The following is a 57,671-nucleotide window of genomic DNA, read 5'->3' on the forward strand; positions in this document are numbered from 1 at the left end:
GGAAAAAGGCCAGTTACAATAATCGTAACAGTTGGTGATGTCCTCCTAATTACAAAAGATGAATTAACAGCTGCACCAATTTGTGCAGTTATTACTGTTGTTTGATAACTAATGGTGACTTTGATAGAGTATCTTCCGGTAGTAGCGTTAAATCCTGTTCTAGTATAAAAGGACTTGTAACTGTCCAATTTCCTGATTGAGTGGAGGCATTTATTGTCGATTCTGATGTTCTTTGAGCGGAAAATCCTGTAGAAAGTACATTTGGTCCTGTTGATGCTATACTTCCAGTTGCACCTGTGATGCCATTGTTGCCTTGAGAGAAGGGGGAAAAGAGTATGGTATTTATAATATGTTGAGGATTATCATTATCACCATAAAAATTATTATTGTTATCTCTGGGCAAGGACATACTCCTTCTTATAATAAGATAATCATTATATCTTATTATAAGAAGGAGTAAAAATGAGTGATATTTCTAATCCTAAATTGAATATTTTAAATGGATTTCAGTACAACATCGATTATTAGAAAATAAAAAAGCCTGTCGATAAAATGCGGACATCCACTCTATCGACAGACAGTGATTACATATCAACTGTTAAGTTATTGGCTCTATTTGTTCTTGCTTTCTTAAAGAATAAGAAGGTGAGAATAATGGTGAAGATAAATCCAATAATGAAAGAAGTGTTCAAGTCTAAACGGAAACCAATTTGTGCGTTTAGAATATAAACAAACACCATATAACTCATGAAAATGGCTGGAACCATAGAAACGAAATAATTCTTACCTTTTACAAATAAATACATGGTTGCTATCCATAATGCGATAACGGCAGTTGCCTGATTTGCCCAAGAAAAGTAGCGCCACAAAATATTAAAATCAATTTTAGTTAAAATATAAGAAACTGTAAATAAAGGAATTGCAATTGCTAATCGATTAAACACTTTTTTCTGACCAATGTTCAAGTAGTCTGCGATAATGGAACGTGCAGCACGAAATGCAGTATCTCCTGATGTAATAGGCAGTACGATAGCTCCTAAAACAGCTACAGTTCCTGCTACAGCACCTAATAAGGTTATTGCGATTTCATTAACGGCAGCAGATGCTGTTCCCTCTGCAATTACTTGACTAAGAGTTTGTCCATCAAATAGACTCATGGCTGCGGCAGCCCATATCATTGCAATAATTGCTTCGGCAATCATCATTCCGTAAAAAATATATCTTCCTTGTGACTCCTTTTGTGTCGTTCTAGAAATTATTGGTGATTGTGTCGCATGGAACCCTGATAATGCTCCACAGGTTATCGTAAAGAATATCATTGGTATAATTGGTAAATGATCCGGGTGCATATTAGTTATCGTCAATTCAGGAATTGTGTAATCAGAAAATACTAACGAAACTCCAATGGCTATTGTCCCAATTAATAAGACAGCGCCTAGAATAGGGTAAATACGTCCAATAATCTTATCAATTGGTAAGATGGTAGACAAGAAGAAATACAGGAAGATGATTCCTAATATAACCCAAAAGGCGACGTTACCATCTAGTAAAATATCAATTAAAGAAGCTGGTGTTGTCACGAAAACGGTTCCAACTAAAATTAATAATAAAAGAGAAAATGCATTTACAATATGTCTGGAAAACTTACCTAGGAAACGGCCTGCTAATTCAGGAATATGTGCTCCTTTATTTCGTATGGATATCATACCGGTCAGATAGTCATGAACGGCTCCAGCAAAAATGGAACCGATTACAATCCATAGAAAAGCAACAGGACCAAATAGAGCGCCCATTATCGGTCCAAATATTGGGCCTGTTCCAGCGATATTAAGCAATTGAATCATTGCGTTCTTTTGTTTATTCATTGGTACGTAGTCTACGCCATCATGATTGGAGTAGGCAGGCGTACTTTTTTCATCTGTTGGTGCAAAAAGTTTATCAATAAATTTACCGTATGTGAAATAAGCAATAATTAGTATAATAATAGATACAATAAACGTAATCATTCGATGCCCTCCTTTGATGTATGCGTTGAAAACGTTTACTATACCTATTATATCTAGTTATTATAAATAATCAAGTCATTTTTTGACGTTCAATAGCGAATTTTAAGGGATTTTGTCAGACTTGGTGTATTCAGTTAACTATACCATTATAAAGTAGTCCTTCATTAAATTGGATCAGCTTCAATCTATTTGTCTTTTTAATATAGATTGATTTATATTCTTTTTCCCCACTTGTGTTGTTTTCGATTAAGATAACACGTTTGTAAGGATTATCTGCTACTACCTTTAACTCAAATATTTCCAGATCAACGTTTTTTCGTATAATGGGATATTCAGGTAAGTCCTGCAAAGCACTTGTTGTTTTTATTGTTGGCTGAGAAGATTCTTCAGAAACACTTGCTGCAGATTCGTGATTACTGCATGCTGTTAGTAGCAACAAACCACATACAAATACAATAATTTTTTTCATTATTCAATACTCCTTTACACAATGGATGGTTATAACTTATGTGATGTCTAGTTGTTATCTTGATAGTTTTAGAATACGTTTTAACTCTTAGAAAACATTGTGTATTTTATTAGAATTTGCTAAGAATTTGAAGGCTTGGATAAATTGAAAAACAGACCAGATAGGTCTGCTTTAAAATCACCATTTAGGTTTGACTTTTAGTAATATATGTTTTAGTAGGTGGGGCAACATACGCTATAAAGTTTCTAAGTAGGGTTGAGGCATTTTTATCAATGATTACCATATCTCGATGTTTCTTTTCCATAAAATGTTCATCCGTCATATGTTGGAATAATGAAATGAGTGGATCAAAATAGTGATTGATATTTAATAGTCCACAAGGCTTTTGATGAAGGCCGAGTTGCGCCCAGGTGAACACCTCAAAAAATTCTTCTAGTGTTCCGGGACCACCAGGCAATGCGATAAATCCATCAGCAAGCTCTGCCATTTTCATTTTTCGTTCGTGCATAGAATCGACAATAATGAGTTCCGTTAAGCTTGGGTGAGAAATCTCTTTCTCCTTCAAAAATTGAGGCATTACCCCAATAACATGTCCGCCTCCATGTAATACAGCATCAGCAACAGCCCCCATTATCCCTACACTGGCACCACCGTATACAAGAGCAACATTTTGTTCGGCGAGTTTACTTCCAAGTTCTTTTGCCTGTTGAATATAATCCTCTGAAGCACCATTTCTTGATCCGCAAAAAATAGCTAATCTCTTCATTCTATCGCCTCCAATCCATATATAATACTAAGTATATAGGACAAATAATAAGTTGTTAATAGTTCTCTAATCTTATCATGCCAAATACTCACGGACCAACGCTATAAATGGAATCATAGAATAGGAATAAACCTTATCTTTAATGAATAGGATTTAGTGGATAACACATCATGTACGTTTGTAATGGCAACAAGAGGAGGCTGTACATCATGAACAGGGAGAACAGTCGGGTTCATGAAAATAAACAGCAAAAACAACTAAACGAATTTGTACGAAATAATTATGGAAAAGAGATGACAACAGAGGGAAGTGTTAAGATATCCGATGATGAGAATACATTAAAAGCAGGAGAACGTGGTCCACAACTTCTAGAAGACTTTGTAATGCGTGAAAAGATGACTCACTTTGATCGTGAACAAATACCAGAAAGAGTTGTTCATGCCCGCGGTTATGCCGCACATGGCTATTTTCAAGTATATGAATCACAAGAAGAACGTACATCGGCAAAGTTTTTACAAGATCCAGTATTTCTTCGTTTCTCTCAAGTAGCGGGTTCAAGAGGGGTAAATGAAACCAATCGAGATGTTCGAGGATTTGCCACCAAGTTTTATACCGAAGAAGGAAATTTTGATTTAGTTGGTAGTAACATCCCGGTATTCTTTATTCAAGATGGTATTAAGTTTCCTGATCTGATACATGCAGTGAAGCCAGAACCACATAATGAAATTCCTCAAGGTCAAACAGCTCATGATACGTTTTGGGATTTTATTGCTAATAATCAAGAATCTGCACATATGATGATGTGGATTATGTCTGACCGGACGATTCCAAGAAGTTTTCGAATGATGGAAGGTTTTGGGGTTCATACATTTCGGTTTGTGAATGAAGCAGGAAAGTCAGGGTTTGTAAAATTTCATTGGAAACAAAACTTGGTGTACACTCATTAATTTGGGATGAAGCTGGTAATTATCCGGAATGGGAATTGGGGATCCAAGTCTTAGAGGAAGAAGACGAGTATAAATTTGATTTTGATATTCTGGATGCTACAAAAATTTTGCCAGAAGAGGACGTTCCCGTACAGCGCATTGGAAAAATGGTTTTAAATAGGAATGTAGATAATGTATTTGCGGAAACAGAACAAGTAACACTACACCCAGGTAACATTGTACGTGGTATTGACTTTACGAATGATCCTTTATTACAAGGACGGCTATTCTCCTATTCAGATACTCAATTTTATCGGGTAGGAACAAATTTTAAGAAGCTGCCAATTAACCATCCAATTTGTCCGGTCCATAATAATCAACGAGACGGGGCTGCAAGAATCACTATTGATAAGGGTCAAGTAGCTTATCATAATAATTCGCTTGCCAATAATACACCTTATACTGTGCCAGGGGATAAGGGAGGATTTGTAACATATCCTTCAGCTGTAGAGGGGGTGAAAACTCGAAAAACAGTGAAGAGTTTCTCTGATCATTTCTTACAAGCTCGCTTATTTTGGAACAGTATGACAAAAGTGGAGAAAGAACATATCGCAGGTGCATTTAGTTTTCAACTAGAAAGGTGAATCGTATCTCAGTAAGACAGCAAGTGGTTAATATGCTAGGAAATATTAGTAGTAGTTTAGCTGCTTCTGTAGCTATGAATTTAGGCTTGGAAATTCCTCAAGTGAAGGAGTCATTCATAACAAAAAAACCACCAGCCGTAAGTATGGCTAATACTACCTTTTCGCCAAATACATTGCGAATAGGTGTAATTATTGCTCATGGATTTGATGAGCAAAAAACGAATCAAATATTAGATCAATGGAAAAGGATGGGACTTCAGCCGGTAATTATTAGTGAAAAACTTGGGAAAGTAAGAGGGGCAAATAGTACAGAATGGAGGGTAGAGGATAGTTTTCTTACTGGTTCCCCTTTATTATACGTGGTAGGTGGAGATGCAGAAGGAACGATATTTAACTGGAAAACCAAATCCTATGTAGTTGAAACATACAATCATTATAAACCAATAGGGCTAACACAGAAAGGAGCAACTATCATACAACCACTTATTATTATTGGGCAGCCAGGAGTATTGGTGGAAGAAGAGTCAACTTCGTTTGCAAATGACTTTACTAAAGCAATGACAAAACAGCGTTTTTGGGTACGAGGATAACAGAACGGATAGATTAATAGGATTTCCCTCCTGATCCTAGAAATAGCTTTCGATGAAAGCTATTTTTTTGTTTGATAATTTACACATAGTAAATTATTTGTCAATTTAATCAATCCAATGTTATACTTCTAATGTTCGAAAACAAGAAAGGGATGAGGACAAGATGGGTCGATTAGAGAATAAAGTTGCTATCATTACCGGTGCTGCAAATGGGATGGGAGCTATGGAGGCAAAATTATTTGCAGAAGAAGGAGCAAAGGTCGTTGCAACAGATATACAAACAGAAGCTGTAGAAAAGATTGTCAATGAAATTAAAGAAAATGGTGGAGATGCGATTGCTTTTAAGCATAATGTAACTTCAGAAGATGAATGGAAACAAATCATTGCAGCAAGCATTAATGCATATGGAAAGATTGATATCCTTATTAATAATGCTGGTGTTTCTAGTCCAGATACGATTGCTACAATGGAAATGGTGGATTGGAACAAGATAATGGATATTAATTTAAACGGCTGTGTTATTGGAATGAAATATGTGATTCCGGAAATGCAGAAAGCTGGTGGTGGTTCTGTTATTAATATTTCTTCTATTGGAGGAATTGTAGGAATGGCTGGGACTAGCCCTTATACTGCTGCAAAAGGTGCGTTACGTTCGTTATCTAAATCAGCAGCCGTAGATTATGCGAAAGACCATATCCGCGTTAATTCACTGCACCCAGGTATTATCGAAACGCCAATGACCGCACCTTCAATGAAGGATGCGATGCAATATTATCAAACATTCACACAACTACCTTATCTAGGTAAGCCGGAAGACGTAGCTTATGGCGCTTTATTCCTGGCATCGGATGAATCTCGTTTCATGACAGGAGCAGAATTAGTTATTGATGGTGGTTGGACAGCATTATAATAGATAAAACCCAGATGATATCCATCGTCTGGGTTATTGATATGGGCCATTTACAGACAACCGAAGCAGTGTTTTGGCCATCTCTTGTTTTGAATAAGGATAATGATTTTCTATCCACCAAATAATCACATCAAAAAATGCTGCTGTTGTAAATACAGTAATCATTTCTTTCGGTGCGGATAATTTTGATTCGTCAGGAGAAACCATGGTTACCCCTTCTTTAACAAAATGATAAAGCTCTGATTTAAATCCTTTGGCAAAGGGAGAATCTGTATTATTTACAAGCAACGATTCATAAAAAGCTTGATTGTCGAGAATATGTTCGAATAAATGAATGAATATGTTATGGTCGGTCATATCCATCCCATTCATACCTCTTAATGGAGGTTGCACATTTATTTTTTCACGAAGGTCTTCTAGAATTATATTTGATACATATAGAATGCATTGATCTAAATCATCAAATCGCAAATAGAATGTTTGACGGGTTATACCCGCTGTGTCACATAATTCTTTTATCGTTATATCACTTATTTGTTTTTCACTTAGTAAACAAATCAGTGATTTTTTTAATTGTTTCATTGTTCTTCGTATTCTAGCGTCTCCAGTTGTTTTCTTCAATTATTATCCTTCCTCATAAATAAAACAATTGATTACAGCTAAGTATATCGATTTTATGTAAATTCATCAACTTCATTCCTGTAGGCAACAAATTATTATATTCATTCTAATAGATATCAATTTTACTTATATATCACCCGATATTATAAATATCTAATCCATAAAAAAGATGAAAGAGGGGGGACGGGAATAAATGGAGAAATTAATGAATTTTAAGCGATTGAAGAATAAGTTATATGTTAGCTTCTCAATTGTGATTATTTCAAGTTGTTTATTAGGAGTTTATCATTTTATTTCTGTAGGAAAGACGAATCAACAAGTCGAACAGATGATTCACGAAGACTTTCGACTTGTGCAATATGGCAATGACATAAATGTAAACGTAGCAAGCCAAACTGGACTGGTTAGAGGATTTTTGCTCTACGAGGATGAAGCGTATCGTGAGCAGTATTATCAGATGCAGGAAAATAATTCCGTATTGGAAAACAAAATCTTAGATCTTAGTAATGTTGGAGAGGTTAACACGTTAGTAGATTTGAAGAATCAGTGGGAAGCGACAGTGGAGAAGGTATTCAATCTTTATGATAATGGGAATTTAGAAGAAGCGTTGTTTTTGATGACGGAAGAAGTAGAGCCTTTGGAATCACAGTTTAGAACAGGAATCGAACAATTACTGGCTGCAACGGAAGAAATGGCTACAGCAGATGGTCAAGCAATTATTAGTGATGGAAAGACGACTTATATTGTTATCATTGCTGTTACATTGTTGGTAGCAATTTTAAGTATTGCTATTGAGCTGTTTACGGTGCGGCTGATCACAGCACCAATATCAAAAGTATTGCGGCGAATGAAGCAAATCGCGAAAGGGGAATTAAATCATCAGCCGTTAACTACAATTTTAAAAGATGAGTTAGGTCAGTTGATACATATCACGAATGAGATGAATCAGAATACCAATCATCTGTTAGGTAGAATACAAACTGTCTCGGAGACAGTAACTAGTCATAGCAGCTATTTGGCAGAATCAGCAAAGGAAACAAAAGCAGGTTCTGAGCAAGTTGCAACAACGATGCAAGAATTATCTGCTGGAGCAGAAACTCAAGCTGATAGTGCAGGTGATCTAGCGACGAATATGGAAGTTTTTGTATCGAAGGTTCAAGATACACATGATCAAAGTAAGCTAATTGAGCAAGCTTCAGGTGAGGTTTTAACCATGACAAAAGACGGTGACCAGATGATGAAGTCATCTTCAAAACAGATGCAGCGAATTAACGAGATCGTTAAAGATGCAGTAGACAAAGTAGAAGGATTAGATACCCAATCTCAAGAAATTTCCAAGCTTGTTACTGTAATTAAAGATGTGGCGGAACAAACAAATCTTTTGGCTTTAAATGCAGCGATAGAAGCTGCAAGAGCAGGAGAACATGGGAAAGGGTTTGCTGTCGTTGCGGATGAAGTAAGAAAATTAGCAGAACAGGTAGCAGGTTCTGTCACCGTTATTAGTAATAATGTTTCACAAATACAAGGAAATTCAAGTGAAGTAGCTGAATCTTTGGTGAGCAGTTATAAAGAGGTAGAAGAAGGGAATGTACAAATCAAGATGACCCAGGAAACGTTTGATGGTATTCAGTTGTATGTAACAGAAATGGTCAATACCATTAGAACGATGACAGCGAATCTTTCAGAAATGTATGGGACGAGTAATCAAGTGAATAACTCCATTCAAGAAATTGCTTCCATAACGGAGGAGTCCTCCGCAGGTATTGAGCAAACCTCAGCTGCTGCACAACAATCTAGCAGTTCAATGGAAGAAGTAGTAGATAGTTCAAAGCAATTAGCAAAATTAGCTGATGACCTCAACGATTTGATTCGTCAGTTCCAGCTTTAATCTAATAAAGAGGGTTCCCTATTAGGGCCCCTCTTTATTATCGTTATCTTCGATTACTTTTTGGATCAAAGGCGTCTCGTAATCCATCACCGATGAAGTTAATCGCTAGCACTGTTACTAAAATGGCAACTCCTGGTGGAATCCATGCTTCTGGATGATCTCTTAAGATACGTATATTCTGAGCTTCAGATATCATATTTCCCCACGTCGGTGTAGGTTGGGGAATACCGAAGCCGATAAAGCTTAGACCAGATTCAACAATAATATATGTTGCCATCATTAACGTAGCATTCACGATAATTGGTCCAATTGCGTTAGGTATAAAATGTTTTAATATAATACGTAAATCACTTGCTCCAATTGCACGTGCACCGAGTACAAATTCTTGTTCACGTAAAGATAGATATGTAGCCCGAATAATTCGTGTGAGATTAGGCCAAGAAGTGATAGCGATAATTGTTACAAATAGCCCAATCGTAACTTCCCCAATAATCGCCATAATGGTTAAAACGAGTACAAGAAAAGGAAGCATAAGCATAATATCAGCTGCACGCATAATTACACTATCAACTTTGCCTCCATAATAGCCAGCAATTGATCCTAGTAATACGCCGATAGCCAATGTGAAGAACATCGCACTAAATCCGACAATCAGAGAAATACGGCCACCATAGAGTAAACGAGCAAAGTTATCTTGTCCCTGTCCATTTGTTCCTAATATATGTTCGTCAGTAGGGCTTTTTTCAATTTGAAATAAATCTGTTGCAACAGGGTCCTGATCCGTGAATAAAGGGGCTGCTGTACAGGTGATGATGATGAGTAATAACACAAATACGCTAATCACTGCTAATTTATTTTTAATAAACCGTTGGAAAGCTAGCTGTAATGGACTTTTATGTTTCTTTGCATTCGTTTCTGGTAAATTTTCCGGTTCTGTAGGTAAGGTACTTTCTGTGTTCGATTGCATTTTATTCACCTCAATCGTATCGAATTCGTGGATCGACAATACTATATAAGATATCAGCGATTAAATTACCAACTAATATGAGAACGCCAAGAATCATAGCTATTGCCATAACTACCGGAAAATCACGATTTACTACAGAGCTTAAGAACAATGTTCCAAGACCAGGATATTGAAAAACTTGTTCCGTAATTACCGCTCCACTTAACAATACCCCTATTTCAAATCCCATTAAGGTAATGATGGGGATAAGTGCATTCCGAAGTGTATGCTTATAGAGGACATTACTATCTGACATCCCCTTTGCCCTTGCTGTTCGTATATAATCACTTCCCAGTACGTCAAGTACTTCAGATCGCATATATCGCATATAAGTAGCTGTTCCAGCTAACCCTAGTGTGATTCCTGGTAATACCATATGATGGATTCGATCCACAAATGCTTCAAATCCAGTAATACCAGGGGTGGACAAAGTACCTTGGGATGGGAACCACCCTAAATTAATCGACAAAACGTAAATAGCAATTAATCCGAAGAAGAAGTTTGGAATGGCCAAGCCTAGAAATCCAAAGCCAGTAGCACCATAATCCAATAGAGAATAAGGTTTTCTTGCAGAATAAATGCCAATAGGGATAGCGACGATAATGGTTATGGCTAAAGAAAATAATCCTAAATATAATGTATTTGCAATTCTATCCTCAATTAATTGTGCTACGGTGCGGCCGTTAAAAATTAATGAATCACCAAAATCGCCCTGCGCTGCAGAACTAATCCAGCGCCAGTATTGAACATAAATTGGATCATTTAATCCTAAAGCTTCTCGCTGCTGCTCGTACACTTCTGGATCAACATTTGGATCGGCTAATGACTTCCCAGTTAAAGCATCGCCTGGAGCTAGCTGAGAAAGCCCGAAGACAATAATTGTCAATGCGAATAGCATAGGGATAAATACCAAAATTCGGCGAATAATATATTTATACATCCTATTCCCCCTTTCATTCTTTGGCAGGTTAACCATCTAACATGCTTTGGTTTTTCTTTAAAAGAAAGAGCATGCGTATGCGCACGCTCCTTCCTCCATTTGTTTACATTATTCGGTAACCCACCATTTCTCTGGATCATTAATAAAGGAGTAAGGCATCGGGTCGACTCCTTGTAAACGTTTGTTAAAACCGTAAATTTTATTTTGTGCATACAATAGAAGAGCTGGAAGATCTTCAGAAAAAACAGATTGCCATTCACTATATTTCTCTTTACGATAAGCTTGATCAAATGCCTCAGGAGCCTGCATTGCTTCTTGCATTAATGTTTCTGATTGTTCGTTATTCCAACGTGAATAGTTATAAGCAGCATCTGCTCCCCATAAACCAGATGGATCTGGATCACCGCTTCCTAGGCTCCAGCCTAATAAATATAAATCCCAATCCGTATTATCATTCGTTAATTCTTCTACATAGGCGGTCATTTCTTTTGGTTGGCGTAATTCAATTTTAATGCCAACATCTTCTAAGAATTTCTGCAAAATTGGTGCTGAGTCTTCACGAAGCTTGTTACCAGTAGGGTAATTAAGGTTGACAACCCATTCTTCACCATCTGGGGTCTCGCGGAATCCATCATCATTTGTATCCACATACCCAGCTTCGTCAAGCAGTGATTTTGCTTTTTCAGGATCATAGGTGTATTGGGTAACAGCGTTCTTGTCATATGCCCAGAATTGCTGTGCGATTGGTGCATTGATGACAGAACCATGTCCATATAATAAGTTATCAACAATGGCTTGGCGATCAATTGCATACGCCATAGCCTGACGGATTTTTTGCTCACCCATATCTTCATTTGCTTCCCAATTTTCTGGTTCTAACTTTCCTGCTTCAACATCCGCATCTGAACGATGATTTACCTTAAAGCCCATTAATTGATAACCGAAATCTGTTTGTTCAATTAACTCGATATGTTCGACACCAGCTACACTTTCATAGTCTGCAGCAGGGACGCCGTTGGGATCAGCGATAAAGTCAATTTCGCCATTTTCTAATAGTCCTAACATGACAGATTGTTCTACAATGCGCCAAACGATCTTATCCAAATAAGGCTCTGACTTCCAATAGTCTGCATTCTTCTCTAATACATATTGTTCACGATCAAGCATCTCTGTGAATTTAAATGGACCTGTTCCTATTACTTCACCAGCATTTAACGTGGCTGGATGTTCGGGTATTTCTGCTATCGGCACATCTCCAAAGATATGTTCAGGTATAATTGGGAAAGACACGTCTTTCAAAATGGTTACGTTCGGCTCAGCGAATTTAAACGTAACTGTGTGGTCATCTTCAGCAACAACACCTTCGAATTCATCGGTTTCGCCACTATTAAATGCTTCATAACCTTGTAAACGGACAACATAATCTGTTCGGATACCACCCGCTTCAACATAACCGGGACTTGATATTGCTTTGTACGTATACACGACATCTTCTGCTGTAAATGGTTCTCCATCATGCCAAGTCACACCTTCTTCAAGTGTAAGTGTAATCTCGGTTTGGTCTTCATTAATTTCCCATTCTTTCGCCAAATTAGGTTTGAATTCCAATTGTTTGTTCTGGCTTAGTAAGCTCTCATGTGTAAAGGATAGAATATTATCTTCATATGCTTCCTCATAAAATATAGGGTTAAATACTCCAGCAGGTGCAGTATCCATTGCTCCTGTCAACGTTCCACCCATTTGCGGCTCGCCACTTGCTGCTTCATCCTCACCTTCATCTGAACCTTCTGCTTCTGACTCATTTGGCTGGTCTCCAGAGGATCCTTCACTGCAAGCAGCTAAGACAATCCCAAACGTTAATACGAGTGCTAATACGAATAACCAATTCTTTTTCATCATTACAATCCCCCTTATCTTTTTGGATATAGCTCAAAACCACTACATACCTTTTATTCATCACCCCCAATACGTAATGAAGCGATGGGTTTATCTTCCTTGATCATATAAATGACAAGCAACATAATGCCCATCTCCCATATCTGTTAATTCAGGCCTTTCAAGTGCACATTTTTCGTGAGCATGTATACAGCGTGTTCGAAATGCGCAACCTGATGGAGGATCAGCAGGACTTGGAAGATCTCCAGTTAAATGAATTTTTTCGCGACGGTGTTTCACATCAGTTGAAGGAACAGACGAAAGTAATGCTTTAGTGTAAGGGTGAAGCGGATTATCGTAGAGAGGTTTCTTCGGTGCGATTTCTGCAATGCGACCAAGGTACATTACCGCGACCCGGTCACTAATATGTTTTACGACACTTAAGTCATGCGCAATAAAGAGGTAAGTAAGGTTAAATTCATCCTGTAGATCAGCCATTAAGTTTAACACTTGTGCCTGAATGGAAACATCCAATGCAGAAACTGGTTCATCACAGATGATAAACTTAGGATTTAATGCCAAGGCTCGTGCAATACTAATTCGCTGCCGTTGCCCGCCAGAAAACTCATGCGGATATTTTGTTCGATCACTTGCACGTAAGCCAACTTTTTCTAATAAATCGATACATTTTTGTTTCCGTTCTGGTTTTGTTGCAGAGGATTGGACGAGCAAGGGCTCCTCAATTAATTCTCCAACGCTCATTTTGGAATTGAGAGAAGCAAACGGATCTTGAAAGACGATTTGCATATTTTTTCGGTAGTTTCGTAGTTTACGATTACTTAAATGAGAGATATCCTCTTTATCAAATATAATTTCTCCTTCTGTTGGTTCTAATAGACGAAGGATCACTCTTCCCAATGTGGATTTTCCAGAACCAGATTCCCCAACAAGTCCGAGTGTTTCCCCTTGTTTTATCGATAATGATACATCATCTACTGCTTTAACATGACCAACAGTATGTTTTAGAATGCCGCCTTTTATTGGAAAATATTTTTTGATATTCTTTGCTTCAACAAGGATTTCATTCCCTTGATTTTGATTATGTAACTGACTTGTTTCGTTATTGGTTAATTGCTGTTCCAATGCCATTGTTTTCTTCCCCCTTAGTCATAAAGATAACAGCGAACCTTATGGTTAGGTTCAATAGATAGCAAATCGGGATTTGATCCGTAACATTGATCCATTACATGTGGACAGCGATCTGAAAACCGACATCCCTTGGGAAAGCTATGGGCTGGTGGAACGGTACCTCTAATTGCTCCCAATCTTTTAACCTCTTTTTCTAAGCTTGGAAGACTATCTAATAAACCATTTGTATATGGATGTTTCGTATGTTCAAATAGATTTTCTACCGATGTTTCTTCAACTACTTGACCGCCATACATAACGAGCACACGATCTGCATATTCGGCTACGACACCTAAATCATGCGTAATTAAGAGAATCGACATATCTAGTCTTTCTTTCATTTCTTGTAATAAGTCTAAAATTTGTGCTTGTATGGTGACATCCAGTGCAGTAGAAGGCTCATCTGCTATTAGTAGTTTTGGTTCACATGATATCGCCATGGCGATCATTGCTCGCTGTCGCATGCCTCCAGATAATTGATGGGGATATTCATTCATAATCTGTTCTGCGCGTGGAAAACCAACCAGCTTTAATAACTCGATCGCTTTTTCCCTAGCTACTTGTTTCGTGTATTTCTTATGTTTTCTTAAGGTTTCAATAATTTGATTTCCAATGGTGTACACCGGATTTAGCGCAGTCATTGGTTCTTGAAATATCATAGCAATATCATTTCCACGAATTTTGGTCATCTGTTTACCGGATTTAGTTAACAAGTTTTCATTATGAAGATGAATGGTACCTTCTATGATTCTCCCCGGTTTATTTATCAATTGCATGATGGAGAGGGAAGTAATACTTTTGCCACTTCCAGATTCCCCGACAATTGCTAATGTTTCTCCTGGTGCTATGGAAAAGTCAACGCCATCAACAGCTTTAGCAACTAAGTCATTGTCCAAATAAAAGTAGGTCTTTAATCCTTCTACTTCTAATAATGGCTTTTGAGTCATTGATTTCACCTCAACGTATTGTAAGTAATATGTACTAATGATTAGGTAAATTATATAATAAATACGAATTATTTCAATAGTTATTTAAAAAAGAATTTTTAAAAAATAAAATATTTAGCCAATATTTTTTCTTTGATAATGTAAAACTCTCGAGTTTTATTGCTATTTCTCGAGAGTTTTTATGTTTTTTTCACATCTTTATTATAAATTTTTAAAAGAATCCACTGAATGCAAGCACCAATACTTAACCCGATTGGTAAAAAGAGAATTGGCAGCCATACCGGCCCAATTAAGTATCCAAACAATGTTAACTTTGTAGAAAACATTAAACCAACCGTTACAAAATAGGCGGAAAATACTAACGGCAAGTAGGAAAAAGGTTTTTCTCCGCCTCCAGCATCTTTATAAGCATCCCAAATTCCGAAAAAATATAAACAAGGATAGAACATGAGCCATAAATAGTTGGTAGCTTCAATAGCCTCATCAATTTTAAATTGAAAACTTAACATAATTAAACGATTAAAATTTCCCATAATATTAATGATAAATTCTAACCCTATTAATACTAAGCCCTTAACATATTTTTGATTAAGTAATTGACCAAAGCCTGGCAATGCAATACTCCATAAGAGGACCTCTAATTTTCTGCTTCTCTTTGGTAGTTTTGACTTCTGCATAGATGATCCTATTTTGCCAGATCTCTTCGATCAGCAGCCATTGGAGGTTGTTCAAGCCATCCATTATTTATCAAAATCTTATTCCCCTCATTTGCATACTTTCCTACTTCGGCGATTAGTCTTGAATAATGGACGCTTAGGTCATGTCTTGGGCTTGACGATAGAGCTACACCGTATTGCCCCATACTAGAAGCGATGAGGTTAGACACAAATGTCATCATTAATCGATCAGAAAAAGGTGCCACGGTGGAATCTGTAACTTCAGATGTTAATAATAAGGCTGATTCAGATAAGAATTCTTCATGTAAGATCGAAGTAAAGATTTCGAAGTGCTTTCCAGAAATATCTCTCCCTCTTTCAAAAAACTTTCTTACTTCTTTTGAGGCTGCCACCTGACTAAATCCCGTAATTAACGCATGACCAATTGCATTTCTTTTGGCATGGAATACCAAGTTTGTAATCTCGACTCCAAGCAGTGGTCTGCGTTCGCCTATCCAACCATTAATAAAATTTTGTTTATTAATAAATTCAATTTTGGTTTGTTTTGGTATTTGTGGACTTCCTATATATAATCCTTTTTGTTTCTCTAACTTTTTTGCCTGTTTATTTAATTTATTTGCTGCTTCGATATTGGTCGAATAATAGCTAATAACATCTTCACGGTCGGAAACAGTTAATCCCAAGCCATAGGAATTCATCATAAAATCCGTCATGTTATAAACGTATTTTAAATATAGCTGGTCAGAAAATAGGCGTGGAGCTTGAACATTAACATCCTCGGTTGTAAATGCATGTGGAAGAGGATGATTAGCACGATGAAATAATTCTTTAATATGTTCGATATGCTCTTCCACTAAAGTTAATGTCTGCTCAAGAATCTGTTTAATATCTGGATCGTCTACATGATTTAAGAAAAAGTGTAACCCACATTTCGATACGGTGTCATATTGGTAGGACGTCCACAAAGGTGAAATATCTGCTGCTGAAAAATTATTGCTCAAATGTATTACTCCTTTCCATCCATGGATCTTTTATACTTCTTTCTAGTTTTTTCGGAATTTCAATTCTTATTCAGTTTTACATAGAAAACCATGATGTGTATAAAAATTATCCATATAGGGCAAAAAAAGGGGAAGAAGAATTCAAAAGTAGGATGTGATCCTCTTGGCTCGGCGCCTATTTAAAAATAAAAAGAAGAACCAAAAAGAACAAGCAATTCATAAAAACAATGAAAATTTCTCGCGGAATTTAAAGAAAGATTTAAGTGAAAACTTAAACGATATACGAACAATGCTTGATTCTCCTAACGACTTGGTTATTAGGGAGTTTCATATTAATGAGCACACTTGTGCAATTGTCTACATAGATGGTCTCAGTGACACTACTACGATTGAAGAAAATGTATTAAAAAACTTAGAAGTTATCGAAAGAAAGGATCAATTAGCAGAAGAAGAGAATTCAAATCTCCTTGCGCTAATTCATGAAGAACTTATCAGTATAACAGGAATACAAAATGTCGATACAATGGATGAACTATCACTATCTCTATTATCTGGCGGATCCGTATTTTTATTAGACGGGGTTGACCGAGTTTTATTATTGGATACAAAGAAATGGGAAAGCCGATCCATTGAAGAGCCTGTTTCAGAATCGTTAATCCGTGGTCCAAGAGAAGGATTTGTTGAAAACCTTCGTACGAATATGGTGATGATCCGCAGACAACTTCGTGATCCCAATTTACATTTTAAAACCCATGAAATTGGAAGGAGATCAAAGAAAAAACTAGTTGTTGCTTATATTTCAGGTATCATTCACCCAGACATCTTGAAAGAAGTGAATCGTAGACTGGAAGCAATTGATACAGATGATGCACCGGAATCTGGGTTTATTGAACAATGGATTGAAGATAGTTTTCTCTCGCCTTTTCCACAAATAGAAAATAGTGAAAGGCCAGATAAGGCCGCTTCGGCGCTGACGCAAGGGAAGTTTGCCATCATTTTAGATGGAACACCATTTGTACTGATTGCTCCTGCAACAATAGGCGGGACATTTCAGTCTCCAGAGGATTATTATGAGCGCTGGTTAATTGGGACGTTATTAAGAGGGCTGCGATACTTAGCGGCATTTCTTACGATGTTTTTACCGGCTTTATATATTGCTTTAGTTTCGTATCATCAGGGTATGATTCCTTCCCAATTAGCCTTCTCCATTGCAGCGACGAGGCAGGGGGTGCCATTCCCGGCGTTTATTGAAGCATTATTAATGGCGACAACGATGGAATTACTACGAGAGGCAGGGGCCAGGCTGCCAAAAACCATTGGCCAAACTATTGGGATTGTTGGCGGTTTAGTAATTGGCGAAGCAGCCGTTTCAGCTGGTATAGTAAGTCCAGTTATGGTCATTGTAGTAGCACTAACGGCAGTGGCATCCTTTACCATTCCTCAATACAGTGTGGCGATATCCTTTCGGTTAATTCGGTTTGGCTTTATGCTTGCCGCGGCATTTTTAGGATTATATGGGATCATTCTAGCTTATATTATGGTAAACATTCATATTGTCAACTTGAAAAGCTTTGGAGTTCCTTATTCTGCTCCATTTGCTCCAACCTTTTTCAAGGATTGGAACGACTTGTTATTGCGCGTTCCAGTTCCAATGTTGAACCGTCGTCCAAAGTATTTGCAACCAGAAGATAACAAAGCTGGTGACAGGGAGGGAAAACAGGTGTGAAGTGGTTTGAATACGGTGATGAGACAATTAGTGATAAAGAGTTAATGATTGCTGTTCCCTCCATTACGATTGGTGTAGGGATTCTTTCTTTGCCAAGATTCATCGCTAAGGATACTGTATCTTCAGATGGCTGGATCACGTTGGCGATTTCTGGAATTCTTTTTATTGGCTTAGCCTGGTTGATAGCGAAACTTGCTTCTAGTTATCCGAATCAGACGTTTGTAGAATATGCAGGCTCTTTAGTTACCAAACCAATTGCAGTTATTCTGACTTTTTTATTAGCTGTTCATGGATTGATTCTTGGCGCATATGTGATGCGGGTAATTGCAGATATTGCAAAAGAATACTTGTTTGATCGCACTCCCGTAGAGGTAATCGCGCTTAGTTTTCTATTAGTGGTCGTTTATGCAATTTCTGGATCACGAGCAGGTTTATTCCGATTAAATATGATGTTCTTTCCAATTATCATTTTTATTACAGGAGCAGTTGGACTCTTTGCGATTGCCTGGTTCGATCCGAAGAATTATTTACCAGTATTTAAAACAGATTTTTCAGGATATCTGTCCTCCTTTAAATCAAGTTCCTTCTCGTTCATAGGTTCAGGTATTATCTTGTTTTATACATGTCTCGTCCGAAAACCAAAAAAAGTACCAAAAATGGCAGCCCTTGGTATGTCTATCGTACCGGGGTTGTACATCGTTATCTACCTTATGTGTATAGGGGTATTTGGTAATTTAGCTACAGCAAATCTTAGCTATCCGATTATTGAATTGGCAAAAGAGATAGAAATACCTGGTGGATTTTTTGAACGCTTTGACTCGATCTTTTTTGTAATTTGGATTATGTCGATTTTTAATACGATGGTGATGGCTTTTGATGTTTCTGTCTTTGCATTTGAGTCCATTTTTAAATGGAAAAAAATACAACTTATCCTTGTTTTGACACCAATCGTCTATTTAATGGGGATGTTCCCTCAGGATCTAATAGCGGTTGTCCGTTTTGGTGAATTTGTTAGCTATTACGGCATTTCGGTAACCTTCTTCGTAACGATAGGTCTGTACATTATTTCAACGATAAAAAGGAGGAAAACAAATGCCAAAGCATAAGCTGATTTTCCTCTTTTTCCTTAGTTTTTCTATGGTGGTTTTACTAAGTGGCTGTTGGGATCGGGTAGAAATCGAAGATCGTGGATTTGCCGTTGGTTCTGCTATCGACCTCGTCGAAAAAAAAGCCAATGGCAACTATAAGTTAATGTTTACTGGACAGTTTGTCGTACCTTCTGGGTTAGGGGCGCCAACTCAAGGAAGGGGAAGCGGAGGTCAGAAGGCATATATGAATATCTCTGCCACAGGTGAAAGTATTTTTGAAATTAATCGTGAACTTGCAACGCTTACTAGTCAAGTACCGTTTTATCAACATCTGAAGGTTTTAGTAATATCAAAAGATATTGTGAAAGAGCCAAAGCTGTTTGGGGATATTTTAGATATTTTCATTCGAGATCATGAGATGCGAAGAGGTATACGATTAGTAATCGTTGAAGGGGAAGCGAAAAAAGCTTTGGATATAAAGCCGGATAATGAAAATATTCCTGCATTATATATTGATGCATTAATGGAAAACAATTATAAAAATGCTGGTTCACTAAAGCCCGTTCATATTGGTGATGTACAGGAATTACTATTAAGTAAGTTAAGTTACGTTCTCCCAGAAATCCATATTGCGAATAAGATGCTTCAGTATAAAGGTGCGGCAGTATTTGAGGGAAGTACGAATCAGATGATTGATTCGTTATCCGAGCCAGAAACAAAAGGATATGGTTTTTTAACAGAGGATAGTTCGGAAGGAGCACTAGAAATCAAAGCCGGTGGGGAAACGGCTACCGTTGAATTAACGCAGGTTACTAGAGATATGAAAGTCAATCCAAAAGCAAAAGATGATATTGATGTGAATATTGATATTAACATTGAAGCCAATCTAGCGGAACGATTTGGGAAAAGAAGCGTCTTTAACGCATCTTATATCAAAGAAATAGAAGAGGGGCTTTCGACTAAAGTAGAAGAATTAGCAAAAGGAACGAAGGATAAAATGCAAGATGACTTGAAGCTGGATGCAATTGGAATTGGTCATACCCTTCATCAACGTCATTATGATTTTTGGAATACGGTAAAAGATGATTGGGAATCCGGAGAAAATTATTTCTCTCAAGCAAATATTAATATATCAGCTAAGGCTAAAATTCATATCATTGGTTCCTCAGATAAAGTAAAAACGACTGGAGTTGAATAATGTGTGGCGAGAATGGACGAACTATCTGCCGGATTTTAAAACATTTGTATATATGGCATTTGCTTTTGTCATCCCATTAATGGTTACTTTTATCAATATGAAGCTTCATAAGTTAGGCGATCCGTCTTGGAAGAAAAAAGATGGGGCTAAAAATTATAAAAATAAGGGAAGGTAGTTGGTACGTATTACGATTCAATGATACACTAATGGCAAATGATCGGGTATGAGGTGTAAATATGAACGTTCATGATTATTTAAAATGTGATGCCACGGCTTTAGCTGAAAAAATTAGAAAAAGAGAAACAACTCCAACAGAACTCGTAGCATTTAGCATCCAACAATTAGAAAACGTAAATCCTAGCTTAAATGCAGTTGTGAATACGCGAAAAGAGAAGGCGCTTATAGAATCTAAAGAAGGTGTATCCATTGATCGTCCTTTTGCAGGAGTACCTGTTTTGCTTAAAAATATCTCGCAACGTCTAGCTGGTGAAAGAATTACCTCAGGGTCTAAACTCTTAGAGCATACGGTTGCCAAGGAAAATTCTCATTTTACAACAGCATTCTGCGATGCAGGATATCAATTCATTGGTCATACGAATACGCCTGAGTTTGGATTAAAAAACATAACGGAGCCAGAAATACACGGAGCAACTAAAAACCCTTGGAATCTAACGTATTCACCAGGTGGATCGAGTGGTGGATCTGCTGCAGCTATTGCGTCAGGTATTGTTCCGCTGGCAGGGGCAAGTGATGGTGGAGGTTCCATTCGAATACCTGCATCATTTACGGGGCTCTTTGGTTTGAAGCCGACAAGGGGAAGAACTCCTGTTGGTCCAGGTGTGGGTAGGCAGTGGCATGGAGCGGCAATTGATTTTGTTTTATCTAGAACGGTGCGAGATAGTGCAGCGATGCTAGATGTATTACAAACATCTCAACCGGAAGCAGCATTCCAAGCCCAATTATTTCTAGAAGAATATAAAAACTATATGCAAAATTCTTTATCTAAACCATTACGTATTGCCTTTACCAAGACATCACCAGTAGATACGCCAGTATCAAAAGATGCTAAATGGGCTGTTGATAAATTGGTAAAGTGGCTTGCCGAAGAAGGTCATATCGTTGAAGAAACGGAAGCAGCTATTGATGGTAAGCAACTCATGCGAAATTACTATCTAATGAATAGTGGAGAAATAGCTTCATTGTTAACCAATTTACAACATCTGATTGGTCGCCAAATAACGAAAGACGATGTAGAACTGGAAACCTGGCTGCTAAATTATGCTGGACAAGCTGTATCTGCAGCAGAGTTCTCACAAAGTATTGCTTCATGGGATAGTGTAGCAGAGCAAATGGCACGATTTCATCAGACATATGATTTTTTTATTACTCCTGCTTCTGCATTTACAGCACCCAAAGTGGGAGAGTTATCTTGGAATGAAGCAGAACAGGAGAAATGGATAAGTCAAATGGAAGCTGCTAAAAAAAGGGAACAACAAGAACTAATTTATGAAATGTTTTTGCCTAGTTTAACGTATACGCCATTTACACAGCTGGCAAATTTGACTGGACAACCAGCAATGTCTTTACCCATTCATGTATCTGAAGAGGGGATGCCAATTGGTGTGCAAGTGGTGGCTGGAAAAGGGGAAGAGCATCGATTATTACAATTTGCATACCAAGTGGAACAATCTGACTTATGGATCGGAATGACAGGTAATCCCTATTTTAAATAAACCAATTTATACCATATTATAATCAAATATCACTTATATCAAAAGGCGACAATTTGTTTTCGAACCAGTTATACAGCAAATTCTCGCCTTTTATCTGTTAAAAAAATCAATATTATTTTTTAACTAGGATAAATCTTAAGAAAAATATCATTATTTTTACTTATTTACTTTCTATTTCCATAAATGGATAAGCATTATATAATGAGTGACATGCGCTTACAATTTAGCATTATTTTCAGAATATTACTCATTTGATACAACAAGGAAGGAGAAAGATACATGGGGAAGAAAAAAGGTCTATTCCAAAGATCATTGGATGGGATTGAAGTAGTTGGAAATAAATTACCACATCCCGTCACATTATTCGCAATATTAGCATTAATTGTATTGCTATTATCTGCAGGTCTCTCACAACTTGGAATCAGTGTTGAACATCCAGGTGAAGAGGGAGAAATGGTTGAAATTAAAAACTTATTAAATGCCGAGGGGATCCAATATATATTTTCTAGCATGACAGATAACTTTATCGGATTTGCTCCTTTAGGAGTAGTTCTTGTTACGATGCTTGGTATCGGGATAGCAGAACGTTCGGGATTAATTAGTGCCCTTTTAAGAGGTTTCGTATTATCCGTACCAAAACGTTTTATTACGTTAGGGTTAGTATTTGCTGGGATTATGTCCAGTGTAGCTTCTGATGCAGGATATGTTGTGTTACCTCCACTTGGGGCCTTATTATTCGCAGCAGTCGGCCGTCACCCCTTAGCTGGTCTAGCAGCTGCATTTGCAGGTGTTTCGGGTGGATTTAGTGCAAACTTATTACTTTCTGGTACTGATGCATTATTGGGAGAATTGACAATAGCAGGAGCTGCTGTCATCGATCCTGCTTATGCTGAAGGTATGAGCATTGCGATGAACTATTGGTTTATTATTGTCTCTGTCTTTATCTTGACGTTAATTGGTACATGGGTGACTGAGAAAATAGTAGAGCCTCGATTAGGTGAATATAAAGGGGAATACCGTGAAAAAGTTGAGAATTTAACGGCTATAGAGAAGAAAGGCTTAATTTGGTCAGGTATTTCTGTAGTTGTTGGGCTTATTTTGGCCGCATTGTTAATCTTACCTGAAGGTGCACCAATGCGTGGTACTGGTGATCAACCGATCATTGACTCACCATTTATGGATTCATTAGTACCAATTATCGCTATTCTATTCTTTATCCCAGGACTAGCATATGGAATGGTTACGAAAGCTATTAAAAATGATAAGGATGTAGCTAATCAATTATCAGATACCATGGCATCCATGGGGATGTTTATTGTACTAGCATTTACAGCCGGTCAATTTGTGGCTTACTTTAATGAATCAAATATGGGCTTAGTGTTAGGAGTTTATGGTGCAGAGTTCTTGCAAAGTATTAACCTAACAGGTATTCCATTAGTTCTTGTATTTATTATTATCGCTGCATTTATCAATATATTTATTGGAAGTGCTTCAGCGAAATGGGCTATGATGGCGCCAGTCTTTGTACCAATAATGATGCAATTAGGATACTCTCCGGAATTAACTCAAATGGCATATCGTATTGCAGATTCTTCAACAAATATTATATCTCCATTAATGACATATTTTGCGATTATTATTGCCTTTGCACAGAAATACGATAAAAAAATGGGAATAGGAACGCTTGTATCAACGATGATCCCTTATTCGATGTTCTTCTTAGTTGGCTGGACAATCATGCTAATTGTATGGATGTTATTAGGAATCGAACTTGGTCCTGGAGCTCCAATCCTATATGAATAAGAAAAAAGCATCATCCGCTCGGATGATGCTTTTTTGCTGTAATTCCATTTTTTTCTTTTACTATTCTTAAGGTAGAATTCCTAAAGGCGGTGATGATTTTGTTTCAATCAAGAAAAGACCGACAAAATGAATTGGAAATGATGACGATTGAAGAACTTGTTCCTGAAGACCACTTACTCCGGAAGATTGACCACTACAGCCATTTCTTCCTTATCACTGAAAACTCCGCGAACAAGCATTACATACGGCTGCCTGCCAGAACATGACGAAGGTTTTCCTTCACCTACCCAAGGTGAGTTAGGTGAAGGAGAGTCTTTGTTAGACCAATGGCACTTCTTGATTTTTCTTATAGTTTTATAATTGCTTCTTTTAGAACCGATGTTAAATGACTTATTTCAGCTTTAGTAATCGAGAGCGGGGGTGACATCGTAATAATATTATTATAACCATCAACCGTATCGCTGGTTTTGCCAATGATAACTCCTTTTTGCTTACACTCGTTTACGACTTTAGCAGCCAACTTCTCTTCAATCGGCTCTTTTGTTTGTTTATCTTTGACTAGTTCAATTCCTGCTAATAACCCTTTTCCTCGTATATCTCCTACACGTGGATGCTGAAGCAGATCTTGTAATTCTTCCAACAAATATACTCCTAGTTGTTTGGAATTAGAAATCAGTTGTTCTTCTTCCATAATTTCTAAGTTTCTGATTGCTACTGCGCAGGCTGCCGGACTACCACCAAATGTATTTACATGACGAAAGTGGTCGTAGGGAGTTGCTGATGCTGTAAATTCTTCGTAAATTTCCCGTTTTACAGCAGTAGCTGCTAACGGCATATATCCACTAGTTAATCCCTTAGCCATTGTAATGATATCTGGTTTGACATCATAATGCATAAATCCAAAGGGTTTTCCAGTCCTGCCGAAACCGTTAATAACTTCATCTGCAATTAATAAGACACCATGTTTATCACAAATTTCCCGTACACGTTTCATATAATTATCATGTGGGACAAGTACACCACCGCCTGTGATAATTGGCTCCATAATAAATCCTGCAACCGTATCACTAATTTCCCAAGTCAGAGTGCGATCTAGTTCATCAGCTGCATGCAGACAACATGCCATAGTGTCTTGTGGGAAGGGGCTTCGATAACAGTCTGGTGGAGAAATGTGTACAAACCCTGATGCTAGTGGTTCATATTTATAAGCTCTTTGATTTTGGCCCCCGGCAGCTAGCGTTGCTAATGAACTACCATGATAGGAACGATAACGTGAGACAAACTTATAACGATTCGGTTGGTTTGCCTGTTGGTAATATTGCCTCGCAATTTTAAACGCTGTCTCATTTGCCTCTGAACCGCTATTTGAATAAAAAATAACATAATCATCTTCTAACCATTGATTAAGTTTTTCGCTTAGCTGTATACCTGGAATGTGACTTTGAGTTAAAGGGTAATAGGGCATTTGCTTTAATTGCTCCGCACATACATCAGCTAACTCATCTCTGCCATAACCAACATTTACGCACCATAAGCCAGCTTGTGCATCTAAATATTTATTCCCTTCAATATCCGTTACCCACACACCATCTGCATGTGTACTAATCATGGTACCTTCAGGGTTATATTTTTTCATGGCATGCCAAAGGTATTTCTCATCTTTTTCAAGTAGCGCTTTCTTCTCCACTTTAGTATCCATATAAAATCTCCTTTCCCATATGAGCGATTATTTCTTGAATTCCTATCTTCGATGAGTTTATGTGCAATAATGGATGTTCATGAACAATATCTGCTTATTCACCTAGAAAGTATGTCGTTTGTCGACAAAACAGATCAGTTACTAATTATAGAAACACATTTTATTTGACAAGTCAATATATTTAGAAAAAAGTAAAAATAATCTAGACGCCTTACCTTAATGGTTGATATACTATAGGAAATAATCAGTAAAATTACGATTATGCCCATTTTGACTGATTATTTCATCTTTTTTTGTTGTCGAACATATAATACGATTAAACATGTTAGATTATATTACGAAGTTATTTACTTTCATCTTCAAGTGAAATATAGTTATTTTAATGCCGACAATCGACGATGAATAATTGAAGCACTAATCACTTCCTCCATACATTAATAGTAGTATGATTCGTATCTATATCTAATTGGAGAAAAGGGAGTTAGTGCTTTTTTATATCGAATTATGCTTTGTATTGATTCATTGTTTAAATTGATGGGTGAATGTAAGTGAAGGTACAATTTCAACCTATGAATGGAGGGGTTTGTATGGTGTTTTTTTCTGTTTCAGAATTTTATGATAGGTTGGTAAAAACAAAACACCGTATGGCAAAAGAGGGTATCGACGTTTTGCTTATTACTGATCCTGCGAATATGAATTATTTAAGTGGATATGATGCTTGGTCCTTTTATGTACATCAGGTGCTCATTGTCTTCTTAGATGAGGATCAACCATATTGGATAGGTAGGGGACAGGATGCAAGTGCTGCTATGCATACATCATGGTTGGATAAGGATCATATCTACCCATATACAGATGATTATATACAATCATCCGATAAGCACCCTATGGAGTTTGTTAGTGACTTTATAAAAGCAAAAAAATATGATAATCAAACCATAGCCGCTGAATTCGATGCTTATTATTTCACTGCACAAAATTTTATTAAATTGAAAGATAATTTGCCCAACGCCATCTTTAAAGACGGCACGAATTTAGTAAACTGGATAAGGATTATAAAATCTGAACAAGAGATTGCGTTTATTAAGAATGCTGCCAAAATTGCGGAGGGCGCGATGACAGCAGCATTTGAATCGATTGAACCCGGTGTAAAACAATCAGATGCTGCTGCTGCAATTGCCCATGCACAGATTCGGGGAACAGATAATTTTGGTGGAGATTATCCAGCGATTGTTCCCTTGTTACCGACAGGGGATAAAACATCTGCATGTCATTTAACTTGGACAGATGATCCGTTTGTCCAAGGAGATCCTGTAATTATTGAACTATCTGGCTGTTATAAACGATACCATTCGCCACTTGCGAGAACCATTTTTCTAGGTATACCTGATGAGAATATCCAATATATTGCTGATGTCGTTGTAGAAGGAATTAATTATACGCTAGATGCAATTAAGCCAGGGATTACTTGTGAAGAAGTTGAAGCGGTGTGGAGAAAAACAGTTGAAAGAAGTGGCATTAAAAAAGATTCCAGGTTAGGGTATTCCATGGGATTAAATTATCCGCCTGATTGGGGAGAACATACAGCTAGCTTAAGAGCGGGTGATAAAACAGTGTTACAAGAGAATATGACTTTTCATATGATACCTGGGATCTGGCTTGATCATATGGGAGTGGAAATAAGTGAATCTTTCCGTGTAACTGAAAAGGGTTGTGAGGTATTGGCTGAATTTCCACGAGAATTACTAGTTAAGCCAAATATCCGGTTAGCATGAATAACAATTAAGGAAAAGCTTAATAGAGGTCATAACAATAGGCACAAATTGGGTAAAGTTGCTCAAAAAGGATAAAGGCAGAACTTGATTCATCTGCCTTTATCCTCCGAATTTAGTTACTTGTTATCCCAAACAGCAGAATTAATTAAGTTAGGTGGTTTTTTTCCCTCTAAACCTGTTTGTAAGTTTTTGGCAGCTAGTGTTGACATAGCAAGTTCTGTTTCAAGTGTAGAAGATCCGATATGTGGGAGTGTAACCACATTTTTCATCTGTAGTAATGGATTATCCAACTGAATGGGCTCATTTTCAAATACATCCAGTCCAGCACCCGCTATTTCTTTATGATTTAAAGCTTGAATGAGATCTTCTTCTACGACAGTTCTTCCACGTGACCCATTAATAAAGATTGCTGAATTTTTCATTAAGCTAAACTCTCGTTTGCCAATTAATCGTTCTGTTTCCTTCGTTAATGGGGTTATTAAACAAACAAAATCAGATTCCCTTAATAATTCGTCGAGGCTAGCATATCTTGCTTGAAATCTTTCCTCAGCTTCTGGTTTTTTTGTTCGACTATGATAAATAACCTTCATATCGAAGCCATGATGTGCTCTTTGGGCAATGGCAAGGCCGATTCTTCCCATGCCTATAATACCAACCGTTTTATGATGTACATCGGTTCCATAATGGGTGCTGTCTAATGATTCTATCCAATTGCCAGATTTTACATAGTGATCAAGCTCAGGAAGTCTTCTTGCGGTGGATAGAATCAACCCAAACACCATATCAGCAACGGTATCCGTTAAAATACCAGGTGTATTTGTTGCCATTATATTTCTTTTGGTTAAGGTTTCTATGTCTAAATTGTTGTAACCAACCGAGACATTGCTGACAATTTTTAAATTTGGTGCTTGGTTAATTAATGGTTGGTCAACATTTAGGTCAAGTCCAATAATCCCATCAGTTTTGTTTAGAAAGCTTAGAAATTCAGGATCTTTTGTTGTGTCCACGTTTTTAAAGAAACGGACGGTATGATTTTGTTTTAACTGGTCAAGTACCGGTTTTTCAACACGCTGAAAGGCCAGAATGTTCATCAAAGGTTTCCCCCAATCTATATTCCTTATCCATAAAAATGTATTTTCAACATAGACTGATAATAGGAAGAAGTCAAGCTGCGAATAGAAATATTTGATAATTCATATTTCATTGACAATAAAAATATTACCTTCTAGAATGAACCTATAGTTAGAAGTCGACAGTCGACAAAATCTTAGTAGCGCTTTACAAAGGGGTTATATTCATGGATGAAAATGGCGTATTGTTAAAGAAATCTTTAGGAGAATTAATCGCAGAACAATTAAAAAAGGATATCCTGATTCGAAAGATTGAATTTGGCGAACGTTTGATTGAAGCCGACATTGCTGAGCGTTTTGATGTGAGCCGCAGCACAATACGAGAGGCTTTGAAAATTTTAGAGCAAGAAGAATTAGTAATGAATAAGAATAGAAAAGGGACGTTCGTTTCCAAATTTACGAATGTGGATTTAGATGAAATGACGGAATTACGTTTGATGATTGAAACAAAAGCTTTTATAAAAGCTTTAGATCACCTGGATAAAAAGCATTTCATTGAATTGTCTGCTATTATCGACGAAATGGAAATACAAGCAAACAATGGAAATTGGGACCAATTGTTTGGTCTAGACTTACAATTTCACCAATATGTAATTAATAGATGTGGGAATTCTCGAATTATTAAAATATATGAATCCATTGCCGTTCAAATTAGAGTATATATGGCACATTTAGATCAATATTATTCTAGTCCTCAATCCTATTATAAGGAGCATAAAGCTTTATATGAAGCTTTACTTCAAAGGGATGCTGCAATCGTACAAAAACAAGTGGAGAAGCATATCAAATATGTAGAAGATAAGCTATTAAGGAATAGCTAAACCGGGATAAAGAGAGGAGTGGTGTTTGATGGAATCCGTTCTTTTTAGGGAAATTTGGCAGGCGCGAAAACGGATTTCTGCAATTACCCAGCCAACACCTCTGATTTATTCAGAAAATCTATCTGCTTTAACAAACAAATCTGTTCATTTGAAAATGGAAAATTGGAATACAACCCATTCATTTAAAATTAGAGGTGCGGCAAATAAGATATTAAGTCTGTCGCCTGAACAACGCTCTAGAGGCATTACAACTTTTTCCACGGGTAATTTTGGAATTAGTGTTGGATATGTTGCAAAGCAACTGGGCATCAAAGCTGTTATTTGCATATCAAATCGAGTCCCACAAGCTAAGGTTAATGTATTGGAAGCTACGGGTGCAGAAATAAAGGTCATTGGTTCATCTCAAGATGATGCTGAGCGATATAGTCGTGAATTAGAACAGAAACACGGTCTTTCTGTTATACATCCATTTGATGATCCGAAAGTGATTGCTGGATATGGGACCATGGGGTTAGAGATCTTATATGATTTACCTGAGGTTGATACTGTTCTAGCAGGTTTATCAGGGGGCGGATTGCATTCAGGTCTTGGGGTAACATTGAAAACAATGCATCCAGATCTAAGATTAATAGGTTTATCTACTGCACGAGGAGCTACGATGTATGAGAGTTTACAAGCTGGTTATCCAATTGAGCTTCAAGAAAAGGATACATTAGCGGATAGCCTGCTTGGAGGAATTGGTAAAAATAATCAGTATACATTTTCTCTTGTTCAAGCTTATGTTGATGAAATCAAAGTATTAGATGAGCAATTATTTGCAGATGGGATGACATATATGCTTGATAAGCATCGCGTTATTATTGAGGGGGCAGCCGCTTCAGGCATTGGTGCCATCCTTCATCAGCAAGTACATCTAGGTAATCATGTGGTTATTGTAATTAGTGGAAGTAGTGTAGATACATCGACTATTTTAAAGCTTATGAAGGATAAATTTGGTTAGGGGGAACGTTCATGGGTAAAGTCTTATATAATCAACAGTTTGTCGAAAGAAGTAAACTAATTGATATTGAAGACAGAGGATACCAATTTGGTGATGGAATTTATGAAGTTATTGGAGTTTATGATGAGGCTTTCTTTTTATTGGATGAACACTTACAGCGATTAAAACGAAGTGCAAAGGAAATTCAGTTATCTTTACCATATGAATTAACGGAGTTAAAAGAAAAATTAGTGGAACTTGTGTCTCTAAATGAATTAACAGACGGGGTGGTTTATTTACAAATTACGAGGGGTGAAGCTGAAAGATGGCATCATTTTCCTCACGAGTCAGTAACACCTATACTTATTGCCTATACCAAAATAGAAGAAACCTTAGATGAAGCTAGCAAGAATGGAGCGTCAGCCGTATTGACAGAAGATATCCGTTGGCTCCGGTGCGATATTAAAACGCTGAACTTATTACCAAATGTAATAGCGAAGCAAAAAGCAGTAGAAAACAATGCAGTAGAAGCTATTCTTCATCGAGGTGATGTGATTACCGAGGCAAGCGCATCTAATGTCTTTATGGTTAAAGACGGAAAGGTTTTCACCCATCCTGCAAATAATTATATATTAAATGGGATAACACGCCAGAAAGTATTGGAATTATGTGATAAGCTACAAATAACTGTGCAAGAAGAAGCTTTTACAATACATGATTTATTAGCAGCAGATGAATTGTTTATTACGGCTACTAAATTAGATATTGTTCCCATTATTCAGGTAGATAACCAGCCCATTGGTTCCGAAATTCCCGGAGAAACTACGAAGAAAATTATTCAAGCCTTTCATTCATCTCTTCAAGCATTGCGTATCTCGTAAATGAAGTGAAACATGAGGAGGTTTATTCATGTTCCAGTATGCGAATATGTTAGTAGAGAGTAATACCATAGCTGAAATCAATCTATCCGCATTTCATCATAATGTCCGTGAAGTAAAAACAAGATTGGCAAATGCGATGATGATGGCAGTTGTTAAAACAAATGCATATGGACATGGAATTGTTCCAATTGCTCAACAAGCGGTGAAAGCAGGGGTGGATAGGTTGGGAGTTACGAGCTTAGAGGAAGGTGTTATACTCAGGCAATGTGGCATCCCTGTTCCTATTCATATTCTCCCGCCAATTACCCCTTCTCAAGCAGAAGATGTTGTTTATTACCATTTAACGGCAACAATTAGTTCCAAAGCAGCTGCCCATGCAATTAGTGAAGTTGCTGTTCAACACGGAAAGGTTATGGCCGTTCATTTAAAGTTAAATACTGGATTACAACGATTTGGTGTTGAACCAAGTGACGTGCTTTCATTTTGCAGGTCATGTTACCAGTTAGAAGGGCTATACTGGGAAGGGATATATACCCATTTTTCTAATGCGGATGAGGGGGACTGGAAAACTACAAACGATCAATATGATTTATTTAAAGATGTAGTACAAATACTAAAGGCCAATGATTTTGAATTTCCGATCAAACATGTTGGCGCATCCACTATTGCACTTGAAAGAAAGGATTTGCATTTGGATATGGTACGTCCAGGTATCGCACTCTATGGGTATCATCCAGATGAAAGACAAGTGAATGATATTCATTTGAAAAGGGTCATGACCTTAAAAACAAAAGTCATTCATATTCGAAGTCTACCACCACAATCTAAGGTTGGCTACGGGGGAGAATATGTAACAAAAAAAGAGGAACGTATCGGCATACTGCCTATTGGACACGGAGACGGCTTTAAACGGTTACTATCGAATAATGGCTTTGTGTTGGTAGAAGGAAAGAAGTCAGAAATAATCGGTACCATTTCTTTAGATCAAACATTTGTTAATTTAACAGATATCCCCCATGTAGAGGAAGGAGCTGAAGCGGTTATTATCGGCGATCAAGAAAACCAAACAATTACTGCAAGAGATATCGCAACTTGGATTAACAGTAATATAGATGAAGTATTAGCTAGCTTAATGAGTAGAATTAAGCGTGTCTATGTGTATAGAGAAAAAGGATAGTTGTGTTAGTCCAATTATAAGTGTCTATAAATACCTGTGGGCCATAGGTGTTTTTTTATGTTTATTTACAGACTAGTAGTATAAAAATCTATCGATTTGATCATGCTAGGTAACGATTAGACATGATGTCTGCCTTTCACTAGTAGGTCTTTTTTAGTATAGTATATAGTATATAGCTATAATAGGTAGATATGAACTGAAAAATAATTGAAAATTTACATAGTTTTAAATTTGTTTGTTGAGAGGGGTTCGTATATGGAAGGTACAAAGGTTTACAATCCAAAAATAAGTAATGTCATCCATAATATTAATAAAGTAATGATTGGGAAAGAACATGCAGCGGTTTTAAGTCTTGTTGCTCTATTAGCAAAAGGACATGTGCTTTTAGAGGATGTGCCGGGTGTTGGAAAAACGATGTTAGTAAAAACGTTAGCCAAATCACTAGATTGTGATTTCCGCCGCATCCAATTCACACCAGATTTACTACCTTCTGATGTAACAGGTGTTTCCATATATAACCCAAAAACGCTGGAATTTGAGTTTCGGGGAGGGCCTATATTAGGAAATATTATTCTAGCGGATGAAATAAATCGAACCTCTCCAAAAACACAATCTTCCTTATTAGAGTCAATGGAAGAAAAAAACGTGACAGTAGATGGGAGGACACTCTCTTTAGCAAATCCGTTCTTTGTGATGGCCACACAAAATCCGATTGAATATGAAGGTACCTATCCATTGCCGGAAGCACAATTAGACCGATTTATTTTGAAATTAAAGATGGGCTACCCAACGTTTGCTGAAGAACTTGAAATGCTGGAACGTACTTCTGGAGATCATCCAATCGAAACCATTGATGCTGTTATAAGTAAAGATGAACTAATAGTAATTCAGGAAGAAGTGAAAGCTGTCTATATTGATACAAATGTGCAACAGTATATCATCAATTTAATTGCTAGTACAAGATCAAATCCAGCGGTCTATTTAGGAGTAAGCCCAAGAGGGTCAATCGCTTTAATGAAAGCTGCGAAGGCGTATGCGTATATTATGGAACGGGATTATGTATTACCTGACGATGTTAAGTATCTAGCGCCATTTGTATTATCTCACCGGCTTATTCTTCATTCTGAAGCAAAATATGAAGGTATGTCTACAGGTGATGTAATTGCCTCTATTATTAAACATACGCATGTACCGATTCGAAAGGAATTCCAATCATGACGTCTAGGTTCCGTGTAATAGCCAGTGGTATAGTAGTCGTCTCCTTTTTTTTACTTTTATTTTCGTATGCAATGTTTCAAGGTGGATTTGTCAGCTGGTTTCTATTTTTTAGTTTTCTACCTATTTTTTTATATGAATTGGGATTTTTATTGCATAGCATGAAAACATGGAAGGTTTCAAGACAATTATCTCATTATGTAATTAGAGCTGGTGATGGTATAGACGTGAAATTAGTGATAAAACGAAAATTACCATTTCCTTTGTACTATTGTATCTGTGAAGAGGTGGTACCAGAAACGTTAAGAAAGATAGATACCAAGCATCAAAAATATTCATTGATGGATGATCCAGGTGAACTATACACGAATCGAAATTTAAAAAAGGTGTTCTTTCCGTTATGGAAGCGAACATTCACGATGACCTATCGGCTTGAACAATTGCCTAGGGGTGAACATCTCTTACAAACGGTTCGAATACGGACGGGAGATTTTTTTGGATTAGTTAAAAAAGAATATACTTTTCACGTAACTGATGTAATTATAGCTTATCCTAATGCCAGGCCGATTGTAATGAAGGAACAAATTAGCAGCTTCCAACAAGGTACTGCTTCGACTTCAGCATTTCAATTAAATAATTCCAATGTTGCGACCGGAATTCGGGAATACATGCCTGGAGATCGTTTTTCGTGGATCGATTGGAAACAGACAGCTAAAAAAAATACGGTGATGACCAAAGAATTTGAACAAGAAAAAAGTACGGACATTCTGCTCATGTTAGATAATGGCATTTACCCAGAAACGAATTATGTCGTCTATGAAGCGATGGTGGAAGTGGTCCTTTCCCTAATGGAGGGGTTGAAAAAACAAGCTAGTCAAGTTGGTTTAGTAACTATTGGAGAGAAAACAGTATATTTTCCTGTACATCATGACCCAGTCAAGTTAGATATGGTGAAAAATCATTTAACACGTATTCAGCCAGATGGGATTAAGCCTTTTTCGATTCGTGTTGAAAGTGAATTTGCCAAAGCAGGAGCTGGAAATGTAATCATCTTAGTAACGAGTCATATCGATGTTGCGTTTATTGAAATCGTGAAGAAGATGGATCAACGAACGAAACGTATTGTACTTATTTTAATTCAATCAGCCAAGCATCGTGAGAAAAATCGTCTTTTCATTCATCAGTTGCAGTTTGAAGGTATTCATATCCATATATTGACAGAACAACATCTAATACAAAATCAATTAGAGGTGAAAGGAATATGATGAAATATGAACAAAGTAGACCGATTTTTTTCACTTCTTTATTGTATATTTGTGGATACATCCTTTTTTTAGAATGGTTGTATCCTTTGGAGCAGGTTACGGATACGCATAATTTAACTGTATTTGTTATTTACAGTGCTTTCTGTTTTGTTATTTCACTTTTTCAAATAAAGTGGTGGCTATCGTTTATTCTAAAAGGTGTCGCGCTTCTATTTATTGTAAATCATTTATTTTTTGAGACAACTTTTTTAAGTCCTATTTGGATGGAGCAGCTATTTCTTGATATTGGTTTTAATATGGATGCCGTATTATCACAAGCTTGGTATCAATTAACTCCAATGTTTCGTAGTGTTTTATTTTTATTACTCATTTGGCTTATGAGCTATCTTCTGCATTACTGGTTTGTTGTCATGAAGAAGATTTTGTTATTTGTCTTGCTTACATTCGTGTATTTGGCCATCTTAGATACGTTTACCGTATATAATGGAGCTTTGGCGATTATTCGAGCGTTTATTATATCGTTTATTGCGTTAGGAGTTGCGAATTTTAGTAAAGAAATGGATCGTGAAGCTATTTCGTTTCCATGGATGAAAAAATCTGCTGCGTGGATGATTCCTATCGTTGCGATAGTTGCCTTTTCTTCTGCTATAGGATTTGCAGCTCCAAAATATGATCCACAATGGCCGGATCCAGTCCCGTTTATTCAAAGTTCAGCAGAAAATGCTAGTATTGCAGGAGAAGGATCGGTTGTGCAAAAGGTTGGTTATGGTGAGGATGATACGAGATTAGGTGGCTCTTTTGTTCAAGACTATACACCGGTATTTCAGGCAAAAGCAGAGGAAAACCATTATTGGAGAATAGAAACGAAGGATGTTTATACAGGGAAAGGATGGATGAATAGCTCAGAGGCAAATTATGTACCAACAAATAGAATTCCTCCAATGTATGATAATACGGTGGATACGGAAGAATTAGAAGCAACCATTGAATTTCAAGGCAATACGTCGTTTGATAAAATTTTGCATCCATATGGTTTCAAAGAAATTTCGACACATAGAGGAAATGCATATGTTGACTTGAATTCGGAAGCAATACAACTGCGTGATGAGGGGTTTGAAGTTATAAATGATTTGAATACATTTACCGTTGATTATGATTACCCCACATTTAATATTGATAAGTTACGGGAAACCCCAACAATTAGAGAGTCATTAGATAGCTATACACAGTTGCCAGAGACTTTACCAGAACGTGTAAAAGAATTAGCCAAAGAAATAACGGCAGGAGAGGAAACAGCTTATGATAAGGTGAAAGCAATTGAGCAGTATTTCTCAACGAACGGTTTTACTTATCAAACAACAGATGTTCCCGTACCTAAGGAAGGTCAGGATTATGTCGATCAATTCTTATTTGATTCAAAAGTAGGTTATTGTGATAATTACTCGACTGCTATGGTGGTTTTATTACGCTCCATAGACATTCCAGCTAGATGGGCTAAAGGATTTACTGGCGGAGAAGAGATCGATTCGACATCAGACTATAATGTATATGAGGTTACCAATGCAAATGCTCATTCATGGGTAGAAGTTTTCTTTCCTGAAATAGGCTGGGTTCCATTTGAACCCACACAAGGATTTTCTAATCTTTCCGATTTTCAAACTTCCATGGCGGATACAGGTGCTGAACAGGATGATGTATTAGCCCAGCAAGACCAAGATGAGCAACAGACACCGGAAGAAACTCCTCAACCTTCACAGGAAGAAGAAAATCAAGAAGCTGAGGCTGCAATGGCTTCACCGTCTGAGGGAAATAGCTCATTCCATTGGTTATATCTCGTTATCCTACTTGTTATCCTTGCGTTGTTGGTATTTATTGGTTATCGAACCAGATTCAGGTGGAAAACAATAATAATAAAAAGAAAGTTTATGGCTAATTGGAATGCGGAGAACTATCAGGAAGCATATCATTACGTAATGAAACTATTACGACATCGAGGGGATGGCAAATTGCCAGATGAGACCTTAAGAGAGTATGCTGTTAAGATAGATCGAAAATATTCTACAGATGAAATGAAAAAGTTAACGCAGCATTATGAGCAGCTATTATATCGCCAAGAAATCAGAGAAGTTCCTAGAACGGAGATTGCGCAATTATGGCAAAATTTAATTAAACGGATATTGGCTTGACCTTCCTAACGTTGGTTAGTAGAATAGGGACATAATCCAACAAATTAATCAGACATGCCGTTCGTATATCCTCGATAATATGGGTCGAAAGTTTCTACCGGAGCACCGTAAATGCTCTGACTATGAAGGCAGAAGATCAGTATATCTGGATTTCTGCCTTTTTGCATTTAAGAGAGTGCGAATTTCGTTCTCTTAATCGCAGAAGGTAGGAATCCAGTTTTTGTTTTAAAAGAACAATGATGGGCGAAGCGGCGGATTAAATATAGATAGGAGCTATGCAGATGAACAACAATGAATTGGTTTTAGTATTGGATTTTGGCAGTCAATATAATCAACTAATCACTCGTCGAATTAGAGAACTTGGTGTATATAGTGAATTGCATTCACATAAGCTCACTGCTGAAGATATAAAGCGAATGAACCCAAAAGGAATTATTCTTTCAGGTGGGCCACATAGTGTCTATGATGAGAATAGTTTTCGTTGTGACCCAGAAATCTTTGACTTAGGTATTCCGGTTTTAGGGATATGCTATGGTATGCAGCTAATGTCGCTTCATTATGGTGGGAAAGTAGAAAAAGCGAAAAGCCGTGAATATGGAAAAGCGCTTATTGACCTAAATGAAGATCCAATTTTATATAAAGGTACACCGAAGCAGCAAACGGTTTGGATGAGTCATGGAGATAAGGTAATACAGGAACCGGCAAATTTCCAAATCGATGCAACGAGTCAATCTACGCCAATTGCTGCAATGAGCCTTCCAGAAAAAGGCCTTTATGGAGTACAGTACCATCCAGAAGTGCGCCATTCTGAATACGGGAATCATTTACTAAAACAGTTTGTATTTGATGTATGTCAATGTGCAGGGGACTGGACGATTGAGAACTTCATTGACATGGAAGTAGAGAAAATCCAACAAAAGGTTGGCGATCGTAACGTCTTATGTGCATTAAGTGGTGGTGTTGATTCATCTGTTGTGGCTGCTTTAATTCATAAAGCAATTGGCGATCAACTCACATGTATCTTCGTTGATCATGGCCTGCTTCGTAAAAATGAAGCCGATGACGTTATGAAAGTGTTTGCTGATGATTTCCATATGAATATTATCAAAGTAGATGCAAAGGATCGTTTTCTTTCAAAACTTGAAGGGGTCGATGATCCGGAGCAGAAACGTAAGATTATTGGAAATGAATTCATCTATGTATTCGATGATGAAGCAGCGAAATTGAAAGATATCGACTTCCTTGCACAAGGAACACTGTATACAGATATTATTGAAAGTGGAACGGAAACAGCTCAAACGATAAAGTCACATCATAATGTTGGCGGGCTTCCAGAAGATATGCAGTTTCAATTGATTGAACCATTAAACACCCTCTTTAAGGATGAAGTCCGAGAGTTAGGCTCCCAACTGGGAATTCCTGATCATATCATCTGGAGACAACCTTTCCCTGGTCCAGGACTTGCTATTCGTGTATTGGGCGCAGTAACAGAAGAAAAACTGGAAATTGTTCGAGAATCGGATGCCATTCTAAGAGAAGAAATTGCTAAAGCTGGATTAGAAAGAGATATTTGGCAATACTTCACCGTACTCCCTAATATTAAAAGTGTGGGAGTAATGGGCGATGCAAGAACATATGACTATACGATTGGTATTCGAGCTGTTACCTCCATTGACGGCATGACGTCGGATTGGGCTCGTATTCCTTGGGATGTATTAGAACGAGTGTCTACAAGACTGGTTAATGATGTACAGCATATCAACCGCGTTGTGTATGATATTACTTCTAAGCCACCAGCAACCATTGAGTGGGAATAATCGAACAAAAACAATAAAAAAATATTCAACGTTCGTGTTTTATTGACTTATGTAGAAAAAAATCGTATGATAATCCTATAAATAAAAAATAATGCGTATAATTTTGGGGATATGGCCCAGAGTTTCTACCAGACTACCGTAAATGGTCTGACTACGCAAAAAATAGATAGGTCAAGGATGTCATGGGATTTTCTCTGTATATGACAAATACGGCCTTTAATATTTTTTGCATAGAAGAACACTCTAGGGGAGAACCTTAGGGTGTTTTTTTATGTCCTATGTTTTTTATTGGGAAATGCAGAAAGATAGGTTATTTATATAGCAAGAAAGCCTGGATATCTGCTATTTGAAAGGGGAAGAAAAATGAAGAAGTATTTTCGCTTTAAAGAATTAGGTACGAACTATCGAACTGAATTTATGGCTGGATTAACCACATTTCTAGCTATGGCTTATATTTTATTTGTTAACCCATCCACTTTAGCGCTAGTAGGTATTGAAGAATTACCGGACGGCGTTACTCGTATGGATCAAGAGGCTGTATTTGCTGCAACAGCTATTGCGGCAGCGGTCGGTACGTTATTTATGGGAGTTATTGCAAGATATCCAATTGCTTTAGCACCAGGTATGGGATTAAATGCATTTTTTGCTTATACGGTCGTATTAGGTTACGGAATTCCTTGGGAAACAGCGTTAGCTGGCGTACTGGCATCAGGGATAATCTTTGTTATTCTCACATTAACTGGATTCCGCGAGAAAATTATTAATGCTATTCCAGCGAACCTTAAACTTGCTGTAGGAGCAGGGATAGGATTTTTTATCGCATTTATCGGTTTTCAGAACTCCGGAATCATTGTTGCGGATGATGCTACCTTGTTAGCACTTGGGGACATTACATCGCCATCTGTCCTGCTTTCGGTATTTGGGCTCGTAGTATCGGTTATCTTAATGGCGATCGGTATTCGTGGTGGGATCTTTTATGGAATGATTTTGACGGCAATTGCGGGTATGATTGTTGGATTAATTGATCCGCCATCTGGAATGAATGGTATTGTTGGGGAAGTACCAAGTCTTGCTCCGACGTTTGGACAAGCGTTCGCTCATTTCGGAGATATCTTCACCATACAAATGCTTGTTGTCATTTTAACCTTTTTATTCGTTGACTTCTTTGATACAGCAGGTACGATTGTTGCAGTTGCTAATCAAGCAGGATTTATTAAAAATAACAAGTTACCACGTGCGAATAGAGCGTTATTTGCTGATTCAGCAGCAACAGTAGTTGGGGCTTCCCTTGGTACGTCAACAACAACATCTTATGTGGAATCAACAGCAGGTGTTGGGGCTGGCGGGCGTTCTGGCTTTACATCTGTTGTAACTGCCTTGTTCTTCTTGTTAGCATTATTTTTCTCGCCATTACTAAATATTATAACTGCCGAAGTGACGGCGCCAGCTTTGATCATTGTTGGGGTTCTCATGTGTTCTGCATTGAAAGATATTGAATGGAATCATTTTGAAATCGCAGTACCTGCTTTCTTGATTGTTATAACCATGCCGCTTACCTACAGTATTGCAACAGGGATCGCAATTGGGTTTATCTTTTATCCAATCACCATGTTATTAAAAGGGAGAGGCAAAGAGATTCACCCTGTCATGTATGCTTTATTTATTATCTTTATTTTATATTTTATCTTCCTAAGTTAGTAACAAGATAGTCTTGGTAAAGAAGAATCTGAACGATTATCCATTCTATTCGGATAGTAGTTCAGATTTTTTCTCGTTTATCTTTCTTGGTCATGAACATAGGCTTCTTTTCCATAAGGGAGGATATGGTAGATGAATATTAATACGGTTCCTATTGAAGAAACGATTCCCATACCAGTGTAAAGTGTGCCGCCACCATAAGAATCAATGAGTGCTCCTCCTACCAATGAACCAATTATACCTGATAATCCAAAAAAAGTTGCAAAGAAAACAAGATGCCCCGTAGATTGCAATAGCTTAGGAATCAATCGAGAAATATAGTTAAAAGACGCTAAATAAAATACTCCAAATGTTAAGCCATGTAGGAATTGTAAGCCAATAATCTGGTAGGGGCTATCAGCAGCTCCATAGATAAACCACCGAATGCTGTAAAGTACTCCTGCAATAATAACAAAAACAAGTGGATGATACTTTCTGAACCAAAACCCTGCACTAGCGAATACAATCGCCTCTGTCACAACGCCTACAAACCATGCAGAACCAACTAAACCTTCGCTCCCACCAAGTTGTTCAATATATAATCCAATGAAACTGTCATTTGCACGATGCGTAATACTTAAAAACATAATAAAAAGTAAAAAGATAACAAACGGTTTACTTTTAACAATTGCACTGACATCCTTTAATTGAATTGGATCTGACTCTACTTTGACGTCAGTGAGTCGGAATGTCACAAGTAATGCAAGTGCTCCGAAGAATAAATAAGGAATAATCATATACTGAATTCCAACTCTAGTAAGGATTTCACCAATGATTAAGGATGACGTTGCAAAGCCGACAGATCCCCACCAACGAATTTTTCCGAAGGACACACCTAATTCATCCGCTCTTCGTTGCGCAAGGCTATCTCCTAATGCACCAATGGGTGTGACGAAGAAATAAAAAATAGCCCCCATTAAAATAATTGCAATTAAGGTTTCCATTTGGAAGAAAATAATGCTTGTGATGAGTAAGCCGATGATACAGACTTGGATGACCCGTTTTACCGTTTTATATTTATCACTCATATAGCCCCAGAATGGCTGTGCAAAAATCGCGGCAAGTGGACCAACCGCTAACACGTATCCAATTTCATTACCGTCTAAGCCTTTGTATTTTAAATACAAGGGTAAATAACTAAGGATAATGGTGTTTGTAGCATGAAAGGCAAACAACAACATCTTTAAGGGTGTTAAGGATTGTTGATTAGACAAATATCTCGCTCCTGACTTTATAAAACGTTATCATTTTATGGCCTAAATTAACCCCTCGAGAGGGCCAATTTAGGCGTTAATTATTCCAAAATTTTTCTATAAATTCATCTCTTCCAGATTTAGCACGATCTTCCTTATACGCTGTTTCATTTTTTTTGTAGAAATCTTGATGATACGCTTCAGCTGGATAAAAAGTAGAAGCAGGAAGTATCTTGGTTACGATTGGCTTTGTGAATTTGCCGCTAGCGGCTAGGTTTTCCTTTGATGCTTCTGCAGCTGTTTTTTGCTCTTCATTATAATAAAAAATAGCAGTACGATAAGAATCTCCACGATCTTGGAATTGACCGCCATCATCTGTAGGATCAATTTGTTGCCAGTACACATCTAAAATAGTTTGATAGGATAGGATGGAAGGATCATAAATAATCTCAACCGCCTCATAATGCCCTGAATCACCAGTTTTAACATCTTCATAAGTCGGGTTGGATAGATGGCCGCCTGTATATCCGGATACGACCTGTTCGACGCCATCCCATTGGTCAAACGGTTTTACCATACACCAGAAGCATCCTCCAGCGAATGTAGCTCGTTGTTTCGTCATTTTATCCCTCTTTCACCGTACATATTTTCATTTGCCATTAATTTATATAGAATAAAGATACTATATCATATTTAATAAGGGCGTGACATGATGGAAGAGCCATTTATTCATAAAGTATTTATAGAAAAGGAGAAAAAAACGGGAAATTCGGATAGGCTGGATTCACCTTCGAGTAAGAGCAGAAATAAAAACCCTATACAGGAGAAGCTTTGGTTGAGTGAGCGCGGGTTCATGACAGATGCATTGACAGAGGAAAACCAAAATAAGCAGGTTGAACAAGCAGTTTTGGCTTATCCAATAAAACATTATTATAGATGGCAAGAAGAGTTACAGCTAGAGAATATCGAGGTTGGCTCCATGGGCGAAGATTTTTCGGTACTAGAAATGGATGAGTATTCTGTATTTATTGGAGATATATACCGTATTGGAGATGCGGTTATACAGGTAGCGCAGCCCCGTCTACCAACGTGGCATATAGCTGAGCGTTTGCGGGTTGAGGATTTAGCAGTACGGATGCAACGTACGGGACGTACCGGCTGGTATTTTCGAGTGCTGAAAGAAGGGTTTATTCAGGCTGGAACAGATATAGATTTAATGGAACGACCAAATCCGAGATGGTCCATTGCAGCTTGTAATGAAATCATGCATCTATTCAAGGAGGATTTACGATTAGCTGAAGAGCTTATGCATTGTCCGGCACTTGCAAAAACATGGAAACAAGCATTGAAAAAAAGGTTATTGGGATTACCGTCGAATGAAAAGAAACGTTTATATGGTATTTAAAAAGCAGATATGCCACGAACTTAGGTTACCCGTGGCATATCTGCTTTAGCTATCCTCTAATACATGAACATTGATTCTATTTTTCCGACTTGTATCTGAGATTAAACGATGTAGTTGAATATAGACAAGGCCATTTTTGTAAGTAGCCTTAATTTTATCAGAACGAACGGGGAATGGTAGCGATATGCTTCTTTCGAAAACTCCTTGCAGAATTTCCTCTTGTACGACAAACCCTCGGGCATTGTCAATGTCAATTGACCCCTTGAGCTCTAAAGTCGCGTAGTCAACATATACATTAAGTTTATCAAGATCTGTTAATCCGGGTATATTAACTACACAGAAAAGTTCATTATCCGTTTGATATAGGTTTATTTGTGGAATGTTAGGTTTTATAATGCCTTCAAATTCATTCCAAAAGCTGTCGCCAAAGAAATGGTCCATATTCTTTTTCCAATCGGACATTTGCTGAAACGGGTCCAAATGATCACCTCATTTTAGATTTAACCTGATATATGAAAAGGGGACTTAGAAAGCATAGGGAATCATTGTTCCAGGTTAAGGTTTTTCATATTATCCTTACATTAGCCTATGCCCATTTGTGTGGATGGTGAATAGGAAATGAGCATGAATATAAAATGATTTCATATGATTGAAAAATAAGGTATGCTTAGCTTATAAATATAGGAGGGTTTCGCTTGTTAAGTAATGCATTTATAATGGTTGCAATTATTCTTGTGATTAACATTGTCTATGTTTCTTTATCCACTGTACGAATGATTTTAACCTTGAAGGGCAGACGGTATATCGCCTCCATAGTGAGTATGTTTGAGATAGTTATCTATGTGTTAGGGCTAGGGCTTGTATTAGATAATCTTAATGAAATTCAAAATTTAATAGCCTATGCCATTGGTTTTGGGATCGGTGTTATTTGTGGTTCGAAAATTGAGGAGAAATTGGCATTGGGATATATAACCGTTAACGTCATTTCTTCTGATCCAGATATTAAATTTACTAGAATGTTACGTGACAAAGGGTATGGTGTGACAAGCTGGTATGCATATGGAATGGATGGAGACCGGTTATCGATGCAGATTCTCACACCTCGAAAATATGAATTAAACCTTTATGAAACGATTAAAGAAATTGATCCGAAGGCGTTTATTATTGCTTATGAACCAAAACAAATATATGGTGGTTTCTGGGTCAAGCAAGTTCGAAAAGGTAGATTAATGAACCCTAAGAAACGGGCAGAAGAGGATGTAGCAGGTAATAAGCGACAACAGGTCGATGCTGCTTCAACGCAATCATTAGACGATCAAGAGTAGGCCACTGATGGCTTGCTCTTTTATATTTGGTTAATTGCATAAAAACCGAACATTAACGAAAAAAAACAATAAATTGTTCGTTATTTTATTGACATAGCCTTGTTTCCTTGTTATTCTTAAGTCGATCGAACAAAATATAGATCCTCATATAAAACTGAGAATACGGCTCAGAAGTTTCTACCCAGCACCGTAAATGACTGGACTATGAGGGAAGTAGAATCGTTGTGCTAAACAATGATTTGTTTGAATGGATGAAAGACAGGTCTATTCTCTTCTCTCATTAGCCCTGAGGGTAGAAGAATAGACTTTTTTGTTTTTCTAAAAAATTGATATAAGTTACGTAAATGTGTTGTTAAATTAATTGCAACGATTATACCAGAAAGACTAATAGGGGGATTGTCATATGGTTGGAGTGATTATGGGAAGTATTTCAGATTGGGAAACAATGAAACACGCTTGCCAAATATTAGATGAGTTACAAATTCCGTATGAGGAAGATATCATTTCCGCTCATCGAACGCCTGATACGATGTTTACCTATGCGAAATCGGCTCGGGAACGTGGACTTAAAGTGATCATTGCTGGAGCTGGGGGAGCAGCTCACTTGCCAGGTATGGTTGCCTCGCAAACGACATTACCAGTAATTGGTGTGCCTGTGCAAAGCAAGGCATTAAACGGTTTAGATTCACTGTTATCGATCGTGCAAATGCCAGGTGGCGTACCGACTGCAACAGTGGCAATTGGAAAAGCAGGAGCAAAGAATGCTGGTATACTAGCCGCGGAAATTATTGGTGCTTTTGATGACTATGTTGCTGCAAAACTAGCTACATATCGTGAGGAAATGAAGGCGAATGTATCAGAAATGAGGGAAGATCTTGCGAAACACAACTAATATCATTTTACCTGGACAAACAATCGGGATTATTGGCGGAGGACAGTTAGGACGAATGATGGCAATTGCAGCAAAATATATGGGATATCGCGTAAATGTGTTAGACCCTACTGCTGCATGTCCTGCAGCGCAAGTAGCGGATCATCAAATCATTGCTGATTATGCGGATTTAGATGCTATTCAAGAATTAACAGCATTAAGTGATGTCATAACGTATGAGTTCGAGAATGTTGATTTACATGCTGCAGCTTATATTGAACAACAAGGGAAGTTACCTCAAGGCTCGTTTGCATTAGAAGTTACACAAAATAGAGAGAAAGAAAAGACATTAATGGAGGAAGCAAACCTTCCAGTCCCTCCATTTTCAATTGTTAAGAATGGAGCTGAATGTGAACAGGCTTTAGCCGACTTTCCATTTCCAGCTGTAATTAAAACATGTAGTGGTGGTTATGATGGGAAGGGACAGCTAAAAATAGAAAATAGGGAACATATAGCTGCAGCAATCGAATTTGCTGAGCAACATGCTTATTGTATTGTTGAACAGTGGATTCCTTTCGACAAAGAGATCTCCGTAGTCTTTACCCGATCATTAAAAGGAGAAATTACCTTCTTTCCAGTTGCTGAAAATGATCATAAAAACCATATTTTATACCAGACTACCGTTCCAGCTAATATTACCAATGATGTGGAAAAGCAAGCGTATGAAGCAGTTGAGCAGCTTGCTGAGCATATGGATATTGTGGGAACTTTCGCGGTCGAATTATTTGTCAAAGGCGATGGGATTTACTTGAATGAAATGGCTCCAAGACCACATAATTCTGGTCACTATACAATTGAAGCTTGTACGGTTTCCCAGTTCACTCAACATATTCGAGCCATTTGTAATCTGCCTTTAACAGAAGTTAGATTGTTAGAGTCTGCCGTGATGATAAATATCTTAGGTGAAGATCTAGAAGCTATACTTCAAGCAATGACCAAGGCGTCTTCTGGTTTTGTTCATTTATATGGAAAAGATGAAGCAAAATCAAAACGAAAAATGGGACATATTACATTCATTGGGGCTACAATGGATAAAGTAAACGAGCAAATTCAGACATTCGAGGAGGCCAAACAATGATTGAACGTTATACCAGAGAAGAAATGGGATCGATTTGGAAAGAAGAAAATAAATTTAATGCATGGCTTGAAGTAGAAATTCTAGCTTGTGAAGCCTGGAGTGAACTAGGTGTTATCCCTAAAGAAGACGTAGAAAAGCTCCGTGCAAAAGCATCATTTGATATGCCGCGTATTTATGAGATTGAACAAGAAACAAGGCATGATGTAGTTGCATTTACTCGTGCTGTCTCAGAGACGTTAGGAGAAGAACGTAAATGGGTTCATTACGGACTAACTTCAACGGATGTAGTTGATACAGCCCTTTCTTATGTAATAAAGCAAGCAAACGAAATTCTTCGTAAAGACTTACTTCAATTTATTGACATCTTAAAAGATAAAGCAAGTGAACATAAGCATACGGTAATGATGGGAAGAACCCACGGCGTTCATGCAGAGCCGACAACATTTGGATTAAAGTTAGCACTTTGGTATGAAGAAATGCAGCGGAATTTGGAGCGTTTTGAAGCGGCGGCAGCGAATATTGAGTTCGGTAAATTATCTGGAGCTGTTGGTACGTATGCAAATATTGATCCATATGTTGAGCAATATGTATGCGGCAAGTTAGGGCTAACGCCTGCTCCAGTATCTACACAGACGTTACAACGTGATCGTCATGCTGCTTATATGTCGACATTAGCATTGATTGCGACATCAATCGAAAAGTTCGCCACCGAAATTAGGGGATTGCAGAAGACGGAAACACGCGAGGTCGAAGAACGGTTTGCAAAAGGACAAAAGGGTTCATCAGCCATGCCCCATAAACGTAATCCAATTGGTTCGGAAAATATGACAGGAATGGCACGAGTAATTCGTGGTTATATGACTACAGCATATGAGAATGTTTCCTTATGGCATGAACGGGACATTTCTCATTCCTCAGCAGAACGAGTCATATTACCTGATGCAACCATTGCCCTTAACTACATGTTGAATCGCTTCGCTAATATCATTAAGAATTTAACTGTTTTTCCAGAGAATATGAAGAAAAACATCGATAAAACATATGGTGTTATTTTTTCACAACGCGTGCTGCTTGCGTTAATCGATAAAGGAATGGTTCGCGAGGAGGCATATGACATTGTTCAGCCAAAAGCGATGCAAGCCTGGGAATCAGGTACCCATTTCAAACAATTAGTAGAAGCAGATGAACAAATTACCAGCCAATTATCACCAGCAGAAATTGAAGATTGTTTTGACTATACGTACCATTTGAAGAATGTCGATGTTATTTTTGATCGAATTGGATTAAAGTGAGGTGTTTCTTATGAAAGACGTGTTGTTATATGAAGGAAAAGCAAAGAAAGTGTATCAGGCAAAAGGAAAACAAAATCAACTGGTTTTGGCCTATAAAAATGATGCTACAGCGTTTAATGGGGAGAAAAAATCTAGCTTTAACGGAAAGGGACGACTTAATAATGAAATTTCTTCAAAAATTTTCAACTTGCTTCACGAAGCTGGAGTGAAAACCCATTTTATTGATCGGTTAAGTGAAACCGAGCAGCTCGTCTATCAAACAGAAATTATCCCACTGGAAGTAGTTTTTCGTAATGTTGCTGCAGGCAGCATTACGAAACGACTAGGAATTGAAGAAAAGACACCGTTTCATCCACCGCTTGTGGAATTATTCTTTAAGGACGATGAACTTGGTGATCCATTAATTAATGACCAGCATGCATTATTTTTATCCTCCATTACGCAAGATGAATTACAAGAAATAAAAGACAAGGCATTAGAAATAAATCAGCATTTAACTCGTATCTTTCAGTGTATTGGTATCACATTAGTTGATTTTAAATTAGAATTTGGAAGATTAACAGATGGCAGTATTGTACTTGCAGACGAAGTCTCTCCTGATACCTGCCGCTTATGGGATATAAACACAAGTGAAAAACTAGATAAGGATGTCTTTCGCCAAGGTATTGGGGATTTAATTCAAGTTTATGAAGAGATTCTAGACCGTTTGGAGGAGAAAGTATGAAAAAAGTATATGTGCATATTACATTAAAGCAGGGTGTTCTAGATCCACAGGGAAAAGCGATTCAAGCGTCTTTGCATTCACTAGGATTTCAAGAAGTTGAAGATGCGCGTGTTGGAAAAGTCATCGAACTACATGTTCAAGATAGTCCTCATCTCGAAGCGAATGTACAGGAAATGTGCCAAAAATTGCTTGCCAATCCAGTAATTGAAGACTATCGAATTGAAGTGGGGGAGGCTGTTCGTTCGTGAGATTTGCTGTGATCATGTTTCCGGGGTCCAATTGTGATTATGATATGTATTATGCAGTAAAGGAAATACTGGGGAAAGACGCAGATCTAGTATGGTATGAAAATAGTAATCTTTCAACCTATGATGCGATCCTTCTTCCAGGTGGGTTTTCATATGGAGATTATTTACGACCTGGTGCTGTAGCCGCAGCATCTAAAGTAATGAACCAAATAAAGGAGCATGCAGCTAAAGGAAAGCCGATTTTGGGCGTATGTAATGGATTTCAAGTTTTAACGGAAGCCGGTTTATTACCAGGTGCTCTGTTACGAAATCAGAACCTATCTTTTATGTGCCATTATGAATCGTTATATGTAGAGAGCGATCAAACATTATTTACTTCTGAATATAACCCCGGTGAAGTGGTTCGTTTCCCTATTGCGCATGGTGAAGGAAATTATTTCTGCGATAATAACACCTTGCAATCATTAAAAGCCAATAACCAAATTGTATTTACCTATCAACAGAATCCAAATGGTTCCGTAGAAGATATAGCAGGAATTATTAACGAGTCTGGAAATGTTCTTGGTATGATGCCACATCCGGAGCGAGCTGTAGAAGCAATGTTAGGTAGTGATGATGGACTGCGTTTATTTAAGTCATTGGTACGGAATTGGAGGGAAACGTATGTTGCTAACGCATGAAATTAGCCCAGAGATCATTGAAAAAGATGCAATATACAGAGATATGGGGTTAAGTGATGAAGAGTTTCAATTGGTTAAATCGATTTTAAATCGTCGTCCGAATTTCACTGAAACAGGAATTTTTTCTGTCATGTGGTCGGAGCATTGTAGTTATAAGACATCGAAACCATTACTTAAAAAGTTCCCAACAAAAGCTCCACAAGTCTTACAAGGACCAGGAGAAGGCGCTGGGGTCATCGATATTGGTGATAATCAAGCAGTTGTGTTTAAGATTGAAAGCCATAATCATCCTTCAGCTGTAGAACCATATCAAGGAGCAGCTACCGGAGTTGGCGGCATTATTCGAGATGTTTTCTCTATGGGAGCTCGTCCAATTGCGCTGTTAAATTCATTACGTTTTGGTAACATGACCACGGATCATGTCAAGTATTTGTTTTCCGAAGTCGTTAATGGAATAGCTGGATATGGTAATTGTGTTGGTGTTCCAACAGTGGGAGGAGAAGTGCAATTCGATGATTGTTATGAAGATAACCCGCTTGTTAATGCGATGTGTGTGGGGTTAATTAATCATGATGAAATACAAAAGGGGATTGCCGAGGGAATAGGTAATACCGTGTTGTACGCTGGCGCTCCAACAGGTAGAGATGGCATCCATGGTGCAACCTTTGCTTCAGGTGATTTAGGTGAAGATGCAACAAAAGATCGTCCTGCCGTACAAGTCGGTGATCCATTTATGGAAAAATTATTAATAGAGGCCTGTCTTGAAGTCATTCATTCAGATGCACTTGTAGGAATGCAGGATATGGGGGCAGCTGGGTTAACTTCATCAGCAAGTGAAATGGCTAGTAAAGCAGGAACTGGGCTAGAAATGGACTTGGATCTAGTGCCACAACGAGAACAAAAGATGTCAGCTTATGAATTGATGTTGTCTGAATCACAAGAGCGTATGCTACTAGTGGTTAAAAAGGGACGTGAACAAGAAATTATCGAAGTATTCCAAAAATACGGTCTTCAGGCGGTAGCTGTAGGTTCGGTAATTCAAGAGAAAGTTTTCCGAATTAAACAACATGGAACAATCATGGCAAATATCCCGGTTGATGCACTTGCTGAAGAAGCACCAGTTAATCATTTGCCTTCACAAGAAGCTTATTACTATAAAACCTTTCAACAGATGGAAAACACGACTCCGTTAGTCGAAGATCATGCAGATGTGTTAAAGCAGTTATTACAGCAGCCAACCATTGCGTCGAAGGAATGGGTTTATGACCAGTATGATTCGATGGTACAAACAAATACAGTAGTTTCACCAGGTTCAGATGCTGCTGTCATACGTATAAAAGGAACAAATAAGGCTTTAGCAATGACGACAGATTGTAATTCTCGTTATATCTATTTAGATCCGGAGACGGGTGGCAAAATCGCCGTAGCAGAAGCTGCTCGTAATATTATTTGTTCTGGGGCGAAACCACTTGGGCTTACCGATGGTTTGAATTTTGGAAACCCAACGAATCCGGAAGTATTTTGGCAAATGGAGAAAAGTATAGAGGGAATGAGTGCTGCTTGTACTGTTTTAGACACACCAGTAATAAGTGGAAATGTTTCCCTTTATAATCAATCCAAAGGAAAAGCAATATTTCCTACTCCAGTGGTTGGCATGGTTGGTTTACATGAATCATTAGAGCATATCACACCGAATCACTTTCAGGCAGCAGGAGATACCATTTATGTTATTGGAGATACGGATAAAGCATTTGGCGGGAGTGAGGTTCAAAACCTGATTCTAGGAAAATATGAAGGAAAAGCGCCATCTATTAACTTACAGTTAGAAAGAAAGAGGCAACAGCAAGTATTAACTGCGATTCATCATGGAGTTATTTCATCTGCTCATGATTTAGCAGAAGGTGGATTGGCTGTTGGTCTTGCAGAGAGTCTTTTCCAGGTTGCGAATCTAGGTGCATCGATTCAACTAACTGGGGAACCGACCGTAGCATTATTTAGTGAAACGCAATCACGTTTTATCGTTACTGTAAAGAAGGGGAAGGAAGCAAGATTCTTAGAATTGGTTGAAGATGCATATGAAATCGGTAAGGTTACAAATGATCAGACATTATCAATTGGTGTGAATGGCAGCAATATAATCAAGGAAGATGTTCATCAACTACGAGAATTATGGAAGGGAGCTATTCCATGCTTGCTGAAATCAAGGGCATAAATGAGGAATGTGGTGTATTCGGAATTTGGGGTCATGAAAAAGCAGCTGAGTTAACGTATTATGGATTGCATTCCATGCAGCATCGTGGGCAAGAAGGTGCTGGAGTAGTTGTCAGTGATGGAAACCAATTGAAAGCACATAAGGGACTAGGACTTGTTAATGATGTTTTTAAAAATGCTGATTTCTCTGCACTATCTGGGAATGTAGCAGTAGGTCATGTACGTTATTCTACACAGGGTGGTAAAGTACTCGAGAATGTACAGCCACTTCTCTTCCGGTCACAAACCGAAAGTATAGCATTGGCTCATAATGGCAATATCATGAACGCTTATAAATTACGAGGCGAATTGGAAGAAGAGGGGAGTATATTACAAACATCCTCTGATACCGAGGTACTCGCGCATTTGATTAAACGTAGTGGGAATAAAATTACGGAAGAAACAATAGCCAAAGCACTAAATCAAGTAGTGGGTGCATATGCTTATTTAATTTTAAAAGAAAATAAAATGTTTGTAGCTTTAGATCCTACAGGGATTCGTCCATTATCGATCGGTCGATTAGGGGAAGCTTATGTGGTTGCGTCGGAAACCTGTGCCTTTGATCAAATTGGAGCAACCTTTGAACGTGAGGTTCTACCAGGCGAGTTAATAACAATTAGTAAGGAAGGTATGACATCTACAAGATTTGCAATGAGAGAGCAGCGAAAAATGTGTGCAATGGAATACGTTTATTTATCTAGACCAGATAGCGATGTGAATCATGTCAATGTCCATGCATCCAGGAAAAACATGGGGAAGGAACTTGCCAAAGAATCGAATGTCTCCGCTGATATTGTCGTTGGCGTACCCGATTCAAGTATTTCTGCAGCAATTGGTTATGCAGAGGAAAGTGGCTTGCCATATGAGATGGGGATTATTAAAAATCGCTATGTCGGCAGAACATTTATTCAACCATCCCAAGAATTAAGAGAACAGGGAGTGAAGCTTAAACTTTCACCGGTTCGAAGCATCATAGAAGGGCAGCGGGTAATCATGATCGACGATTCAATTGTTAGAGGAACAACAAGTAAGCGGATTGTGCAGATGCTAAAAGATGCGGGGGCGAAAGAAGTTCATGTAAGAATTGCCTCTCCTTCCATTAAAAACCCTTGTTATTATGGGATTGATATGTCGACGAGAGATGAATTGATTGCTGCGAACCATACTCTTGAAGAGATTAGTGAAATCATTGGAGCAGATAGTATTGCTTATTTATCGGAAGAAGGTTTAGAGAAGGCAATTTTAAAAGATAAAACCATTCATCAGGGGATATGTACAGCTTGTATGACGGGAAAATATCCTGTGAAGGAAGAAGGAGCAAAAGAAATTGCTTATACAAGCTGCTAATCGAATACGTAGAGGAAGTGGCGTCCATGTCAAACATGTATAGAGATGCAGGAGTAGATGTAGAAAGAGGATATGAAGCAGTGGAACGGATGAAAAAACATATACAACGAACTGCCAGATCGGAAGTACTTGGGGATATAGGTTCCTTTGGCGGCTTGTTTGACCTAACTTCCTTCCAATATCGGGAGCCTGTGCTCGTTTCTGGTACGGACGGGGTAGGGACAAAGCTGAAGCTGGCAATTGAATGGAATAAGCATCAAACAGTAGGTATTGATCTTGTAGCAATGTGTGTCAATGATATTATTGCTCAAGGAGCAAAGCCGTTATTCTTTCTTGATTACATTGCTTGTGGAAACAATAACCCTGCGCAAATTGAACAGATTGTCTCGGGGATTGCCGAGGGATGTGTACAAGCAGGAGCTGCTTTGATTGGTGGAGAAACAGCGGAAATGCCTGGGATGTACCAGAATGGCGATTATGATTTAGCGGGGTTTGCAGTAGGTATGGCAGAAAAATCAAAATTGATAACTGGCGATGCCATCCAACCAGGAGATGTTCTTATCGGACTTCCTTCTAGTGGCATCCATTCCAATGGTTACTCATTAGTGCGAAAGCTCGTTACTGACCTTGACCTAGCAAAATCTTATAGTCTTTCTCAGTCTTTGCTAGGAACATTATTAACCCCAACAAAAATCTATGCAAAATCGATGAGTAAAGCCTTAGAAACCGATAAAATAAAGGGCATTTCTCATATAACAGGAGGCGGATTTTATGAAAATCTCCCTCGAATGTTACCTGTTGGATTGGGAGTTGAGATAGATACATCATCATGGGAAGTTCCAGAGATTTTTCCTTTCCTAAAACAACATGGAAATATAAGTGAGCAAGAAATGTATGGTATTTTTAATATGGGAATAGGCATGGCTATCGTAGTATCTAAACAACATGCAAATGACATGATTCGTTTATTGGAACAGCAGGGAGAAGCCGCTTCAGTGATTGGGACCGTTATGGATCAAGAGGGAGTGCATGTTCGATCATGAATCAAGTGAGAGTAGCCGTTTTTGCCTCTGGAACCGGTAGTAATTTTCAAGCTATGTTAGATGCGGAGAATTTAGCTTGTGACATTGTTCTCCTTGTATCCGACAAGCCCAATGCTCCAGCGATTAATAAAGCAAAAGCACATGGGATTGCGACGTTGGTGTTTGATCCTAAAGGCTTTCCTTCCAAACAAGACTATGAATCTATGCTTATCGAGAAGCTTCGAGTGAAATCGATTCGCTGGATATTTCTAGCTGGTTATATGCGTATTGTTGGTCTAACATTACTAAAAGCATTTGAAGGTAGAATTGTTAACATTCATCCGTCGCTGCTTCCAGCATTTCCTGGAAAGGATGCAATTGGCCAAGCAATAGAGGCAGGAGTTAAGAAAACTGGAGTGACCATTCACTTTATTGATGAAGGTATTGATACAGGACCAATTATCGCACAGGAGGAAGTTTCGATTCCACCAGCTGTCTCTAAAGAAGGATTAGCACAGCGAATCCATCGAGTAGAACATCAATTATATCCGAAAGTCATTAATCAATTAATTCAGAGTGAGGGATAACAATGAAGAAACGTGCATTAGTCAGTGTATCAAATAAACAAGGGATCACAGAATTTGCAAAAGGCTTAATTGAGGCAGATTTTGAAATTATCTCAACAGGAGGGACTTTACGCGTTTTGCAAGACGCTCATATACCTGCTATTGCAGTTGATGAGATTACCGGGTTTCCAGAAATATTGGATGGTCGAGTAAAGACATTACATCCATTCATCCATAGTGGATTACTAGCGAAACGTGATAATAAGGAGCACCAAAGTCAGTTAGCAGAAAATAAAATTACCCCAATTGATATGGTTGTTGTTAATCTTTACCCGTTTAAACAAACGTTACAAAAGCCAGACGTATCGAAAGAAGATATTATTGAAAATATCGATATCGGTGGACCTACAATGCTTCGTTCAGCAGCCAAAAATTATCAAGATGTAGCTGTTATTGTTGATCCAGCTGATTATCAGCATGTACTTTCTTCCCTTCAATATGGTGAATTATCTATAGAGCAAAAACAACGGCTAGCTGCAAAAGTATTTCGTCATACTGCAGATTATGATGCCCTCATTGCAAGCTATTTTGCGGGACAAACGGGCGAAGATTTTCCAGAAACGTATACAATTACATATGAAAAAACCCAATCCCTTCGTTATGGAGAGAATCCCCATCAATCAGCTGCTTTCTACAAACGTTCGATCCCGGAACAAGGTAGCTTAGCTTTGGCGGAACAGCTGCATGGAAAGGAATTGTCATATAATAATATTCAAGATGCAAATGCTGCTTTAGAAATTTTGGCAGAATACCAAGAACCTGCGGCTGTTGCAGTAAAACATATGAACCCGTGCGGCATCGGAGTGGCTGATTCGATCGAAACAGCTTTTCAACGTGCTTATGATGCGGATCCAATTTCTATCTTTGGTGGTATCGTGGCATGTAATCAAGTAATCGATTTGCCCACAGCTGAAAGCCTTAGTGACATATTTTTAGAAATTGTGATTGCTCCTGGATTCTCTGATGAGGCATTGGAACGACTAACAGTAAAGAAAAATATTCGTCTATTAAAACTAGATGTAGCCAATGAAGCAAAACAAGGGCACACGTACACTTCTGTAAATGGCGGTATGCTGATCCAAACGAAGGATCATGGTCGTATTGACATTGATGACTTAACAGTGGCTACAACCCGTAAACCAACAGACCAGGAACTTGAAGACTTATTATTTGCCTGGAAGGCTGTAAAACATGTGAAGTCCAATGCAATTGTCTTAGCTAAAAATAAACGTACAGTTGGCGTTGGGGCTGGACAAATGAACCGGATAGGCGCAGCAAATATTGCGATTGAGCAGGCAGCTGAACAAGCAAATGATGCTGTTCTTGCCTCAGACGCATTCTTTCCAATGCCTGATACTGTTGAAGCTGCTGCGAAAGCTGGTATAACTGCGATTATTCAACCAGGTGGATCGAAACGTGATCAAGACTCAATCGATGTATGTAATGAGTATGGAATTGCGATGGTTTATACAGGTATGCGTCATTTTAAACATTAAGGAAAAGGGGACATTTCATGAAAATCTTAGTTGTAGGTCGTGGAGGACGCGAGCATAGTATTATAATGAAATTAGCTGAAAGCAAAGCAGTCTCTAAGATATTCGCAGCTCCTGGAAATGGTGGGATGTCGCAACAAGCAATCTGTACACTGATTGATGAAATGGATATCGAAGGTTTAGTTTCTTTTGTGAAAACAGAGGCAATCGATTTAACTATTGTTGGCCCAGAAACCCCATTGAATGAAGGAATCGCTAACAGATTTCAACAAGAAGGTTTACCTATTTTTGCACCTACTAAAGAAGCTGCCTTATTAGAAGGCAGTAAACAGTTTGCCAAACAATTTATGGAAAGATACGATATTCCTACAGCAAATTATCACGCTTTTTCATCTGTGGCAGCAGCAAAAGCATACATTAATGATAAAGGTGCACCGATCGTTGTGAAAGCAGATGGGCTTGCCGCTGGTAAAGGGGTAATCGTGGCGCAGACGAAGAAAGAGGCATTTGCAGCTGTTGATCGTATACTTGTCGAAAAGACATTTGCTGAAGCAGGGGCGACCGTTGTCATTGAAGAATGTTTAACGGGAAACGAATTTTCATTAATGGCATTTGTACATGAGGATAAGGTGTACCCAATGGTACCTGCTAGGGATCACAAGCGTGCTTTTGATCATGATCAAGGGCCAAATACAGGGGGAATGGGCGCTTTCTCTCCCGTACCTGATTTAACCGATGAGCACATTGAATTTGCATATAAAAACATCTTACAAAAAACGGTCAATGGTCTGATCAAAGAAGGAAGGCCATTTACAGGTATTCTTTATGCCGGTTTAATGAATACACCTCAAGGACCGAAAGTGATTGAATTTAATACGCGGTTTGGTGATCCAGAAACCCAGGTAATTCTCCCTTTATTAAAGAACGATCTAGTACAAGTTATACAAGATGTCCTTAATGGCGAGGATCCAGAGCTACGTTGGTATAATCAAGCATGTGTCGGTATCGTATTGGCGTCTAGTGGATATCCAGGCGTGTATCAAAAAGAAGTGGAAATTCCGTCGCTACGTGATGGTGCAATCATTACCCATGCTGGAACAAAATATGTCAATGATAAACTTGTTTCGGATGGAGGTCGTGTTCTTCTAGCAGCATCTGTTGCGAATACATTGGAAGAAGCGGCTAATCAAGCATATGCTACTTTTTCTGAAATCGATAAGGATAGTGGGTTCTTTTATCGTACAGATATTGCAAAAACCGAAATGAAGCAAGCCTAGCATATAACTCCGTATATGCTCCGAATGGCTCCCCTCATAATAGACAGGGGAGCTTTTTATGTACAGTAAATAACCTATAACCGTAACAAATGATAT

The 57,671-nt window shown here is 38.0% G+C and carries 49 protein-coding genes, 1 pseudogene and 3 riboswitches; of the genes and pseudogenes, 33 read left to right on the forward strand and 17 right to left on the reverse strand.

Annotated elements, in window-relative coordinates; translation table 11 throughout:
* Positions 1–91: 91 nt before the first annotated feature.
* The 4 genes from JKP73_RS14610 to JKP73_RS14625 all read right to left on the reverse strand — a co-directional run bounded on the left by JKP73_RS14610 (position 92) and on the right by JKP73_RS14625 (position 3,241).
* The gene (locus JKP73_RS14610) at positions 92–403 is read right to left on the reverse strand and encodes a hypothetical protein (RefSeq protein WP_021290801.1); all 312 of its coding nucleotides are present in this window, start codon (positions 401–403) and stop codon (positions 92–94) included.
* A gap of 181 nt (positions 404–584) precedes the next feature.
* Positions 585–2,006 carry a carbon starvation CstA family protein gene (locus tag JKP73_RS14615; RefSeq protein ID WP_021290800.1) on the reverse strand — a complete coding sequence of 474 codons (1,422 nt, stop codon included), beginning with the start codon at positions 2,004–2,006 and terminating at the stop codon, positions 585–587.
* A gap of 130 nt (positions 2,007–2,136) precedes the next feature.
* Entirely contained in the window at positions 2,137–2,475 is a 339-nt protein-coding gene (locus JKP73_RS14620; RefSeq protein WP_051739317.1) for a membrane lipoprotein lipid attachment site-containing protein, read from the reverse strand.
* Between the two features lie 184 nt (positions 2,476–2,659).
* On the reverse strand, positions 2,660–3,241 hold the full coding sequence (locus tag JKP73_RS14625; protein WP_021290798.1) for an LOG family protein: 582 nt from the start codon (positions 3,239–3,241) through the stop codon (positions 2,660–2,662).
* 209 nt (positions 3,242–3,450) lie between these two features.
* Between JKP73_RS14625 and JKP73_RS23420 the strand changes: the two are divergent.
* Positions 3,451–5,401, forward strand: a pseudogene (locus JKP73_RS23420) (catalase).
* 163 nt (positions 5,402–5,564) lie between these two features.
* The gene (locus tag JKP73_RS14635) at positions 5,565–6,311 is read left to right on the forward strand and encodes an SDR family NAD(P)-dependent oxidoreductase (protein WP_200411506.1); all 747 of its coding nucleotides are present in this window, start codon (positions 5,565–5,567) and stop codon (positions 6,309–6,311) included.
* A 33-nt stretch (positions 6,312–6,344) separates the two neighbouring features.
* Here JKP73_RS14635 and JKP73_RS14640 read toward each other — a convergent pair whose 3' ends face one another.
* Positions 6,345–6,932, reverse strand: a complete 588-nt coding sequence (locus JKP73_RS14640; protein ID WP_200411507.1) for a TetR/AcrR family transcriptional regulator — start codon at positions 6,930–6,932, stop codon at positions 6,345–6,347.
* 193 nt (positions 6,933–7,125) lie between these two features.
* Here JKP73_RS14640 and JKP73_RS14645 point away from each other — a divergent pair, with 193 nt between their 5' ends.
* Positions 7,126–8,820 (forward strand): methyl-accepting chemotaxis protein, encoded by a 1,695-nt coding sequence (locus JKP73_RS14645; RefSeq protein WP_021290795.1) that lies wholly within the window; start codon positions 7,126–7,128, stop codon positions 8,818–8,820.
* A gap of 43 nt (positions 8,821–8,863) precedes the next feature.
* On the opposite strand, the gene opp4C is transcribed toward JKP73_RS14645, so the two are convergent.
* From opp4C to JKP73_RS14680, 7 genes are all read right to left on the reverse strand, one after another.
* Positions 8,864–9,787, reverse strand: coding sequence for an oligopeptide ABC transporter permease (gene opp4C, locus JKP73_RS14650; protein ID WP_021290794.1), 924 nt, complete (start codon positions 9,785–9,787; stop codon positions 8,864–8,866).
* Positions 9,788–9,797: 10 nt separating this feature from the next.
* On the reverse strand, positions 9,798–10,766 hold the full coding sequence (locus tag JKP73_RS14655; RefSeq protein ID WP_021290793.1) for an ABC transporter permease: 969 nt from the start codon (positions 10,764–10,766) through the stop codon (positions 9,798–9,800).
* A 108-nt stretch (positions 10,767–10,874) separates the two neighbouring features.
* A complete protein-coding gene (locus tag JKP73_RS14660) occupies positions 10,875–12,665 on the reverse strand; it encodes a peptide-binding protein (protein WP_200411508.1) in 1,791 nt (596 codons plus the stop codon).
* An 87-nt stretch (positions 12,666–12,752) separates the two neighbouring features.
* A complete protein-coding gene (locus JKP73_RS14665) occupies positions 12,753–13,790 on the reverse strand; it encodes an ABC transporter ATP-binding protein (RefSeq protein ID WP_021290791.1) in 1,038 nt (345 codons plus the stop codon).
* Between the two features lie 14 nt (positions 13,791–13,804).
* Positions 13,805–14,776: an ABC transporter ATP-binding protein gene (locus JKP73_RS14670; RefSeq protein ID WP_188943479.1), complete on the reverse strand. Its 972-nt coding sequence runs from the start codon at positions 14,774–14,776 to the stop codon at positions 13,805–13,807.
* A 179-nt stretch (positions 14,777–14,955) separates the two neighbouring features.
* Entirely contained in the window at positions 14,956–15,453 is a 498-nt protein-coding gene (locus tag JKP73_RS14675; RefSeq protein WP_031335440.1) for a hypothetical protein, read from the reverse strand.
* An 8-nt stretch (positions 15,454–15,461) separates the two neighbouring features.
* The gene (locus JKP73_RS14680) at positions 15,462–16,454 is read right to left on the reverse strand and encodes a DUF3231 family protein (protein WP_200411509.1); all 993 of its coding nucleotides are present in this window, start codon (positions 16,452–16,454) and stop codon (positions 15,462–15,464) included.
* Between the two features lie 163 nt (positions 16,455–16,617).
* Between JKP73_RS14680 and JKP73_RS14685 the strand changes: the two genes are divergently transcribed.
* From JKP73_RS14685 to JKP73_RS14710, 6 genes are all read left to right on the forward strand, one after another.
* Complete coding sequence (locus JKP73_RS14685; RefSeq protein ID WP_038246402.1) at positions 16,618–18,180, forward strand: spore germination protein; 1,563 nt, start codon at positions 16,618–16,620, stop codon at positions 18,178–18,180.
* A complete protein-coding gene (locus JKP73_RS14690; RefSeq protein ID WP_021290786.1) occupies positions 18,177–19,286 on the forward strand; it encodes a GerAB/ArcD/ProY family transporter in 1,110 nt (369 codons plus the stop codon). Before JKP73_RS14685 ends, JKP73_RS14690 begins: the two co-directional genes overlap by 4 nt.
* Positions 19,273–20,466 carry a Ger(x)C family spore germination protein gene (locus JKP73_RS14695; RefSeq protein ID WP_200411510.1) on the forward strand — a complete coding sequence of 398 codons (1,194 nt, stop codon included), beginning with the start codon at positions 19,273–19,275 and terminating at the stop codon, positions 20,464–20,466. The genes JKP73_RS14690 and JKP73_RS14695 overlap by 14 nt, the downstream gene beginning before the upstream one ends.
* A gap of 1 nt (position 20,467) precedes the next feature.
* Complete coding sequence (locus tag JKP73_RS14700; RefSeq protein ID WP_158295258.1) at positions 20,468–20,641, forward strand: hypothetical protein; 174 nt, start codon at positions 20,468–20,470, stop codon at positions 20,639–20,641.
* Positions 20,642–20,702: 61 nt separating this feature from the next.
* Positions 20,703–22,199, forward strand: coding sequence for an amidase (locus tag JKP73_RS14705; RefSeq protein WP_038246409.1), 1,497 nt, complete (start codon positions 20,703–20,705; stop codon positions 22,197–22,199).
* A gap of 279 nt (positions 22,200–22,478) precedes the next feature.
* On the forward strand, positions 22,479–24,002 hold the full coding sequence (locus JKP73_RS14710) for an AbgT family transporter (protein ID WP_021290782.1): 1,524 nt from the start codon (positions 22,479–22,481) through the stop codon (positions 24,000–24,002).
* Between the two features lie 346 nt (positions 24,003–24,348).
* Here JKP73_RS14710 and JKP73_RS14715 read toward each other — a convergent pair whose 3' ends face one another.
* Positions 24,349–25,701: an aspartate aminotransferase family protein gene (locus tag JKP73_RS14715; RefSeq protein ID WP_200411511.1), complete on the reverse strand. Its 1,353-nt coding sequence runs from the start codon at positions 25,699–25,701 to the stop codon at positions 24,349–24,351.
* A gap of 587 nt (positions 25,702–26,288) precedes the next feature.
* Between JKP73_RS14715 and JKP73_RS14720 the strand changes: the two genes are divergently transcribed.
* Complete coding sequence (locus JKP73_RS14720; RefSeq protein WP_021290780.1) at positions 26,289–27,476, forward strand: M24 family metallopeptidase; 1,188 nt, start codon at positions 26,289–26,291, stop codon at positions 27,474–27,476.
* Positions 27,477–27,592: 116 nt separating this feature from the next.
* Here the strand turns inward: JKP73_RS14720 and JKP73_RS14725 are convergent, their stop codons facing one another.
* On the reverse strand, positions 27,593–28,567 hold the full coding sequence (locus tag JKP73_RS14725) for a 2-hydroxyacid dehydrogenase (RefSeq protein ID WP_038246417.1): 975 nt from the start codon (positions 28,565–28,567) through the stop codon (positions 27,593–27,595).
* Positions 28,568–28,773: 206 nt separating this feature from the next.
* On the opposite strand from JKP73_RS14725, the gene JKP73_RS14730 reads away from it, so the two are divergent.
* The 9 genes from JKP73_RS14730 (at position 28,774) to JKP73_RS14770 (ending at position 40,645) form a co-directional block, all read left to right on the forward strand.
* Positions 28,774–29,427 (forward strand): GntR family transcriptional regulator, encoded by a 654-nt coding sequence (locus JKP73_RS14730; protein WP_200411512.1) that lies wholly within the window; start codon positions 28,774–28,776, stop codon positions 29,425–29,427.
* Between the two features lie 28 nt (positions 29,428–29,455).
* Positions 29,456–30,427, forward strand: a complete 972-nt coding sequence (locus tag JKP73_RS14735; RefSeq protein WP_021290777.1) for a pyridoxal-phosphate dependent enzyme — start codon at positions 29,456–29,458, stop codon at positions 30,425–30,427.
* A gap of 11 nt (positions 30,428–30,438) precedes the next feature.
* Complete coding sequence (gene dat, locus JKP73_RS14740; protein ID WP_200411513.1) at positions 30,439–31,287, forward strand: D-amino-acid transaminase; 849 nt, start codon at positions 30,439–30,441, stop codon at positions 31,285–31,287.
* 28 nt (positions 31,288–31,315) lie between these two features.
* Positions 31,316–32,464 carry an alanine racemase gene (gene alr / locus JKP73_RS14745; RefSeq protein ID WP_021290775.1) on the forward strand — a complete coding sequence of 383 codons (1,149 nt, stop codon included), beginning with the start codon at positions 31,316–31,318 and terminating at the stop codon, positions 32,462–32,464.
* Positions 32,465–32,719: 255 nt separating this feature from the next.
* Positions 32,720–33,682, forward strand: a complete 963-nt coding sequence (locus JKP73_RS14750; RefSeq protein WP_038246424.1) for an AAA family ATPase — start codon at positions 32,720–32,722, stop codon at positions 33,680–33,682.
* A gap of 158 nt (positions 33,683–33,840) precedes the next feature.
* Positions 33,841–34,944: a DUF58 domain-containing protein gene (locus JKP73_RS14755; RefSeq protein ID WP_234447120.1), complete on the forward strand. Its 1,104-nt coding sequence runs from the start codon at positions 33,841–33,843 to the stop codon at positions 34,942–34,944.
* Positions 34,941–37,130, forward strand: a complete 2,190-nt coding sequence (locus tag JKP73_RS14760; protein ID WP_160807461.1) for a DUF4129 domain-containing transglutaminase family protein — start codon at positions 34,941–34,943, stop codon at positions 37,128–37,130. The genes JKP73_RS14755 and JKP73_RS14760 overlap by 4 nt, the downstream gene beginning before the upstream one ends.
* A 41-nt stretch (positions 37,131–37,171) precedes the next feature.
* Positions 37,172–37,273: riboswitch (purine riboswitch) on the forward strand.
* A 138-nt stretch (positions 37,274–37,411) separates the two neighbouring features.
* Entirely contained in the window at positions 37,412–38,947 is a 1,536-nt protein-coding gene (guaA, locus tag JKP73_RS14765; protein WP_160807460.1) for a glutamine-hydrolyzing GMP synthase, read from the forward strand.
* Between the two features lie 73 nt (positions 38,948–39,020).
* Positions 39,021–39,121: riboswitch (purine riboswitch) on the forward strand.
* Between the two features lie 189 nt (positions 39,122–39,310).
* Positions 39,311–40,645, forward strand: coding sequence for an NCS2 family permease (locus tag JKP73_RS14770; protein WP_021290770.1), 1,335 nt, complete (start codon positions 39,311–39,313; stop codon positions 40,643–40,645).
* 77 nt (positions 40,646–40,722) lie between these two features.
* Here the strand turns inward: JKP73_RS14770 and JKP73_RS14775 are convergent, their stop codons facing one another.
* Both JKP73_RS14775 and msrA read right to left on the reverse strand, forming a co-directional pair.
* Complete coding sequence (locus tag JKP73_RS14775) at positions 40,723–41,898, reverse strand: MFS transporter (RefSeq protein WP_021290769.1); 1,176 nt, start codon at positions 41,896–41,898, stop codon at positions 40,723–40,725.
* A gap of 76 nt (positions 41,899–41,974) precedes the next feature.
* Complete coding sequence (gene msrA, locus JKP73_RS14780; protein WP_021290768.1) at positions 41,975–42,499, reverse strand: peptide-methionine (S)-S-oxide reductase MsrA; 525 nt, start codon at positions 42,497–42,499, stop codon at positions 41,975–41,977.
* A gap of 213 nt (positions 42,500–42,712) precedes the next feature.
* Here msrA and JKP73_RS14785 point away from each other — a divergent pair, with 213 nt between their 5' ends.
* Positions 42,713–43,282, forward strand: a complete 570-nt coding sequence (locus JKP73_RS14785; protein WP_231378675.1) for an MOSC domain-containing protein — start codon at positions 42,713–42,715, stop codon at positions 43,280–43,282.
* A gap of 45 nt (positions 43,283–43,327) precedes the next feature.
* Here the strand turns inward: JKP73_RS14785 and JKP73_RS14790 are convergent, their stop codons facing one another.
* Entirely contained in the window at positions 43,328–43,744 is a 417-nt protein-coding gene (locus JKP73_RS14790) for an Hsp20/alpha crystallin family protein (protein ID WP_234447121.1), read from the reverse strand.
* A gap of 233 nt (positions 43,745–43,977) precedes the next feature.
* On the opposite strand from JKP73_RS14790, the gene JKP73_RS14795 reads away from it, so the two are divergent.
* The 13 genes from JKP73_RS14795 to purD all read left to right on the forward strand — a co-directional run bounded on the left by JKP73_RS14795 (position 43,978) and on the right by purD (position 57,575).
* Positions 43,978–44,607, forward strand: coding sequence for a DUF2179 domain-containing protein (locus JKP73_RS14795; RefSeq protein ID WP_021290765.1), 630 nt, complete (start codon positions 43,978–43,980; stop codon positions 44,605–44,607).
* 124 nt (positions 44,608–44,731) lie between these two features.
* Positions 44,732–44,832: riboswitch (purine riboswitch) on the forward strand.
* Positions 44,833–45,010: 178 nt separating this feature from the next.
* A complete protein-coding gene (purE, locus tag JKP73_RS14800) occupies positions 45,011–45,499 on the forward strand; it encodes a 5-(carboxyamino)imidazole ribonucleotide mutase (protein WP_021290764.1) in 489 nt (162 codons plus the stop codon).
* A complete protein-coding gene (purK, locus tag JKP73_RS14805; RefSeq protein ID WP_160807459.1) occupies positions 45,483–46,616 on the forward strand; it encodes a 5-(carboxyamino)imidazole ribonucleotide synthase in 1,134 nt (377 codons plus the stop codon). The genes purE and purK overlap by 17 nt, the downstream gene beginning before the upstream one ends.
* Complete coding sequence (gene purB, locus JKP73_RS14810) at positions 46,613–47,908, forward strand: adenylosuccinate lyase (protein ID WP_160807458.1); 1,296 nt, start codon at positions 46,613–46,615, stop codon at positions 47,906–47,908. The genes purK and purB overlap by 4 nt, the downstream gene beginning before the upstream one ends.
* 10 nt (positions 47,909–47,918) lie before the next feature.
* The gene (gene purC, locus JKP73_RS14815; RefSeq protein ID WP_160807457.1) at positions 47,919–48,632 is read left to right on the forward strand and encodes a phosphoribosylaminoimidazolesuccinocarboxamide synthase; all 714 of its coding nucleotides are present in this window, start codon (positions 47,919–47,921) and stop codon (positions 48,630–48,632) included.
* Positions 48,629–48,880: a phosphoribosylformylglycinamidine synthase subunit PurS gene (gene purS / locus JKP73_RS14820; RefSeq protein ID WP_160807456.1), complete on the forward strand. Its 252-nt coding sequence runs from the start codon at positions 48,629–48,631 to the stop codon at positions 48,878–48,880. Before purC ends, purS begins: the two co-directional genes overlap by 4 nt.
* Positions 48,877–49,560, forward strand: a complete 684-nt coding sequence (gene purQ, locus JKP73_RS14825) for a phosphoribosylformylglycinamidine synthase subunit PurQ (RefSeq protein WP_200411514.1) — start codon at positions 48,877–48,879, stop codon at positions 49,558–49,560. The genes purS and purQ overlap by 4 nt, the downstream gene beginning before the upstream one ends.
* Complete coding sequence (purL, locus tag JKP73_RS14830; protein WP_200411515.1) at positions 49,544–51,772, forward strand: phosphoribosylformylglycinamidine synthase subunit PurL; 2,229 nt, start codon at positions 49,544–49,546, stop codon at positions 51,770–51,772. The genes purQ and purL overlap by 17 nt, the downstream gene beginning before the upstream one ends.
* Positions 51,748–53,157, forward strand: a complete 1,410-nt coding sequence (gene purF / locus JKP73_RS14835; protein ID WP_021290757.1) for an amidophosphoribosyltransferase — start codon at positions 51,748–51,750, stop codon at positions 53,155–53,157. Before purL ends, purF begins: the two co-directional genes overlap by 25 nt.
* A 26-nt stretch (positions 53,158–53,183) precedes the next feature.
* The gene (gene purM, locus JKP73_RS14840) at positions 53,184–54,200 is read left to right on the forward strand and encodes a phosphoribosylformylglycinamidine cyclo-ligase (protein ID WP_038246451.1); all 1,017 of its coding nucleotides are present in this window, start codon (positions 53,184–53,186) and stop codon (positions 54,198–54,200) included.
* The gene (gene purN / locus JKP73_RS14845) at positions 54,197–54,766 is read left to right on the forward strand and encodes a phosphoribosylglycinamide formyltransferase (protein ID WP_200411516.1); all 570 of its coding nucleotides are present in this window, start codon (positions 54,197–54,199) and stop codon (positions 54,764–54,766) included. Before purM ends, purN begins: the two co-directional genes overlap by 4 nt.
* A 2-nt stretch (positions 54,767–54,768) precedes the next feature.
* A complete protein-coding gene (purH, locus tag JKP73_RS14850) occupies positions 54,769–56,301 on the forward strand; it encodes a bifunctional phosphoribosylaminoimidazolecarboxamide formyltransferase/IMP cyclohydrolase (protein WP_038246453.1) in 1,533 nt (510 codons plus the stop codon).
* A 17-nt stretch (positions 56,302–56,318) separates the two neighbouring features.
* Positions 56,319–57,575 carry a phosphoribosylamine--glycine ligase gene (gene purD, locus JKP73_RS14855; protein ID WP_021290753.1) on the forward strand — a complete coding sequence of 419 codons (1,257 nt, stop codon included), beginning with the start codon at positions 56,319–56,321 and terminating at the stop codon, positions 57,573–57,575.
* Positions 57,576–57,671 lie beyond the last annotated feature (96 nt).

The sequence above is a fragment of the Virgibacillus salexigens genome (assembly GCF_014905415.1).
In the GTDB taxonomy this organism is placed as follows: domain Bacteria; phylum Bacillota; class Bacilli; order Bacillales; family Amphibacillaceae; genus Virgibacillus; species Virgibacillus salexigens.

Excerpts from the sequence above, each read along its gene's own strand:
- JKP73_RS14615 (WP_021290800.1), bottom strand. The coding sequence starts at position 2,006 with ATGATTACGTTTATTGTATCTATTATTATACTAATTATTGCTTATTTC.
- JKP73_RS14620 (WP_051739317.1), bottom strand. The coding sequence starts at position 2,475 with ATGAAAAAAATTATTGTATTTGTATGTGGTTTGTTGCTACTAACAGCA.
- JKP73_RS14625 (WP_021290798.1), bottom strand. The coding sequence starts at position 3,241 with ATGAAGAGATTAGCTATTTTTTGCGGATCAAGAAATGGTGCTTCAGAG.
- JKP73_RS14635 (WP_200411506.1), top strand. The coding sequence starts at position 5,565 with ATGGGTCGATTAGAGAATAAAGTTGCTATCATTACCGGTGCTGCAAAT.
- JKP73_RS14645 (WP_021290795.1), top strand. The coding sequence starts at position 7,126 with ATGGAGAAATTAATGAATTTTAAGCGATTGAAGAATAAGTTATATGTT.
- opp4C (WP_021290794.1), bottom strand. The coding sequence starts at position 9,787 with ATGCAATCGAACACAGAAAGTACCTTACCTACAGAACCGGAAAATTTA.
- JKP73_RS14655 (WP_021290793.1), bottom strand. The coding sequence starts at position 10,766 with ATGTATAAATATATTATTCGCCGAATTTTGGTATTTATCCCTATGCTA.
- JKP73_RS14660 (WP_200411508.1), bottom strand. The coding sequence starts at position 12,665 with ATGATGAAAAAGAATTGGTTATTCGTATTAGCACTCGTATTAACGTTT.
- JKP73_RS14665 (WP_021290791.1), bottom strand. The coding sequence starts at position 13,790 with ATGGCATTGGAACAGCAATTAACCAATAACGAAACAAGTCAGTTACAT.
- JKP73_RS14670 (WP_188943479.1), bottom strand. The coding sequence starts at position 14,776 with ATGACTCAAAAGCCATTATTAGAAGTAGAAGGATTAAAGACCTACTTT.
- JKP73_RS14675 (WP_031335440.1), bottom strand. The coding sequence starts at position 15,453 with ATGCAGAAGTCAAAACTACCAAAGAGAAGCAGAAAATTAGAGGTCCTC.
- JKP73_RS14695 (WP_200411510.1), top strand. The coding sequence starts at position 19,273 with ATGCCAAAGCATAAGCTGATTTTCCTCTTTTTCCTTAGTTTTTCTATG.
- JKP73_RS14705 (WP_038246409.1), top strand. The coding sequence starts at position 20,703 with ATGAACGTTCATGATTATTTAAAATGTGATGCCACGGCTTTAGCTGAA.
- JKP73_RS14710 (WP_021290782.1), top strand. The coding sequence starts at position 22,479 with ATGGGGAAGAAAAAAGGTCTATTCCAAAGATCATTGGATGGGATTGAA.
- JKP73_RS14715 (WP_200411511.1), bottom strand. The coding sequence starts at position 25,701 with ATGGATACTAAAGTGGAGAAGAAAGCGCTACTTGAAAAAGATGAGAAA.
- JKP73_RS14720 (WP_021290780.1), top strand. The coding sequence starts at position 26,289 with ATGGTGTTTTTTTCTGTTTCAGAATTTTATGATAGGTTGGTAAAAACA.
- JKP73_RS14725 (WP_038246417.1), bottom strand. The coding sequence starts at position 28,567 with ATGAACATTCTGGCCTTTCAGCGTGTTGAAAAACCGGTACTTGACCAG.
- JKP73_RS14730 (WP_200411512.1), top strand. The coding sequence starts at position 28,774 with ATGGATGAAAATGGCGTATTGTTAAAGAAATCTTTAGGAGAATTAATC.
- JKP73_RS14735 (WP_021290777.1), top strand. The coding sequence starts at position 29,456 with ATGGAATCCGTTCTTTTTAGGGAAATTTGGCAGGCGCGAAAACGGATT.
- dat (WP_200411513.1), top strand. The coding sequence starts at position 30,439 with ATGGGTAAAGTCTTATATAATCAACAGTTTGTCGAAAGAAGTAAACTA.
- alr (WP_021290775.1), top strand. The coding sequence starts at position 31,316 with ATGTTCCAGTATGCGAATATGTTAGTAGAGAGTAATACCATAGCTGAA.
- JKP73_RS14750 (WP_038246424.1), top strand. The coding sequence starts at position 32,720 with ATGGAAGGTACAAAGGTTTACAATCCAAAAATAAGTAATGTCATCCAT.
- JKP73_RS14755 (WP_234447120.1), top strand. The coding sequence starts at position 33,841 with ATGAAAACATGGAAGGTTTCAAGACAATTATCTCATTATGTAATTAGA.
- JKP73_RS14760 (WP_160807461.1), top strand. The coding sequence starts at position 34,941 with ATGATGAAATATGAACAAAGTAGACCGATTTTTTTCACTTCTTTATTG.
- guaA (WP_160807460.1), top strand. The coding sequence starts at position 37,412 with ATGAACAACAATGAATTGGTTTTAGTATTGGATTTTGGCAGTCAATAT.
- JKP73_RS14770 (WP_021290770.1), top strand. The coding sequence starts at position 39,311 with ATGAAGAAGTATTTTCGCTTTAAAGAATTAGGTACGAACTATCGAACT.
- msrA (WP_021290768.1), bottom strand. The coding sequence starts at position 42,499 with ATGACGAAACAACGAGCTACATTCGCTGGAGGATGCTTCTGGTGTATG.
- JKP73_RS14790 (WP_234447121.1), bottom strand. The coding sequence starts at position 43,744 with ATGTCCGATTGGAAAAAGAATATGGACCATTTCTTTGGCGACAGCTTT.
- purE (WP_021290764.1), top strand. The coding sequence starts at position 45,011 with ATGGTTGGAGTGATTATGGGAAGTATTTCAGATTGGGAAACAATGAAA.
- purB (WP_160807458.1), top strand. The coding sequence starts at position 46,613 with ATGATTGAACGTTATACCAGAGAAGAAATGGGATCGATTTGGAAAGAA.
- purC (WP_160807457.1), top strand. The coding sequence starts at position 47,919 with ATGAAAGACGTGTTGTTATATGAAGGAAAAGCAAAGAAAGTGTATCAG.
- purS (WP_160807456.1), top strand. The coding sequence starts at position 48,629 with ATGAAAAAAGTATATGTGCATATTACATTAAAGCAGGGTGTTCTAGAT.
- purL (WP_200411515.1), top strand. The coding sequence starts at position 49,544 with ATGTTGCTAACGCATGAAATTAGCCCAGAGATCATTGAAAAAGATGCA.
- purF (WP_021290757.1), top strand. The coding sequence starts at position 51,748 with ATGCTTGCTGAAATCAAGGGCATAAATGAGGAATGTGGTGTATTCGGA.
- purM (WP_038246451.1), top strand. The coding sequence starts at position 53,184 with ATGTCAAACATGTATAGAGATGCAGGAGTAGATGTAGAAAGAGGATAT.
- purN (WP_200411516.1), top strand. The coding sequence starts at position 54,197 with ATGAATCAAGTGAGAGTAGCCGTTTTTGCCTCTGGAACCGGTAGTAAT.
- purH (WP_038246453.1), top strand. The coding sequence starts at position 54,769 with ATGAAGAAACGTGCATTAGTCAGTGTATCAAATAAACAAGGGATCACA.
- purD (WP_021290753.1), top strand. The coding sequence starts at position 56,319 with ATGAAAATCTTAGTTGTAGGTCGTGGAGGACGCGAGCATAGTATTATA.